The sequence below is a fragment of the Streptomyces sp. NPDC127084 genome (assembly GCF_042724175.1).
Classification (GTDB): domain Bacteria; phylum Actinomycetota; class Actinomycetes; order Streptomycetales; family Streptomycetaceae; genus Streptomyces.
The window spans coordinates 1-42,719 of the sequence record NZ_JBHXFA010000053.1 but is presented as its reverse complement, the minus strand read 5'-3'; the positions used below and the strand labels follow the sequence as shown (position 1 = coordinate 42,719).

Here is a 42,719-nt window from a genome sequence, read left to right as displayed (position 1 = left end):
AGGATGTCCTGGCGGCGCTCGTCCTCCGTTCGCTGTTCGTGTACCTGAAAGCCCAGCCAGACGGCGAGGACCGTCGTGACGACGGCCGCGGCTGCCAGCGAGACGGGCATCGCGCTGCCACGGCGGGCGGCCTCGGCCGTCCTCGACCACAGCCGGTGCGGCAGCCGCGCCGCGCGCCCTGCGAGGCCTTCTGTCATGCCATCGGTCCGACGAGCAGCCATTGCCACGAGTCCTTTCCGTATGCGCTCTGTTCGCCGCCGGTCGAGCCGATCTCGACAAGCGTTCCGTCCGGGCCCGCGGCCGTGCCGGTCTCGGGGTCGTACGGGGTGACATGGGCGGCCCGGCCCGCGCCGGAACCGCCGTGACCCGAAGGGCCGGGGGCGTTCTGCGCGCCGCGCACCGAGGTGGGGCCGCCGCGCGGGGCCGCGCAGTGCGCCCCGGTGTTCGCGGGCCGGTCACTCGTGTCCGCCGGGTCGCGCCGCTGGGTCCCGTATCCCTGTCGGCACGGCGGCGGTTCGCCGGCGTTGACCACCATCCCGAAGTGGGTGGTGCCGTCGCCCGGGAGCACGGTGTAACTGCCCGCCACCACCACGGGGAACGTGACCAGGGCCTGCTCCACACCGGGCAGCCGTGCCACCGTGATCTGGCCGCCGCTGATCAGATTGGCCAGCAGCACCGGCAGATGGGGCCGGGTCGCCGTCAGCAGCGAGTTCACCTCCTGTGCCGCCGGAGCGCCGGAGCCGATCAGCTTGCGGATGTCGCCGTCGCTCGACTTCAACTCGGCGGAGAGCGCCGCGAGGTCGCGGGAGAAGGAAGTGATGGCGGAACCCTTGTCGGCCTGTGTCTTGAGGACCTTCCGTGAGTCCTCGATCAGCGAGACCGTCTGCGGAAGGGACCGGGAAGCGGACTCGACCAAGGCGTTGCCCGAGTCCACCAGCCGGCTCAGCTCGGGTCCCGTACCGGCGAACGCCTTGCCCAGTTCGTCCACCGTGATCCGCAGGTCCTCCTTGCCGACGGAATTCACCAGCCGGTCCAGACTGAGCACAAGGTCCGTGGTGGGCATCGGCACCCTGGTGTCGCCTCGGGTGATGGTGCTGCCGTCGCGCAGGTAGGGGCCGCCCGGGGCCCGCGGCTGCAGATCGACGTACTGCTCACCGACCGCCGAGCGGTTCGCCACCACGGCCACGGTGTCCGCCGGAATGTTCGGCCCGTCCTCGATGTCCAGTGCTATCGAGACCCCGTCCCGGCCGGTGAGTCGCAGCTCCCCGACACGTCCCACGGGTACACCACGGTAGGTGACCTCGGCGCCGGGGAAGACGCCTCCTGAGTCGGCGAAGTCGGCCCGTACGGTGTACCCGCGGTCGAGGAGGGCGTCGGCCAGCCCCGTGTAGCGGACTCCCACAAACGACACGCCGACGGCGGTGACCGCGGCGAAGGCGAGCAACTGGATCCTGACCGTACGTGTGATCACGGCTGCATCCCCTTCAGCATCAGTTCCGCGAGAGCGAGGTCGACCCCGGGCGGGAAGCGGCCCTCAGCCCGGGTGCCGTACGACACATGGCTTCCGGTGCACACAGGCGGGCACAGCGGGGCGCCGTCCGAGGCCGGCGGTGGAGTGCCGGGCACGACCGGTGACGGCAGCGAAGTCGGCCGGGGGACTCCGGGTACCTCGGGTACTCCCGGGATCTCGGGTACGGGAACGTCGGGGACATCCGGTTTCCTCGGGGCGCCCGGTTTCCCGGGCCTTTCGCCGAGGTTCCCGTAGATGCCCGCCAGATCGAGATCTGCGGTGATCCTGAGATTGACGTAGTCGCCCTTGATGGCGTCTGTCGCGTTGCGCGGGAACGGGTACGTCGTCATGAGTTCCAGGGCGTTGGGCAGATCGCTGCCCGCTTTGTTCAGCTGTTCCAGGATCGGCCGCAGACTGCGCAGATTGGCCACCACGTCGTCGTGCGACGCGTTGACCACCTTCGTGCCGGTCTCCCCGAGTCGCGACAGGGACGTGAGCATCGACGTCAGCTTGGCCCGCTGGTCGGCCAGCACCTTCAGCGCGGGCGGGACGGTGTCGACGGCCTGGGCGATCGTCGTCTTCTCCCGCCCGAGCCGCATCGCCAGCCGGTCGATTCCGTTCAGCGCTCGGACGATCTCCTTGCGCTGGGCGTCGAGCCCGCCGACGAAGGTGTCCAACTCGGCCAGCAGGGACGCGACCCGGGTCTCCCGGCCCTCCAGGGCCTTGTTGAGCTCCGTGGTGATCGTCTTGAGCTGGGCCACCCCGCCGCCGTTGAGCAGGGCGGACAGCGCGGACAACACCTCTTCGATCTCGGGGTTGCGGCCGCTGCGGGACAGCGGGATCCGGGCCCCGTCGCCGAGTCTGCCGACGGGCGCCGCGTCCACCGGCGCCGACAGCGACACGTACTTCTCGCCGAGCATGCTGGTCTGCCGCAACTCGGCGACCGCGTTGCCGGGAAGCGTCACCGACTCCGAGATGCGCAGACCGACCCGGGCGTGCCAACCGCTCAGCTCCACCTTCTCGACCGACCCCACGGTGACGTCGTTGACCTTCACCGCGGACTGCGGTACGAGGTCGAGAACGTCCTTGAACTCGACGGTGATCCGGTAGACGTCGCCGTCGGTGGCCGCTCCGCCGGGCAGCTCGACGTCGTGCAGACCGTCGAAGTCGCAGCCCGACAGCAGCAGCGAACCAGCCGCCGCCCATACGGCCGCACTCGTACGGAGCAGCCTCCTGCGCTCCACGCTCATGCGCCCGCCTCCAGGATTCCGCCAAGCGTCCGGTCGACGGAGCCGGTGCCGGACACGGGCCGGGTGCCGCCCGGTCCGAGCTCAGGCAAGGAGTCGAACAGCTTTTCCAGGTCCCGGCAGTCCGCCGCCTTGCCGTCCCCGGTCGTCCTGAGCACCGAGCACAGCAGCGCGGCCGGGTCCTGCGGGTGGTCCGGGTTGTTGCGGGTGTCGAGGGTTCCGGAGGCCGGGTTGTAGGCGTTCTGCAGATTCGAAAGCCCCGCCGGGGCCACCTCCAGCAGTTCGGCCAGCGCCGCGCGCTGGGTGACGAGCACCTTGGTGACCTTGCTGAGGCCCTCCACATTCGACGTCAGCGACTTCTTGTTCTCCTTCACGAAGTCGGAGACATCGGCGAGTGCCACGCCCAAGTGCCGCAGTGCCAAGGCAAGGTCCTTGCGTTCCCCGGCGAGCTGGTCGGCCACGGTGGCCAGGCTGTCGTTGAACGACCGGACGCTCTTGTCGTCGGCGCCCAGCGCGGCCGTGAAGACCTGCAGATTGCGGACCGTGCCGAACAGGTCCTGTCTGCCGTCGGACAGTGTGGTCACGGCCAGCGAGAGATCCTCGACAGTCCCGTGCAGGTTCTCACCCTGCCCCTCGAGGTTGTCCGCACTCACGCCGAGCAGCCGGGACAGCGAACCGTCCTTGTTGGCTCCGCGCGGGCCCAGGGCCTCGGCCGTCGTGTGCAGACTGGCGAAGACCCGGTCCAGTTCGACGGGTACAGCCGTGCGCTGCTCCGCGATGACATCACCGCTGCGCATCGCCGGCCCGGACCGGTACACCGGCAGCAACTGGACGTAACGGTCGCTGACCACCGAGGAGTTGATGATCGCCGCCTTGGCGTCGGCGGGCACCTTCCGGTCGGCCTCGTACTCCAGTTCCACCCGTACCCGGCCGCCTTCCGGAGTGATCGCCTTGACCTCACCGATCCGGACGCCCAGCACTCGCACATCGGAACCGGGATAGACGCCGACCGTGCGCGGGAAGTACGCCGTGACCCGGACCGGGTCGGGCTTCGGCCATACGACGAAGGCGACCGCGGCGACGACCGCCAGTGCGGCGGCCAGCGCCGCCCGGCGCGGCAGGCGCCTGCGCGGCCCAGCCGAGGCCGCCAGACGCATACGGCGCAGACGCGAGCTCATGAGGAACCTCCGGTACGCGGGACCACCGGGGCGGCGACCATGTTCTGGATGTAGCTGTCGAACCAGCGGCCGTTGCCGAGGGTGTTGGTGAAGACCCGCACATAGGGCGCGAGCAGCCTGACGCTGCGGTCGAGACCGGCCTGATTGCGTTCGAGCATGGTGACCACCGAGTTCAGGCCCGTGAGCGCCGGTCCGATCTCCTTGCGGTTGTCCTGGACGAGACCGGACAGTTGGATGCCGAGGGCGGCCGAGCTCTTCAGGAGCGCGTGGATGGCCGCCCTTCGCCTGGAAATCTCCTTGAACAGCGCGTCGCCGTCCTTGACGAGTTTGGAGAACTCGCCCGAGCGTTCGGCCAGCACACCACTGACGCCGTTGGCGTGGCTGAGGAGTTCACGCAGAGCCTCGTCGCGGGTGGCGACCGTACGGGAGATCTTCGACAGGCCCTTGATGGACGCCCGCACCTCGGCGGGGGAGTCCTCGAAGGTGGTGGAGATGGTCTCCAGGGCAGTCGCCAGCCGTTCCGTGTCGACCTTCTCCGTCGTCGTGGTCAGATCGCTGAAGGCCTCCACCACGTCGTACACGGAGGTCGTCCGGTTCAGTGGGATCTCGCTGCCCGGTGCCAGCTGCCCGGACCCCTTCGGCGTTAGCGCCAGGTACTTGGCCCCCAGGATCGTCTTGACGCGGATGGCGGCGCCGGTCCTGGTGCCGAACCCGGGGCCCCCGCTGACCCGGAAGACCACCTTGACGTGGTCTCCGTCCAGATCCACCTCGTCGACCTTGCCGACCTTGACCCCGGCGATACGGACCTCGTTGCCGGGCTTGAGACCGCCCGCTTCGGAGAACGCCGCACTGTAGGTTTCCCCGTCGCCGATGAGCGGGAGGCCGTCCGCGTTGAACGCGGCGACGGCGAGGAGCGCGAGTGCGGTGAGGCCGACCGCCCCTATGACCACGGGATTGCGTTCACGGAACGGCACCGTCATGTGCACCTCGCACGGGCGACGTGGAATTCGGGGGTGAGGACCTCCCGGGTCTTCGGCAGCACGATCCGGCCGTCGAAGTCGCAGAGGTAGAAGTTGAACCAGGAGCCGTAGGAGGCCGTACCCGTCAACTTGTCGAGTTTGTTCGGCAGCCGCTTCAGCACGCCCTCCACCGTCTTCTCGTTCTCGTTCAGCGTTCCGGTGAGATCGGTCAGTTCGGCGATGTCGTCGCGCAACGGAGGCCGAGCCTCTGCCAGCAGGCCCGAGGTGGCCTCCGTCAACTCGCCGATGTTCACCAGCGAGTCACCGATGGGCTTGCGGTCGGCCGAGAGACCGGAGATCACCCGCTGCAACTGCTTGACCAGTCCGGAGAGTCGGGCGCCGCGCTCGTCCAGCGTTCCCAACACCGTGTTGAGGTTGTCGATCACCGAGCCGATCAGCTTGTCGCGGTCCGCCAGCGTGGTGGTGAGCGAAGCCGTGTGCGCGAGCAGGCTGTTCACCGTTCCGCCCTCGCCCTGGAGTGTCTTGATGATCTCTGTGGCGAGCTGGTTCACATCCTCCGGGCTCAGCGCGGCGAACAGTGGCTTGAACCCGTTCAGCAGCGCGTTCAGATCGAGCGCGGGCTGGGTCCGGGACAGCGGGATCCGTCCGCCCGGCGGCAGCCTGGTCGAGTCGCCGGCGCCCTCCGTCAGCGCGATGTACCTCTGCCCCACCAGGTTGCGGTAACGGATGACGGCGCCGGTGCTGGTGAGCAGCGGGCGGTCCCGCGTGAGGGAGAAGGTGACCTCGGCGAGAGTGCGGTCCTTTATGCGGATGTCCTCCACCTCACCGACCCGTACCCCGGCCACCCGGATGTCGTCCCCCTTCTCCAGGCTGGTGACATCACTGAACACGGCGCGGTACGTGTGCTCGGGAGAGAAGGAGACGGTGACGATCGTGGCCGCGAGCAGCGTCGTCGCGAGCACCGTCACCACGGCGAACAGACTGAACTTGATCAGCGGCGACGCGATCTGCCTGGCGCTGCCGGCTCCTGCGGACGTCATGCGACACTCACCGCCGTTCCACGGGCCATCGGCCCGAACAGCAGTGTCGCCACCGCGGGCACCTCGTCGGCCGGAACTCCCATGACGGGCGACACGAGAGACCCCACGGCGCGCTGCTCGGACTCGGTGGCGGACGCCTCGTGCACGCTTGACGTGCCGTCGTCGAGCTTGGTGGCAGGCGCCGGGACCCGCGGATGGGGCATCCCGTGGCAGTTGGGCCCTGAACGCTCCGCATAGCGTGGTTCCTCGCCGGGCCGGTACGCCGGCCGGGGCCGGACGACTTCGAGAGTGATGCGCATTTCTCCGCCTCTGAATGCCTGTTCCGACGCGGCCTCCTGCCTCACGAGGCCCTTGAGGAGGCAGGGGTACTCCGGCGCGTAGCGGGCGAACAGCGCCAGGGTGGGACGGGAGACCCGGCCCAGTGTGATGAGCCTCCCGGCGTTCTCGTCGAGAACCTCGTCCGTGGTCCTGGCGACGGTCGCCGTGGAGGTGAGCAGGTCGGCCAACTGGGCCTGCTTCTCGACGATCGTGCGGCTCGTGGCCAGCGTGTTCCGCATGATCCTCATCAGGTCGGGCGCGGCGTCCCCGTACACCTCGGCCACATCGGCGAACCGCGAGATGTCCTCCTTGAGCGAGGGCATATGGGGGTTGATCCGGTGCAGATAGTGCTCCAGGCGGGTGAGGTTGTCGCCGATGCTCTCGCCGCGCCCCTCGAGCGCCGTGGCGAATGCGGAGAGCGTGGCGTTGAGTTCGGCCGGCCGCACCGTGCGCAGCAGCGGCAGCAGGTCGTTCATCAGCTGCTGCAGCTCGATGCCGACGCTGGTGCGGTCCTGGGTGATGACATCCCCCGCGCGGATGTGCCGGGCCGAGGACTCCCGGGAGGTCACGAGGTCGACATACTTCTCACCGAACAGCGTCTTGGGCAGAAGCCTCGCCCGCACGTCGGACGGGATCCGGGCGACGTGTTCAGGCTTGAGCGCGATGTCGAGCGTCGCTTTCTCACCGTCGGCCCGTACCTCCCGCACCTCGCCGACCAGCAGCCCGCGCAGCTTGACGTCAGCCCGGGGCTCCAGCTGGTTGCCCAGTGTGCCCGCCTCAAGGGTGACGCGTACGGCGGAGGTGAACGCCTGTTGGTAGACGGCGACGGACAGCGACAGCAGCAGTGCGATGACGGCGGCGAAGACCGTGCCGTACACCCTCAGTCTCACGATCCGCATCGGCCCTACCCCGCAATCCGTACGGTCGTGTTGGCTCCCCAGATCGCCAGGCTGAGGAAGAAGTCCAGGACGTTGATGGCGACGATGGAGGTGCGTACCGCCCGGCCGACAGCCACGCCCACGCCGGCCGGTCCGCCGCCCGCGTAGTAGCCGTAGTAGCAGTGGACCAGGATGATCACGATGGCGAAGACGATCACCTTTCCGAAGGACCACAGCACGTCGACCGGCGGCAGGTACTGCTGGAAGTAGTGGTCGTACGTGCCCGCGGACTGCCCGTAGTAGCCGGTGGTGATGGTCCGGGCGGCGAAGTACGAGGACAGCAGCCCGACCACGTACAGCGGGATCACGGCGACGAAACCGGCGATCATCCGGGTGGTCACCAGGAACGGCAGCGAGGGGACGCCCATCACCTCCAGAGCGTCGGTCTCCTCGCTGATCCGCATCGCGCCGAGTTGGGCGGTGAATCCGGCCCCGACCGTAGCGGACAGCGCCAGCCCGGCCACCAGCGGAGCGATCTCACGGGTGTTGAAGTACGCGGACAGGAACGCCACGAAGTTGGATGTGCCCAGCTGGTTGAGGGCCGCATAGCCCTGGAGGCCGACCTCTGTGCCGGTGAAGAACGACAGGAAGGCGATCACGCCCACGGTCCCGCCGACGACGGCCAGCGCGCCACGGCCGAAGCTCACCTCGGCCAGCAGCCGCAAAACCTCCTTTTTGTAGCGGCGCAGTGTGCGGCCAGTCCAGGCCAACGAGCGTCCGTAGAAAGAGAGTTGGGTTCCCAGCTCCTCGAGGGAACGGAGCGGGCGCCCCACGAACCGGTTCATCAGAGCCACGGTCAGCCCCTCTGCGGAACGACTTGGAAGTACACGGCGGTCATCACGAAGTTCGTCAGGAACAGCAACATGAAGGTGATCACCACCGACTGGTTGACCGCGTCGCCCACGCCCTTCGGGCCGCCTTTGGCGGTCAGCCCCTTGTAGGAGGCCACCAGGGCCGCGATGGCCCCGAACACCAGTGCCTTCAGCTCGGCAGCCCAGAGATCGGACAGCTGGGCGAGAGTGGTGAACGAGGCCAGATAGGCGCCGGGCGTCCCGTTCTGCAGCACCACGTTGAAGAAGTAGCCGCCGGCCACCCCCACCACCGACACGAGACCGTTGAGCAGCACCGCCACCACCATCGAGGCCAGGACCCTCGGGACGACCAGCCGGTGGATCGGGTCGATGCCCAGCACCTGCATCGCGTCGATCTCCTCACGGATCTTGCGCGCTCCGAGGTCCGCGCAGATCGCGGTGCCGCCGGCGCCGGCGATCAGCAGCGCGGTGACGATCGGCGAGGCCTCCCTCAGCACCGCGAGCACCGAGGCCGCGCCCGAGAACGACTGCGCGCCCAGTTGCCGGGTCAGGCTGCCGATCTGGAGAGCGATGACCGCCCCGAACGGGATGGAGACCAGCGCGGTGGGCAGGATCGTCACACTCGCGATGAACCAGGCCTGCTGGATGAACTCCCGGAGCTGGAAAGGGCGCCTGGGCATCGTCCGCACGACGTCCAGGGCCATCGCGAACAGGCTGCCCGAATGCCGCAGCGCTCCGACCGGGTTGATGCTCATACGTCCGCCACCCTTCCGCGGACCGCGGCCCGCACTTGCCGCAGCGACTCCCGTTCGGCGATCGTCTCCCAGCGCGGCGGACGGTCGATCCCCGCACTGGGCAGCAGCCGCGGGGTCAGCTCGGGCAGACCGGATGGCGACGCCGGATCCGCGTTCGCTCCGAGCTGCGCCAGCTCCTGCTCGACCTGGGCGGCGTCCTTCTCCTCCGCCATGCCGATCGGCCCCTGCATACGTCCGTTCAGGAACTGCCGTACGACCGGTTCGTCGCTGGTCAGCAGCTGTTCCCGGGGGCCGAACATCACCAGCTCCCGGCGGAACAGCAACCCGATGTTGTCCGGCACCTGCCGTGCCGACGCGATGTCGTGGGTGACGATCAGAAACGTGGCATCGATCTGAGCGTTGAGATCGACGATCAGCTGGTTGAGATAGGCCACCCGGACCGGGTCGAGCCCGGAGTCCGGCTCGTCGAAGAGAATGATCTCCGGGTCGAGCACCAGGGCGCGTGCGAGACCGGCCCTTTTGCGCATACCGCCGGATATCTCGCCGGGCAGCTTCTCCTCCGCCCCGATGAGCCCGACCATGTCCATCTTCTCGAGGACGATCCGCCGGACCTCGCTCTCCGGCCTACGGGTGTGCTCGCGCAGCGGGAAGGCGATGTTGTCGTACAGGTTCATCGACCCGAACAGCGCGCCGTCCTGGAAGAGGACGCCGAACAGCTTCCGTATCTCGTACAGATCGTGCTCGCGCAGACCGGTGATGTCCGTGCCCGCGATCCGGATGGAGCCGCGGTCCGGCTTCAGCAGCCCGACCAGGGTCTTGAGGAAGACCGACTTGCCCGTGCCCGAGGGGCCGAGCATCACCGAGATCGCCCCGGCGGGCAGCGTCAGCGAAACGTCCTGCCAGATGACCTGGTGTCCGAAGGACTTGGTCAGTCCTTCCACGCAGATCTCGACACCCATCCGGTTCACCCTTCAGCCGTGGAGCTCCGACATCTGCTCTACGGGGAGGGCGGGCCCGTCCGTCGCTGTTGGGTGGAAGTTTTTTCTGCGCCGAAATCGGGACGCCACGAGCGCGCAACCAGGACGTGGTCCGGGCGGCGCACCAGGCTCAGCGGCTGCGGAGCACCTGCGGCGGTGCGGGCGCGCGCAGCCCGGCGGTGCTCGGTTCGGGCACCTCCGGTGTGTCGCCCGGGTCCGGTGCTGCGGGCAGGTCCGGCACGGGTACCTCCGGCACAGATACCTCCGGCACCGCCGTCACCTCGGGGATGCCCGGGACGGCGGGCGCGGTCAGGGGCACCTGGGGCACCTGGGGCAGCGCGGGTACGAGGGCACGGCCGTGCCCGGACGGTCCTGGCCGGGTGGTGGTGGACGACCGCCCGGGACCCCGACCGTCAGCAGGCGTGGACGCGGTGGGGCCCGCACCGGGAACCGTCTCCGCGGCCTCTGAGACAGAGGGGGAGGGGCGCCGCGAGGAGGGACCTTCCGCGTCATGGGCGTAGGGCAGGATCAGCCCGGCCATCGCCAGGGTCGCCGCGGTCGAGGCCACAGCCACCGCCGGGGTGTTCCCGCCCTGACGGCCCCGCCCGATCACCCAGAGCGCCACGCCCAGCGTGGCCGCCAGCGAATTGCGTAGCGTCCGGCGGGCCCGCGCCAGAAGGGACTCGACCGTCCGGTAGCTGAGGCCCATCCTCAGAGCGACCTGGCTGACGTCGAGGTCCTCCGACTTCAACCGCAGCGCCTCGGCCTGGCGGGCCGGGAGTTCCTCGCTCCGCACGGCCAGCCACTTCGCCTCGGCACGGTCGCAGACCGCCTCCTCCACCGGCACCGGAACCGGTGCGAGCAGAGTGGGACTGCTTCGCACCTCGGTCTCACGGTGGACCTGCCGGTAGCGGTCCACGCACAACCGCATGGTCACCGTAGTCAGCCAGGCGCCCAGCCGCTCATCGTCCAGGTGGGGGTTCTCGGCAGCGCGGAGCATTGCCTCGTGGACGGCGTCCTCGGCGTCCTCCACGCTCATCGACCTTCGGCGCGCCACCTTCAGCAGCTGCTCACGGTGACTCCACGCGCGCTGCCACCGCTCGCGGGACGCGTCAGTGTCCGTCGTCATGAGGGCCCCTTCGCTCTCACCGGCCGGGCAGGTGCATAGCCCGGCACGGGGGAGATTACCGCCGGGTATCGCGCGTTGTAGAGGGGTGGACGGGTATCGATTCCCTTCCGTTGCCCGGCCGTCCGTCGCTGGTCAGAGCCCCGCGCGGTTGTCTGGTGCCCGCTTTGTGCTGCAACGGTCTTTCGGTCGATGGGCATGGCGGTGGCTGCCTCGCCGCTGTTGGTGCGGGTGCTGGTGACCAATACGAGCCCCCCGCTGCGCTGGCTGCCGGTGGCCTGGTCGCACCGTGCCGTTCCTCCTCGCCCGCCAAACCATCACCCGAGGGTGCCCGCCCGACAGAGTTCCGGTGCACACCCCGGGAATGCCGCTCCGGTCAAGGAAGCGTCTCCGAGCGAGTGACCGCGTCCAGACGGTAGTAGTCGGCGACGCAGCGGGCCGGCCAGGCCAGGCGCCCCCCGTCACCGAAGGGCTCCAGCATCCCGCTGACCGGCAGGCGCGCGTATGGCAGCACTCGGGCCCCCTGTGCCGCCCCGGCACGCAGCCACCGGTCCTGACGGTCCCATCGCTCTGCCCTGACACGCATGTCGTCGCCCAGCCGGATGAGCGGGCCCGCCAGGGCCGCGACGGCACACGCGTACAACACGACCGCCCCGGCGAGGGCGGTGTGCCGTCGTCGTGGCCGTGCCCGCCGCAGAGAGCGTCCCAGCGATCCCCCCAGGATCACGAGCAGCAGCACGTACAGCAGGAGGTAGTCGTTCCACGTGCGTTCGGCGGACACCACCCGGCTGCCGAAGACCGGATAGGTGACCACGGTGCACAGGTAGCCCGACACGAGAAAGGCGGTCGCGCAGCCGGCGGCCGGCAGCAGCGGCCCGTACCGTGGAGCCCGCCGGGCGCCGTTCGCGCAGGGCGTCGTCAGCAGGCCCAGCAGCACTCCGGCGGCAAGGGCTCCCCCGTACTGCCAGGTCGCCAGAACCGTCTCCAGGATCCTTGCGAACGCGCGTACCGCGGCGATGAGGGTGTCCGGGGCGAACGCGGACATCCCATCGGTGCCGTAGCGCTCGCGTCTGCGGCTCGCCCCGGGTGAGGTCAGCAGTACGGCCGTGCCCGTGCCCACCGCGGCCATGCCGAGCAGTGCCCAGCGACGCAGGAAGCGCAGGTCCCGCCCGGTGGTGAGACGCCGGCTGAGCAGGACAAGACCGGACAGCACCACCAGAGCGACGACCGACGTCTCCTCCGACAGGGTGCCGATGAAGATCCCGGCCACAGCGACAGCGGCCAGGGCCGCGTTCCTGCCCTGCGGGCTGCGGGCCGTGAGCGCCGGCAGGGCGGCCGCGCAGGCGAGCACCGGTGCCACTGTGTGCGAGACGGAAGCGGCGGGCCAGTAGTACGTCTTGTACGTATTGGTTGTGGCGAAGAGGAACACCGCCGTGACCAGGGCCGCGACGAGGAGCGGCAGTCCACACGGCGTCTCCAGGCCGGCCCGGTGCAGCAGCCGGCATGTGAGGGCCCACAGCAGGATCAGCACGAGCGTGCCGCTGACGAACCCGAACCACTGGTGCCCCGCGACCGGGAACCGCGCGTACAGCCCGACGAGCAGGCCGTTGGCGATCCGGCCGTTGTCCTCGACGTAGAACTTCCCGATCAGCCCCGCGATGCCGAGATCACGCACGACCGGCAAGAAGCACCAGTCGTCCGCACTGGGCCGGACATGACGGCCGAGCCAGGCCGCGAGCGCGAGCAGCCCGAGTGGCAGCACACTCAGACCCGCCGAGAGCAGAGCCGGCCACGGAGGCAGTCGGCGCCGGCGCGGCCGCCCTCCGTGCGCGCCACCCGGCCGGTCCGCGGTTCCCGTGCCGGTCGTCGTGGATGCTCCGAAGGCCATGCCTGCCACTGGACCGCCGACCACCGGAGCCCGCAACCGGTCACGGTCATACGGCTCAGCGGATGCGGGTCGAAGCCACGGTGCGAGAGGCGTCAGGGCGTGGGTGGTCTCGCCGACCGTGCGCTGTCGATGGCAGGGACCTGCGGCATCAGCCGACCGATTGTGCGCCGGCGCCGGTGGTGGGCACAGGTGTCCTGGCGGATGCACCGAGCTCCGGCTCGCCGACCGTCCACCCGGGGTGTTTCCACGGGCGGCGCGCGAGTGACCCGTACGCGGGGCAGCGCGGCACCGCCCGGCCACCGCGTGGGCAGCACGGAGCGACGAGCAGCAGGCTGTGATCCGGGCTGCCTGGACCAGCGGTCGGGCGTAAGCCCGTCAACGACCCTCGGTAGATGCGCGCCACACCTGGTTGCCACCGCCGCCGCAATCCCACAACTGGATCGGTGTTCCGGGATCGGTCCCCGCGTTGAACGCGTCCAGGCAGAGAGAGCCTTGCCGAACGCTGCCGTCGTCGAGGATGGCCCAGCGCTGGTGCCGATCCCCGTTGCATTCCTCGGCGACCACGACAGACCCGCGTGTCCCTCCGCCGGGCACGCCGGCGCACAGACCGGTGGCGATCCGGAGCTCTTGGGCGCTGCCATGGGTGAACAACTGGGCGGCTCCGCCGTCACATGCGGCAAGTTGCAACCGTGTGTTGGAGGCATCAATGCACAATGCCGATGCGGCACCCACGTAGGCGACACCTGCGGGGCTGCTGGATACCTCAGGTTCGGCGCTGGGCCGTACGGTCGCCTTGCTGGGCTTCGATGCGGACGCTGATGCGGACGGGGACGGGTCGGTGGTCGTACGAGGGGATGCGGTTGCTGTACCGGCCCCGAGACCTCCGGCGACCCCTGCCAAGGGGAGCCCTGCCGGCGGTCGCAGGGCATCGGAGGGCAGCGCCCCAATGGGGCGCTGCTCCTCGTCACCGAAGACCAGGACCGCGCTCGTCAGGACGGCCGTGCTCACGCCGACGAGCAACAAGGTGCGGATCCGGCGGGCGGTTGACGATTTCGGCGAGATGGATCCTCCCGCTATGGCCGGAAGCTCTGTTCGGTCCGCGGCACGACCGTGCCCGTGGCCCCGGTGAGGTGTGGGCGCACCGGGGATCTGCTCATCCTCGAAGGCAGCCACCCACGCCTCATCGAGCGGTATGGGTGCGGCGGGGTGAAACACGCTCGGCGAAGGCGCCGCCGTGCGGTTCCCGGGAGAAAGGGGGCGACTCGCTTCTCCAGCGGCGTGATCCAAGCCGTCGGCGTCGTTGCCCGATGCTGGGTTGTGAGGGCTGCGTTCTGCGCTCATTACCTCTGACTTCCTCTTGTGCGTGATACGGCTGCCGCCCGGTCGGCCCCAGGGGCTCAGTGGTGTCGCAGACGCTTCCTCGGAATCGTTGAGGGTGACGGCCACCGTCCGCGCTGCGAGACGTCGGGCCGTTGCTGTGACTGGCGGGGCAGGGAGAAGGCCTACACCGCTGCTGCGCGTGCCGGCTGTCCGGGCGCGGTTCTTGCCTCAGCTGGCATCGAAGGGCCGAACGTCCCTCGTCGGCCCCTCCTGTGCTGTAGCGATCCCGTGGAGAACCGCATCGGCGAGGAACAGCGTCCCGGGCCCGGTTAAGCTCCGCCGCCAGTCGCGATCCTCCATGGGGGCGCGCGGAGGATCCAGCGGTGCCCCGCGGGTCATCCGCCCACCCCTTGTCGCACTCATCGGCCCCGATCACGTTCGCCCCGGCGGCTGGCGCAGTACTCAGATGCCCCATGGCCCCAGCGACCGCCAGGATATCCGGAACACGCGCTTCGGCCGATCGCCGGGCAGCACGGCTCTGGGGCGGGACGGCGAGCGGAATCGGGAGGGAGCGCCGTCACGTTGGCAGCACGACACCAGCGTGCTGGGCGCTCTCAATTCGGGGATGACGATGAACCCGACACCGGGCGGTGGAAGAGGCTTTCCCTAAACACCCGGACGCTGACGTGATCCTCGGCTTCCCAGGTCTCGGCGTCCAGCTCGGGGCCGGGTGCTCGCCGAGACCGGCGACGACCGGAACCGCTTCGCCGACGCCCACGGTCGCAAGGCCTGTGCCGGCTCCTCACCTGGCACCAGAGCCTCCGGCAAGAAGCCCAGCGTCCCCCGCCGCTGGGTGAGGAACGACAGACTCAGCCACGCGGGCTACCTGTGGGCCCTTTCCGCTAATCCTGGCTGGCTGGACTGACAAGGCGAGCCAACAGGATCGCGATGTCGTCGTTGCGGTGCGGTGCTCTCTGTACGCCGGTGATCAGGTTGTCAGCCAAGACCTCGAGGTCAGCCGTTTCGGCTCCTGCCAACCCGGCCAGCAACGCCTTGATGCCCACGCCGATGTCGCCCTCCGATGCCTCCAGCAGGCCGTCCGTAGCGATCGCCAGAACACTGCCGGGGCGGATATCCGTCACCTGTGTCGGGTATCGGGCCTCCGGATCGACACCGAGCGGGGGGCCGCTGAGGAGATCCAAGAGCCGCGGGGGCTCATTCGGGGCAACCAGAGCGGGTGACGGATGGCCTGCCGTGCAGGCTTCCACTGTTCCCTCTGTAGGGCGGATCAGCAGATAACAGCAGGTGGCGAAGAGCTCCTCGTCCGTGGTCGTGTCGAAGTCGACGAGCAGCCGATTGGTTCGTGCGAGTACGGCCGCCGGACCGTGGCCTTCGGACGCATAGGCGCGAACAGCCGTGCGCAGCTTCCCCATAAGAGAGGCAGCGTGCACGTTGTGGCCCTGAACATCTCCGACCACGAGTGCCACAGCACTTTCAGGAAGACAGATGGCGTCGTACCAGTCGCCACCGATGCGCATGCCCGACGTAGCGGCCCGGTAGCGCGCAGCGATCGTCAAACCGGGAACGGCGGGCGGAGCGGCAGGCAGCATGCCGCATTGCAGGTCAGCGGCCAGAGCGTGCTGTAACTCGTACATCCTCGCCCGCTCGAGAGACTGGGAGAGCAGCCCTGCGACGGCAACGAGGAGCCCCCTCTCCTCGGGATCGAACTCCTGAGGCGAGGGAAAACCCACCAGGCAGACTCCGATGGGCCCCTGCGCATCCGTCATGGGAATCGCCGCCCACGCGCGGCCGCGAGAGCCCTCGGCCGCTTGCCGCCACTGCGGGTACCAGGCGGCCAGTTGCGCTGCCGAGGTGACGAACACCGGGGCTTGGCGCGCAAGGGCGTCGTGTACGGGGGAGTGCATGTCGGAAACCAAACCGCAGGCAGCGGCCAGCTCTTCTTTGTCACCGCACGTGACGAGGACGGGCGAGTCACCGGTCGGGGACACCACGGCGAGTCCGTCCGCGCCAAAGTCCCGGAGCTGGCCCTCTGTGGCCTCCAGGATGTCCTTGACCGTCGCGGCGGCCGCGAGCGCAGTGGTGAACCGCTGCATGCGGCGAGTGCGGATCGTCCGTTCGTGCAGGCGTCGTTTCTCGGCTTCATGACGCTCATGCGTGGCCGTGGTGTCCATCACCATGCCCACCAACTTCGTCGGTACGCCGGACCCGTCGGCCAGCATTCGCCCGCGGGCCTCCAGCGAGCGCCAGACACCGTCACATGCCGGGACTCGGTAAGCGATCTGGTAGTTGCCGCCGGACTCGGTCATCGACTGCAGCGCGCCGATGAATTCGGGCAGATCCGATTCGGGAATCCTCGATAGGAAGGTTTCCAGGTGCGGTGTACTGTCCTCGGGCAGGCCGTGAAGGCGGAAGGTAGGAGGGTCGCAATCGATCTGGCCGGTGGTGACGTCCCAAGAGAAGAATCCCGCCTGGACCGGGCTGGCCCTTGGCTGGAACACAGAATCCGATTGCTGCTTGCCGGGATCCCCGGAGCCGGAAGAATCCGTCCGAGGAAATCCGGGGAACAGCGCGGGAGTGGCGAACTCCGCGATGTTTTCGGCGCCGTCTGGCCATGACATGGAGCCAGTCTCTGTCACCGGTTCACTCCGCACGATTGGCAACTGGGCCTCCCCACTTGCAATTTGACGAGCATCCAGCGTAGACCCTGGATGGCCGACTCGTGGGGGCGCGCCCGCCCCTCACACCTGAAAGGGTGAACCGATAACAGCCGGCGACTCTTCTTCGTGGACGCAAGGAGCAGTTCGGCTTTACGTTCGCAAGGGCAGTGGAGGCGCGGTATCTCGCTAGCCAAGCCGCGGTGAAGCGCCGTAACCCTTGTCGGTTTGGTCTTGACCGTCATGCGCGGTCGGCGTCGCCCTCGGCGGTGCCGGATCGGTGGTCTGCCACTCACCGGAGAGTAGTGCCTGGTCCTCTGCTGGCTCACGCCGGAGACCTCGGCGGCCAGGGGTGGACCGTTCCCTCGGTGCCGCACGGCAGCGCCAGGGTGGCGAGTCGCCGAAGCTGATCACGCAAGTACAGGCAGCGAACGTCGGGGTGGGGCGTCAACCAGCGCCGAATAGAACGGGTGTACGCGGCAGGGTTGCTCCGATGCCTGCTTGCTTCGGAGTCGGCGCCCCTGGACCAGCCGATCGGGCGCTCTGATAATCAGGCAAGCCGACTCGCTGCTCAAACTGGTACTCGCTCCAGCGCCGGCTCGAGCCGCTCCGAACCCCAGCGAGGAGAGAAGCGTGCAAAAGTTACTTTTCGACCTCCCCTTTCCCTCCCGAATCAGTCAAGCCGTGAAGTCGGCCGCGACTCATCACTACGAGTGGATCCAAGAGCACGGGCTCCTCAGCCGAAGAGGCCTCGGGGAGTACGTCCGGTGGAACGTACCGGAAGTCGCTGCCCGTTTCTGGCCCCATGCGAGTGGGGCGGACCTGGAGTTGGGTACGGACATCGCCGGCTGGTTCCTCCTGGTGGATGACCAGTTTGATGGACCGCTCGGAGTGCAGCCGCAGAGGGCTGGACGGATCGTCCAGGAGCTCATCGACGTCGTGTACTCACCTCCCGCAGCCGCGGCCAAGAGGAGGCTCAGTGCCGCGGCAAGCGGGCTGGCCTCGTTGTGGGCTCGTCAGATTCACGGAATGTCTGCCTCGTGGCAGCGTCGGTCGGCCCAGAACTGGGAAGACTTCCTCAACGCTTACACCGGCGAGACCATAAATCGTCATGGCGGCATTGTTCCGGATGTCGACGCATACCTCAGTCTGCGTCATAAGGCTGGAATGGAAAATGTGTTGATCGACTGTGCAGAGCGCATCGGTCATTATGAGTTGCCTGAAGCAGTCCTCACCTTGCCTGAAATTCAGATGATGCATAATGCGACCGTTCAGGTCGTCAACGTTGTTCAGGATGCGTTCTCGGTCGCCAAGGAAGAAGCCAGAGGGGACTGTCACAACCTCATTCTCGTACTCCAACACCACCGGAAATACTCCAGAGAGGAAGCCATCGCGGAGAGTCGGTCCATAGTCCGCGGTCACACCGATGAATTTCTGCACCTTAAATCACAGTTACCGACACTTTTCGATTCTGTCGCCCTTCCCTTATCCGATCGGGAGGTCGCCTACATCTTCGTAGATGACCTGCAGTCGCAGATGAAAGCCTGTCACGACTGGTGCCGCCACTCCGACCGCTATTCCCGAGTGATGTCTGCCCGACCTGACGAACCAACCTACCTCGAGGAAATGCGGCTGTGAGGACGCCTGTTGCGCGAATAGGAACACTCATGGCACCGGCCCTGAGAGAAACTCTGTGTTCCTCCCACGCACGCGGCCGCTACGCAACCTGTACCACCGCACGCTCGGCCAGTTCTGCCGATGCCGGGCAGGACGACCCGCTGTTCGGGGTCTGGGCCAACCTCCACCCGATACTCATCACCTTGGCGGGTACAGGCAGGGCATCTGTGAGTGGAGAGGGGCGGTTGTGGCCGGAGCGTGGGTTGCGGCGCCGGCGTCCCGTTCACGACTCGGGGCTGCGCTTGCGGTGGGCCACGGCGGCGGTGGCTATACGTGTGAGGTTACGAGGATGGAAGAGGAGGATGGGGCTGCTGGTCATGTTGGTGACCCTTGCGATGTCTTGGAACATGTCAGGCTCGGTGGGAATGTTCTTGTGCCACTGGTCCAGGTACCACAGGCCCAAGCGGACTGGCAGGGGCGCTCGTGTGTCCTGCCAGGCGCGGTCGGGCAGGGTCGCGATGAGCCAGGGCCAGCGGGTGATGTGGGCCACCCTCTGCTGAAACCCAGTACTCAAACCATCCAGCGGTTCCGCTGCTCGGTCGGTGAGCAGGTCGCGCAGAGCGACGGCCTCCAGGGCCGCGACCGTCATGCCCTGGGCATAGACCGGGTTGAAGGCACAGGCGGCGTCGCCGAGGACGATCAGCCCGTCGGGCCAGGAGGGAAAGCCGTGGTAGTGGCGGCGCTGATTGGCTGTGCGGGCGTAGCGAACCACCGGGGTAAGAGGCTCTGATGCCCGCATGATGTCGTAAAGGCCGCTGGACAGGGATTTCGCGAACGCATCGAACCCGGGCTCGTCACCAGGCGGATGGTCGCCTCCCGCCCCTTGCAGGCTCACCAGGAGCCGGTCGCCCTCGGTTCTGAGGGCGAACGCACCGCGGGAGACATACGGGGCTTGCGGGAGTTCGAAGAGCGCGAGCCAGTCGGCGGGGGTGGCAGGGGCGGCTCGGTAGGTGCGCGAGGCGTAGCCCACGCGCGCGTCGACGATACTCTCGGCGACCTGGGGGAGGCCCAGGTCGAGGAGCCATTCGGGCAGGTGTGAGCCGCGGCCGGAGGTATCGGCGACCAGATCGGCCGGAAGCGTCTCCGTGCCGGTCGAGCGGTCCGCCTGGGGTCGCTGGTGGAGGCGGACGCCGGTGGTCCGACGGCGGTCGTCGCTGAGTGTCAGGCCGGTGACGGTCCATCCCTCGCGAATGTACACACCGGCGATGCGGAGGACCTGGGCGCGGATGATCGTTTCCAGGAGCGGACGGCTGACCATCTGGATGTGGATGCCGGAGTCCAACGGTGGCGGTGAGCCGTACGGGAGTCGCAGACGGCCTGCTCGGCAGAAGTCGGCCAGCGGCGCGCCCGCCGCCGTGAGTGCATCCCGGGTGCCGGGCAGCAGTTGTTCGAACGCCTGGAGGCCCCGGGCCTGCAGTGCGTGTGCGTGGCGTCCCTGAGGCACCCCTTTCCGAGGCCGGGGTTCGGGCGCGAGACGGTCGCGTTCGATGATCGTGACGTGGGCGAAGACATCGCTGAGGACTCGTGCGCACAGGAGTCCCGCGATGCCGGCGCCGATGACGACCGCGTGCTCACGTCCTGAACGGTGGTGCGGGCGGCGTCGGTTCACAGGTCGCATACGCGGGTCTCCTCGTAGGGCGTCAACGGATGGGCCTGTCCCACCAGCTCGGCAGGTCGATCGGGTGGCTGACCAGCGAGGCGAGGGCCATGACGGCCTGGAAGCCCAGAGTGCCGGCGTTGATGAGGCCGACTCCGGCGATCAGCCGGGCCCACGCGCGGGTCAGCCGAGGCAGCTGCTCGCAGCCGCGGAAGAGGTGGACCTCGCGGTCTTCACCGGCGTGGAGCGCCATCGCCAGGGCCGGCACGATGAAAAGGCCGACCACGGCGAGCGTGGAGGTGACGGGCAGCTGGTACCACTGCCCTTCGAAGAGGGTGAGGGTGCCAGGCAGGGCGCGGGGGTAGGCGAATCCGCCGAGCCGCTGGTACGCGCCGGTCAGGATGGGTTCGCACACGAGCATGACCAGGGTCGTGGCTGCGAGTGTGCGTCGTGGGGTCCAGTGCGGTCGGCGGCGGGTGATCAGCCGGGCGACGGCCAGCGCGATCACGAACCACACCAGCATCACCGGATAGGCCATTTCCATGAGGAAGGACTCGATGGCCGGGGTGTCTCCACGCCATCCGGGCAGGTACGGTCCCCAGGTCTCGACGTTGAGGTCGTAGCGGTTGCTCGCGGCCGCGTAGTGGAACTGGTTCACGTAGGGACCGCTCCAGAAGGAGAAGCAGTAGCCGGTGAAAACGGCCGCCTTCAGCGTGATTCGGCCCTGACGGCGACATTCCTGCCACAGCATCACGGCCAGCACGAGGAACAGGAGTCCGACCGTGGCCTGACCGACGTGAGTGGCGATCTTCATCGGGTAAGGGATCGTGTAGCCGCCTGACGAGTGGGGGTGGGCATCACCGGCGGCGATCCAGCGTCCGAACACCACAGCCTGGAAGACCAGGCACGCTGCTCCGAACACCGCCCACCACACGATCGGGCACCGCCACCGGCCTGCCGGGGTCCGGTCACCGCCGGGTGCTGTGCTCCCGCTCGCGGCCGGGGCCGACGCTTGCGCCATGTCAGCGATCTCCCTCGGCGTCGTTGAATCCCATGGCGCCGAGCAGCCAGTCGGCGAGGGAGGCGGCGCTGGGCTTGACCCAGATCACGCCGGGTTTGAGCTCGGTGTGCAGAGCGCGCTGGAGGCGCTGCTGGAGCTGGATGGCGCCGAGGGAGTCGAGCCCGAGGATGACCATGCTGGTGTGCGGGCCGATGTGCCGGGTGGTGCCACCGAGGAGCTCGCGTACGGTCTCGATGACGAAGCTCTCCAGGATGCCCCGGCGCTGCGCCGCGCTGTCGGCTGCCAAGAGCTGGTCGCGTACCGAGGCCCCGTCCTGCCCTGTCTCCTCGCCGGTCAGTAGCGGGGCGAGCAGGGTGGAGCTGCGCAGGGCCGGGTAGGGCGCGATCCACTGGACGGTGTCCAGCGGGGAGTAGGCCACCTGCCGGTGCCCGGCTGTCAGGATGCGTTCCAGTGCGTCGATGCCGTCGGCGGGGCTGATGGTGAGGAATCCCCGGTCGGCCAGGTGCTGTCCGCGGCCGACCTCGTCCCAGGCGCCCCAGTGGATGCCGGTGGCCGGCAGTCCGCTGTCGAGGCGGTGGGCTACCAGGCCGTCGAGGAAGGCGTTGGCGGTGGCGTAGGCGGCCTGTCCCGGGGAGCCGATGAGGGAGGCGACGGAGGAGTAGACCACGAAGTGGTCGAGGGCGCTGTCGATGGTGGCCTGGTGCAGGGCCCAGGCGCCGTCGGCCTTGCCGCGCCAGACGCGTTCCAGGAGCCTGTCGTCGAGGTTGGCGACGGTGGCGTCCTCGACGACTCCGGCCGTATGGAACACCCCGCGCAGCACGCGGCCGTTCTCGCCGGCCGCGGCAACGGCGCGTGCCGCCACGGCCGGGTCGCCGATGTCACCGCGGATGACGTCGATGCTGGTGCCCGCATCGCGCAGGTTGCGCAGCCGGGCATCGGCCTCCGCGGTGGGCGCGGAGCGTGTGCTGAGGACGATTCGGTCCGCGCCACGCCGTGCGAGCCATTCGACGGTGAGCAGGCCGAGGCCGCCCAGGCCGCCGGTGACGAGGTAGGCCGCGTCTGGCCGCACTGGCCGCACTGGCCGCACTGGCCGCGCACCGCTCCGTGCGGCGGTGGCGGTGCCCGCTCCGGTGAGCACCTGGGCCACATGCCGTCCGTTGGGCAGCAGCGCGATCTCGGTGTGGGGTCGCTGGTCGTCCAGGAGTTCGTTCACGACGTCCGGGTACGGCGACGGGTGCGGTGCGAACTCCAGGCTGGCGGCGCGCAACTCCGGATGCTCGTACGCCACGGATCTCAGCAGTCCGCGGACGGCGGCCGTCGTCAGGGGCGCCCGGCTCGAACGGCTCAGCACCCACAGCCGGGCAGACCGTTTCCACTGGGACAGGAGACGTACCAGCTCGACGACGCGAGAGACCGCCCTGCGGGCTGACTCGTTGGGCGCGTCACCAGGTCGGTCGTCGGCGAGTGCGAGTACGACCCCGGTGCAGCGGCTGAGCGCCGTCGTGTCGCCGAGGAAGGCGTCCAGTGTCAGGGTTCGGACACCGGCGGCCTGCTTCTTGAGTTCCTGAGCAAGGTCGGCGGGCCAGGAGCCGGCCTCGGTGGTGAGGACGGTCCAGGTGCCGTCCGTGTCCCTTGGCCGTCCTTCGGGCACGGGAGTGGGGACCCACTCCTGGTGGGTGAGCCGGGCGGTGAACCTCTCGGTGGGCGGGGTGACGTTGGCGACGCGCAGCCCGTGCAGCTCGGCGACGACAGTGCCGTCGGCCGTGGCCAGCCGGGCCGAGGCCGTACACCCCAGATCGTCTGCCTGGTCAAGCCGGACCAGGGCCCTGCGGGCGTGCGCGGTGGGCCCGTGGACCCGTACCTCGTCGAATCCGGCGACGACCACCGGACCGGGGGTCAGCGTGTAGTGGGTGAGCCAGGCCGCCACCGCGGTCTGGACCGCCTGGTCGGCGAGGGCGGGATGCAAGGTCAGGGGCCAGGCGGAGACCTGGGCGCTTTCATGGGTGTGCAGGACGGACAGGGCGAGGTTGTCGGTGGGGTGGACCTGGATGCGGTCCAGGGCGGTGAAGGCGGGCCCGTGGAAGACGTCGTGTCTGCCGCGGAACGTGCGGTGCAGGGCGGCGACGTCGTAGTCCCGCCAAGTCGACGGGGCGAGTTCGGTACGGGTGAGAGGCACGGGGCGCTCGTGTGCGGGCAGCGGGCGCACGGTGCCGCGGGCGTGCACGGTCACGTCGTCACCGCCCGCGGTCAGGATCTCGACGCGGGCGGTGTCGCCTTCGCGGACCAGCCGCGTGGTGACCTGCGGTTCGGGATCGAGGATGAGCGGACTCCGCACGCTGACGTCTGAGGCGGCGACATGCTCGGTGCCGTACGCGCGTGCGGCGGCGGCGAGCATCATCTCCACCGCGGCGGTGCCAGGGAGCACCGGCACGCCCGCCACCGCGTGGTCGGCGAGCCAGGGCAGCAGCCGCGGCCCGATCGGCGTCTGCCACAGATGGCGCCCGGGGGCATCGGGATCGTGGACGTGCCCGCCGAGCAGTGGATGCTGAGAGGCTCCCGGCAGATTGGGGGCGACCAGGCTGTAGGCCGGCTGATCGCCGCCGTGACGGGTGCGGTGCCACTGGGTCAGTGGTACATCGCACAGGTCGCCGTCGCCGTAGCGGGAGGCGAAGTCGATGCCGTCGTAGCCTGCCGCATAGAGAACGGCCAGATGTGTCAGCAAGGCCTCCAGGTCGTCCGTCCCCTGCCGCAGACTGCCGACGGCCACGGTGTCGGGGGCGGCTGCGTGCCGTGCGGTGTCCAGGATCGGGCGCACCGCGAGGGGCTGGGCTGTGCATTCGATGAACAGCCGGTGCCCTTCGGAGAGTGCGGCGGAGACGGCTGTGTGGAAGCGGACCGGATCGCGCTGGTTGCGCACCCAGTACGCCCCGTCCACAGGTCCGGGCTGGAGCGGGTCGGGTGAGACGGTGGAGTAGAAGGGGATACGGGGGTGTGCCTCGGGAACGTCGGTCAGCTCCGTGTGCAGCCGGGGCAGGATGGGGTCGACCTGGGGGGAGTGCGAAGCCACCTCGACGTCGATCATCTTCGCCACCACCCCGTCCGCCGCCCACCGCCCGACCAGCTCGGCGACCTGAGCGGCGTCCCCGGATACGACGGTGATACCGGGTGAGGTGAGCACCCCGAGAGTCACCCCGTCCGCTCCGGTGGCCTCGATCGCCTCCTGGACCTGGGCAGCGCCGAGCATCACCGACGCCATCGCCCCACCGGAGGTCGTGGCGAGCAGCCGTGAACGGCGGCAGATCACCTTCACTCCGTCCTGCGGGCTGAGCCCGCCCGCCACCACCATGGCGGCGACCTCGCCCAGCGACTGTCCGATGACCGCGGTGGGCTGGATGCCCCACGAGCGCCAGACAGCGGCGAGCGCCACCTGGACCCCGAAGAGGGTGGGCTGGATACGGTCGAGCCCGACCATCCGCCCCGGGTGCTCGATCATCTCCCGCAGCGAGAATCCGGATTCCGCACGGATCAGTGGTTCCAGCTCATCGACGGCTGCGGCGAACACAGGCTCCTGTGCCAGCAGGCCCTGGCACATGCCGGGCCGCTGCGACCCCTGCCCCGTGAACACGAACACCGGGCCGGCATGCCCGGGCGGCAGCAACGGTGTCCCGGACACCACACCGTCGGCCGACTCCTCGCGGGCGAAGGCACGGGCCCGGTCGCCGAGTTGGCGACGGTCGCGGGCGACGACGGCCAGCCGGTGGTCGGCGTGCGAGCGGCGCTGGGCGAGCGTGTGCGCCACGTTCAGCAGAGCCTCCCCCGAGTCCGGCCCCTCTGCCCAGTCCGCGAGGCGTGAGGCTGACAGAGACAGGGACTGCGGCGAGCTGCCCGAGAGGGTGAACACCCGGGCCTCGTCCTCGGCCGGCCGGGACTGGCGGGGCCTGGTGCGCGGTTCGGGGGCGGACTCCAGGACCACATGGGCGTTGGTGCCGGTCACCCCGTACGAGCAGACGGCAGCCAGCCGCGCCGCGCCGTCCACCGGCCACGCGGTGAGCTCGGTCGGCACGAAGAGCCGGGAACCTCCGTCCCGCGCGATGGCGGGGTTCCATTCCCTGAAGGCGGCGTTGGGCGGAACAGCTCCATTGCGCAGAGACTCCACCGCCTTGATCATGCCCGCGATACCGGACACCGGTTCGCTGTGCCCGATGTTCGTCTTGACCGAGCCCAGGGCGCACCGCCCCCGGCCGTGTCCGTAGACGGCGTTGACAGAGGTGTACTCGACCGGGTCGCCCACCGCCGTGCCGGGGCCGTGCGCCTCCACCAGCCCCACCTCGCCCGGGTCGATCCCCGCCTTGGCGACCGCCTCGTGGAACAACCGCTGCTGCATCCGCGTCGACGGTGCGGTCAACCGGGATGCCTGCCCGTCGTTGTTCACGGCCGAGCCGCGGATCACCGCCAGCACCCGGTCCCCGTCGCGCCGGGCGTCTTCCAGCCGCTTCAGGACCAGCACTCCGGCCCCCTCACCCCGTACGTATCCGTCGGCACGGGAGTCGAAGGCAAAGGACCCCCCGCGCGCGGACAGCAGCAGCGGCGCCTCGTAGTAGTGCGTCTCGGGGGACAGCATCAGCATGACGGCCCCCGCCAGCGCCGTGTCGCACTCGCCCAGCGTGAGCGCACCGCACGCGGTGTCCAGCGCGGCCAGCCCGGAGGAACAGTGGGTACTGACCACCATCGCCGGACCGCGCAGGTCCATCGCGAACGCCGTCCGGCCCGCCGCACTCGCGGTGAAGTTCCCGAACAGGTAAGCGCTGTTGGGGGCATCCTCGACCGGCCGGGCCTCTCGGAAGAGATTGTCCGGGGCGTACGTGCCCATGTAGACGCCGGTGCGTGAGCCGCGCAGCCTGCCCACTGGGATCCCGGCGTGCTCCACCGCCTCCCAGGCCACTTCCGCCAGCACCCGGAACTGCGGATCCACCCATTCCTGCTCGGTCGGGGCCACCGACAGGGCCTGCGGATCCCAGGCCCACACATCACCTTCCAGAAAGCAGCCGTGCGCGGCCCGCTCGGCGATCTCCGGGGCATGCAGGGCAGCCAGCCGGGCGTTGTCCCATCGGTCAGCCGGCACCGGGCTCACCGTCGAGCGGCCCTCGGCGGCCAGCCGCCACAAGCCGTCCGGCGACTTCACACCACCGGGAAACCGACACCCGATCCCGACGATGGCGATCGGTATCTCACTGCTTGCAGACATAACTGCTCCCATTCGGCGATCGCCGCGCTGTAGTCGAACCGATACACCAGAGGCGGCCCCCCGACCAGCCCGCACTCCCAGGTGAGTTCAGAACGTCGGGCCGTTCGCAGGGCGGCGAACAGTCGGCGGAACGTCGGCCTCATCCGGCAGCCAGTAGAGACGAGGCAGCTCCGGCGCGCCATGCCGCAGCGCCGCGCGCCCCTGTCAGAGCGCGCCCGCTTCGGGCACATGCGACCTGGACGCCGTCGTTGCGAAGCCGCATGATGCGGTGTCGGGGCGTCGGGCGGCTTGCGGTGCCCTGACCGGAAGCCAGTGCGGCACAGGTCAGGAGGCGTACAGTCATGGGTTTTGAACCGCACGTCGGTCCGGGGACCGGAGGCAAGTGGTACGAGATCAGCCGCCGGAACGCGCGGTCCGTACAGACCACCGTGGGCTGGATCTTCTGGGATCCCGGTGCACTGGCCCGCTATGAACAACTCGGCCTGGAAAGCGTTCTGGCCGGGCCCATCGGGTATATCGCGTCCCGGGGCGCACCGTTCGCCCCGGCGGGCCCTGACGCGCTGATCGCCGCGTTCGGATCCATCAGTCCCGCGGGCATCCGGTTCACCTTCGATCTGCTGAAAGGCCCGGACGGCTTCCGCGCCTTCTGGGACGCGCGCGACGAGGCGATCGAGGAGGGACTACGCCGCCACGCGCCCGGCATTGTCGACCCGCTGTGCGAGATAGGCCCCGCGCTGTGGTCGGTTGTCGACCAACTACCGCTGCTCGGGCGTACCTTGTTCGGAGCGACCCTGTCCATGCCCCGCCCGGACTCCCCGCTGCTCTCCGGCTGGCACGCGGTGAACCTTCTGCGCGAGTGGCGAGGGGACACGCACTGGGCTCTGGTGGCAGCGGCCGGTCTCACCTCGTCCGAGATCTCCATCCTCCACAACGAATGGCTGTGCTACGAGGACGACTGGCTGAGCAAGTCCCGGGGCCACACAGGGGAAGAGATCGACGAGGGCTGGGAGTCGCTGACCCACAAGGGACTGGCGGCGGACCGCCGGGTACTGCCGGAGGGCTTGCGCCTGCGCCAGCGGATCGAGGACCTCACCGACGAGCGGACAGCCCTGCCCTGGCAGCTCCTGGGTGAGCACGCGGCCCATGAGTTCGCGCAACGGTTCGAGCCTCCGTGCGAGCTTCTGCTGTCCCGCGTGGACGAAACCGCCGGAGTCCGGTACCAGCCGGCTTCCCGCCAGCGTGCCCGGTACGAGGACGGCACGGGAGCGTAGAGCTGCGCTGCCCGGCACTCTCGCCGAGTTGCATTGCGTGCGTGCTTGATCGCATCACCCGTGCCTCGACCTGCGGCGCAGCACGGTGAGCACCCGTGCACCGCGGAGGCCCTTTGACGAGTCATCTGGCAAACAGGGAGCCGCGGTCCGTCAGTGGCCGCCGTCGATGACGGCACTGGCTGCGGAGACCCCGAACCCAGTTCTGGAGAAGCGCTGTCCATTCCGTGGACGTCGACGGACAATGAGGTCTCGGCGTCGCCATTCTTGCGTACCGGAACATTTGCAATCACAGGGGGGCCGATGGATCCGCTCGCATTGGCTGCAGCGTCTGCGCTGGTGGGAGTAGCCGCGACCGACGGCTATCAGCAGGCGCGTGACGGCCTGGTGGCGTTGTGGCGTCGCGTGCGCCCGGGAGAAGCGGATGCGGTCGCCGGCGATCTCGACGCGTTGGCGGAGAGGTCGGCCGATGTCGCAGAGGAAAACAGCGGGGTTCTCGCCGCCGTCTGGCAGACGAACGTACAGGCTCTACTCGCCCTCGACGAGTCCCTGCGTCCAGAGGTCAGGCATTTGGTACAAGGAGTTCTCCTGCCTCTGCTGCCCGTGCCGGCGCAAAGCGACGTAATCGCTTTGCTGCAGCAGAGTGACATCGCCACTGGGAGAGCGGCCGGTGGTGCCGTGACGGGCAATCACTTCCACTCGGCGGCTCCCTTCCAGACCGGCGCGGCCAGTACGCAGACGAATCACTTCGGTTCTGCCTGATGACAGGTCCAGACCTGGCCAGCGGCGTGCACGGCACGGTCTCCGAAAACGAGTTCTACGCCCCTGCAGCGTTCCAGACCGGCGACGGCGGCCGACAGCACAACCACTTCTACCAGGGGAAACCGGTGGTGAGCTGGCCCCACTGGATCGGCGTCGTGCCGCGAGAGGCCGACTGCTTTGAACAGCGTGACGCCCTTCAGAGACTCCAGCGAGCCCTGGGCGAGGAGGCGACGCTCGCGCCGACCCAGGTGATCACCGGCCCCGGAGGGGTGGGGAAGACGCAACTCGCCGCCCATTACGCACGTGCGGCTTGGAAGGCGGGATCCATCGACCTGCTGGTATGGATCAACGCATCGAGCCGGTCGTCCCTCATCACAGGCTACGGCCGTGCCGGCGTGGAAGTGGCGGGCGCCGATGGACGTGACCTTGAGGGAGCCGCTGCGCGGTTCCTGGCTTGGGCCGAGACCACCGACCGCAGATGGCTCGTGGTGCTCGACGACGTGTCGAATACCGCTGACCTGCGCGGTCTTTGGCCTCCCGCGCACCCGGGCAGCCAAGAGAGAGCCCTCATCACGACCCGGCGCCGTGACGCCGCCCTGATCAGTCCCTCCCGGGAGCGCTTCGGCCTTGGGCCCTTCACTCCCTCCGAGGCCCACTCGTACTTCGCACGAGCTTTGACCGCGCACGGCCGTGCCCCGGATCCCGACGAGATCGACGTGCTCGTCAGCAAGCTGGGCTGCCTTCCGCTGGCACTGGCACAGGCCCGAGCCTTCCTCGTGGACATGGCGTTGACCTGCTCCCAGTACAGGGAGCGCCTGGAAGACAACGGCCAAGCACTCTGCGACCTGTTTCCGGAGGAGGGCAGCTTGCCCGACGACCAGGAGAACAGCGTTGCGACCACGTGGCGGTTGGCCATCGAGAGAGCGGACAAGCTCACGCCCGCTGGAGTGGCCCGTCCTCTTCTGGAGATCGCGAGCGTGCTGGACCCGAACGGGGTTCCGCTGAGTGTCCTGACCTCGCCACCTGCTCTCGCCTATCTGGCGGCACGCAGAGCGGAGACACACACCACTGCGGAGGTCCAACCGACCGGCCACGACGTGATGCGCGCTGTGCGATGCCTGCACAGAATGAGCTTGGCCGACCACGGATCAGAATCGCCGACCGACAACCTGCGCATCCACGCCCTGGTGCAGAGAGCGACCCGCGAATCCCTCCCCAGCGCCACGCGCGACACCGTGGCTCGGGCCTGCGCGGACGCACTCCTTCACGCCTGGCCGCCTACAGCCGTTCACGGCAACGCCCTCGCCACGATGCTCCGCGCGAACGCCGAAGCACTCATGGGCCACGCCGAGGAAGCGCTGTGGAGCAACGGCTGTCACGAACTGCTCCTCCGTACGGGTACGAGCCTGGGGGAATGCGGAATGCCCCAACTGGCGAACGCGTACTTCGCACGGCTGACCGCCCGAGCCGAAGCCAGACTGGGCGGCCGAGAGCATCCTGACGTCCTCTTCTGCCGGCACCTCACGGCATGGTGGCGCGGCGTAGCAGGCGACCCGTCCGGCGCCGCATCGGCGACGAGTGAAGCGGTGGCCGGCCTGGCCACCGCGCTCGGGCCGGAGCATCCCGACGTACTGGCGGCCCGGAACAGTCTGGCCTACTGGCAAGGAGCTGCCGGAGACCCGCGGGGCGCCGCAGCGGCGACAGAGTCCCTCCTGGCCGACCTCCACCGCGTCCTGGGTCCCGACCACCAGGAAACACTCACGGCCCGGAGCACCATGACATGGTGGCTCGGCATGACTGGAGAATGGCGGAAGGCGGCCACGGAAACGCAGGAATTGCTCAACGACCTGATGCGCGTTCTAGGCCCCGACCATCCTCACACGCTCTCGGCACGGGCGGACCACGCTCGGTGGCGGGGCACCGCTGGCGCCCCCTCGGAAGCGAGGACCGCCCTGACGGAACTGCTGACCGACCTGACCCGAATCTTCGGACCGGATCATCTGCAAACCCTTGGTACTCGCGGCGCCATCGCCCGGTGGACCGGAGTCGCCGGGGATGCGACGAGCGCCGCGGACGACTTCGCCGGAATACTCGCGGACTGCTTGCGAACGCTCGGCCCGGACCATCCCTACACACTCACCACACGCAGTGGTCTCGCCCGATGGCGCGGCGTGGCCGGTGACGCCGCGGGAGCCGTAGAGGCGCTTACCGTCTTGCTCGCGGACAGAGCACGTGTCCTCGGAAGGGAGCACCCTGACACGCTGGCCGTTCGTGCGGGGCTTGCGTGGTGGCACGGAGAGGCAGGAAGGCCGGACATCGCAGCTCGCGAACTCGCAGTACTGGTCACCGATATCACGCGGGTGCTTGGGGCGGAGCACCCCGACACTGCCGCAGCCCGTCGATCCCTGTTCTACTGGCGAACCCCAGCTCAGGACCGACCCGCCATGGACTCAGGCACGGGGAAATTCCCCACTGGAGCGCGACGACCCTCTCCACCCCGCACGCCGCAAAGGCTGGGTAGTCCGTCACCCCGAAGCAGCCCACCGTCTCCGAGGGACCCCGCGTGCCCCTCGCTCGGTCGGCGTCAGTGCTCCTGACGCGGGCGACATCCCCATGACCGAAGGGAGTCGAGAGCACCGAGGAGAAGGGCTACAGCTCCAAGGTCCACGAGAAGGGTGGCAACAGGCACAAGGTTGGCAAGAAGTACGACCACCAGGACCACGGTCACAAGCAGCGCTACGGACTCCACGACGGGTGGGACGTGAAGTGCGACCCGAGTGATCTGGTCTCGGCGCTCGCCGCACTGAACGACAGCGGCGGCGGAAGCCTCGAGCTCGCGAAAGACTGCACCTACACGCTGACCGCGGCAATATCGGCGGGGTCGTGGACGGCTATTTCTTCGGCTCGGTGAGTGGAGCGGTCGGTGGCGCTGGTACGGCTCCCTGGCAGGCACCTGAACTCATCAGGTTCTCGTTTCCTCAACCTGCTTCGATGTGTCGGCGTCTCACTCTGTGACGGATGGCTGCCGATCACCCGGGAGGGTACGTGAAGAAGGACCGGACGACGGACCCGGTGGGGGAGAAGGACCGCGAGAAGTGGATGGCCCGTTTCCAGGTGCGGTTGGCCATGCAGCCGGGTGTGGATCGCGCGGTCGTGCTCCAGGCGGTCAAGGAGGTCACGGTGCACTGCGCGGATACGGGAGAGCACCCGCGGTCTGCCTTCGGCGACCCGGATGCTTACGCCGTGCAGACTGCCGCGCGGTTGGTGCCGGAGGACCGAGCGTCGCGCGCGAGGCGGCGCCAAGCCGGGGTGGACGCGCTCGACTCCGTGCTGAGGAGGGCAGGGGACATCGCCGGTCTGTAATTGCATTCCGGGATGTACGACGACCCGTCGCACCGCCCTGCTCATTCCACACCGCCGTGAATGCGGTCCCATCGAACTGCCGGCTCGGAAAGGCACCTCCCATCGCACGGTCCGGGCCCGTGTCGAGCACGTCTTCGCGTGGATGAAGGCATGGAGAACCTTCGTGACTGCCGCCGGAAAGGCGACGGCCTTCACACCGCCATGCTCGGCAACGCCCGGCTCACACCCCCGCCCTCGCTGGGCAACTCCCACCGCCTACGAGACCAGAGAGACCCAGGGGAGGTGGCTCCCCCACCTCCCCGGCTCGGGAAATGCTCAGTCGATACAGAACTCGTTGCCCTCGATGTCCAGCATCGAAATGCACGACTCGTTGTCCTCATCGGCGTACAGCGTTCGGACATGGGTCGCACCGAGCGCGACCAGTCGTGCGCACTCGGCTTGGAGCACGGCGAGGCGCTCGTCCCCCACGAGCCCGGTGCCGACCCGGACATCGAGATGCACCCGATTCTTAACGATTTTTCCCTCGGGGACGCCCTGGAAGTACAGGCGCGGACCCACGCCTGAGGGATCACTGCAGGCGAACCATGATCCCTGCTTCTCAGGAGGCAGGGTGCGATTGAAATCGTCCCAGGTGGTGAACCCCTCCGGTGGCGGCGGTGTGACGTACCCCAACACTGCACACCAGAAGCGAGCGAGGCGCTCAGGTTCTGCGCAGTCAAAGGTGACTTGGAACTTCTTGATCGCTGACATCGGCGCACCGTACCGCGTACCAGGCGGCCCTGCCGCTCATTTCCCCAGGGGATCCGCCCGTCGCATCCTGGGCCGCCTTGGCCACCCTGGATCGATCCACTCCGTGGCAAGGCGCTGCGGTCGGTAGAGCCGCTTCGGGCGGGGGCGCACCGCATAGATCCCCGCATCGCCTTCTCGCATCGCCCATGTGAGGCGATGTGCTTACGGTGGAAAGGAGTGAGTCATTCCTCATCGGTGCCCTGTGTGACCGGTCGCCGGTGGCGGGTGCCGAACGTCCGACCGGCCCCCCACCTGGTAGCCCAAGGGAGGTAGAACGATGAACCGAACCCGTCGTATCGCAGCACTCGCGCCCCTGGTGGCCCCCGTGCTCGCGCTGGGCCCTGCGGTTTCCGCATACGCGTCGAACACCACAGCGCCCGGCGCCGCACCCGGTGCGACGTGCAATGTCGAAAGAGAGTCGAACGGCAAGTACCACCTGTGGGGTGTGGGATTCCCCGGCGGCTCGAAGGTGACCTATTCGGGGTCCAGCTCGGGCACCGTCTCAACCGACAGCGGAGGCAGGTTCGACATCGGCGGCCTCAGCGGGTCCCAATTCGTCGTCAAGACGGACAACGTGACGCTCACCTGCGTCGTGGTCGAGCACTGAGGACACACGCACGGCACCCCCTGCTCGGCAGGGTTCCATACCCGCAACCTTCCGCTCCGCGGAAACGGGCAACCAGCCAAGAACGGAGGCGCAAGCCTCCAACTTCGGCCGTTCGGCTTGGCGATCATGCCGTCCGTGTGGCGTCGTTGACGTCAGCGTCAAGCGGTTGCGCCGCCGCGACGGCGGGGCGCCGTGGGTGACGCCTTACGGCTGGTAGACGGCTGGAAGAGCAACCGGTCCGGCTCGTGCCCGACGTGAGCTCAGTGATGGCGACGGCATGCCTCCGTGCTTGTTGCGACCCGTCCCGGCGACGTGAACCGAGCAGGGTGGCGACTTGGCCCATGGCCAGCACCGAGCTGATCACTCCGACCTGGAAGGAGAGTCGGGTGAGGGACTCCGGGGTCTGGTCGTCGAGCAGTAGTCCTCAAGGGAGCCGCGGCGCCGGGTGTCGAGGGTTGCGCAGTGAAAGGAGCCTCCGAACGGTGCGTAGTGAAGCAGGCTGCAGGGGAGTGGTTCAAAGCCCCACTTCTCGAGCGCGCGGAGCATTCGGGTGTGATGCCGCTCCACGATGACCCGCTTCTCGTCGAGCATGAGAACGTTCATGCTGAGCCACTTCCCGCACGCTGAAGTGGCTCTCAGTAGCCGCTCGTTGATCGGGTCGGGTTCGGGGGCGATGAGTTTGTCCCACGAGCGCAGTGAATCGGGCAGACGGTCGACATCGATGTACTCCGGATTTACCAGGACTTTGCCGGGTGCGAGGAGGGCCAGTGTGGTGTCGATGTGCATGGGGGTGGGGCAACGACTCTCGATTTCATGGATTCGGTAGCCAGGTCCCAGGTGGCGGCGCAGCCAGGCGATGCCCAGCTTGTTCGTGACATTGCTCCGCAAAGCGAACAGGTCTCGCCCGGCACGGATGAAATCTGCCGCGTCGAATACCGGCTCGAACTCGGTGAGGATGTAGCGCATGGGTTCGCCGAGCGATGGCGCTCGAAATCCCGGCTCGAAGAGATCTTCGGTGAGTTGGGGCTTCGGTGCTGACGACCAGCGCGCGCCCTGCCGGAAGTAGTCCTTGAGGATCGTGCGGTAGGAATGCGTATCGAAGTAGCGGCACGGCCATGCCATGGGTGTCTCGATGATCTCGTCACCGATCACGAGCATGCTGTCTCGGGGACAGGTGTTGCAGAATCCCCGAGACGACCAGTCGGGCGTACCGAAGCGCCTTCGGTGGTCGACCGCATCCGGGCGTCTGACCGTGACACCGAGGGACCGCAGAAGACCGACGAATTCGTCCAGCTCGTGCTGAGCCTGCTCAACGAGCAGACGGGGGTACCGGAAGCCGGCGGCAAGCCCCTGCAACCGTGCGGTCCCGCCGGGGATGTTGCAGGCCACGACCGGGTGCCTGGAAGGGATTGTCGCCCCGTCAAGACGCCCCACGACGACTTCCTCCAGTGGGTCCCACTCGTTGTGTGAACTCACTGGGGAAGCGACCGTACCCCCACTTTCGCAGGCTGCCGCGTTTGACGCTTTATCCACCCGATTCACGGCCGAATGCCATGATCTGTGGATTCCCGGCACATCGTCATTGCCGTCATGGTCGACCGCCCTCGAACACGCAAAGATGACAACTCAAAGTATCCGATACGCCGTACAATCATGGGCTGACGCCCCGACGCCTACGTCACTCTTCACCGGCAGGCACCGGCAGGCACCGGCAGGCACCGGCCGAACGGGGGACGCATGTACCCCGCGGGGCCCGCCTGTGTTTCCACCTCAAGCCCGGCAGCTACGACACCGCCGCCCTCATCGAGGTCCTGGAGCAGATGAAGGTGTTCTACCGCGGCGAGCGGGTGGTCCTGGTCTGGGATGGCCTGTCCGCCCACTGGAGCCGGGCGATGCGGGCCTGGGCCGCCGAGCAGGACTGGCTGACCCTGGAACGATTACCCGCCTACGCTCCCGAGCTGAACCTGGTGGAACTGCTGTGGTCCTTGCTCAAGAAGCGTGAACTCGCCAACCTCGCCGGCGACCACCTCGCCGACGTCGCCGAACAAGGCATCCACCGCATCAACAACCCCGAGCTGCCATGGTCCTTCCTCGCCCACACCGGCCTGACCATCCACCCACCACACCCACCGAACTTAAAAGATCAGTAGTGGCGGCGCGGGGTCCATATACCGCCCCGTGGAGGATCGGCCATGTGAATGTGCTGTGTGACGTGAGCGGCGAGCATCTCGGTTACAGGCGCATCGCGGACGCTGCGACCTCGAACGCCTCGGGCCTTGTGTGCAGCCCTGCGCGGTGCGCGAGCGATGTCCGGGCGTCCGGACGAGCCGACGGCGAGGACCACTGCACCGCAGCGCGTCGGGAGCCGCCACCGTACAACTCCGTAGCGGGTATTCCACAATGCTTCGGTCATAACGACCCTCCGCCATGGGAGAGGGAGTAGCGCTTACTCATGTTCCCTCCCACGCGAGCCGGAAGACTGCAAACGCCGAACAATCGGCCCGCCAAGAGGAAAGGCAGAATCAGACCGTGAGTTCCTGGTCCGTCCCCGGCTACCACGAGATGCACGAGCTGGGTTCAGGGGGCAGTGGCCGTGTGGTGATGGCGGTCGAGCTGGCCACCAAACGCTCCGTGGCGATCAAGTACCTCAATGACCAACTGGCCTCAGATCCACGGTTCATCGCAGAGTTCCGTGCCGAGGCCCGGCTGCTCCAGGAACTCGACTCCCCTCACATCGCACGGCTCCACCGGTATGTGGAGGGCTCGGGATCCGCCGCCATGGTGGTGGACCTGATCGACGGGCGCTCCCTGCGCACCGTACTGCGCCAGCACGGAGCCACCACGCCGGAGGCCGCGCTGGCCGTCCTGAAGGGCTCCCTGCTCGGACTGTCCGTCGCGCACGTCGCCGGCGTCATCCACCGCGACTACAAGCCCGAGAACGTGCTGGTGACTCGGGAAGGCGTCTCCAAACTCATCGACTTCGGCATCGCGGCCCGCGAGGGCAGCACCCCTGTCAGCGCCGGAACGCCGATGTACATGGCGCCGGAGCAGTGGCAAGGCGCGTCCGCGTCGCCCTCGACCGACGTCTACGCCGCCACGGTCACCTTCTTCGAATGCGTGACGGGAGCGAGGCCGTTCGGTGGGGACAGCCTGGCGGAGATCGCCTCGCAGCACCTGACGGCCGCGGTGAACGTGGCGACGGCCCCGGAGCCGGTGCGTCCCCTCATCCTCCACGGCATGGCGAAGGATCCTCGGAACAGGCCCGGCTCGGCGCAAGCGTTCCTCACCGAGCTGGAACGCGTCGCCATCTCGCATTACGGGGCGGACTGGGAGGAACGGGGCCGTTGCGCCCTGGCCGTAGTCGCCGGCTTGCTGCTGCCGGTCACCGGCCCGGTGGGGGATGCGGCCGACGCCACGACGTCCCTGGCAACCACGGACCTGGGGAATCCGGACGGCGGCACGACCTCCGCAGGGGAGCGCACCGGGCGGGAGGACCGTGGGCCGAGGCGGCAAGACGGCACATCAAGTCGGCCGAGCACCGGCCGCAGGTGGAAGGGGGTGAAGCACCCGGTTCGCACGGCCACCCTCGCAGGCTCCGGGGTGCTGCTGGGGGTTGCCGCGGTGAGCGGCATCCTGCTCTTCGACAACTCCGCCCACGAACGTGCCGCGGCCTCGCCCTCGCCGGTGCACGGTCAGGCAGGGGCGACCGGGCCCGGTGAACCCACCTCCTCCTCGTCCACCGAGCAGAGCTCCCCGTCCGCTTCTACCTCCGCGTCGTCCCCGACCGTGCCGGTTCCGGCGTTCACGAATGCCGACGGCTCTTCCATCGGGGGTGCGGGCGCCGTCCCCATCGACCCGGGCTCGGGAGGGTCGGCCACCCCGCCGCCCCCCGCTGCTCCTCCCGAAGTCGAAAGGCCTCCGGCCGCGGAGCCGAACACACCGGCGCCCACGCCGAGCGGTGAGCGGCCCTCCGCACCGTCAGCCCCGCCCCCGGTGGTGCCGCCAGTGGAAGCGCCGGTGGCGGTGCGTTCCGTGACCATCTCCTCATTGCGGGAGTCCACAAGACTGCGAGGAGCGGACGCGGACCTGACCGTCACCACGACGAACACCGATCCGGTGACTCTCACGTTGACTTGGTACAACAGCAAGCTTCCGGGAAACCCCGGGATGCGCGACGGGGCTTCCGAGACGTATTCCCTCAGAGGGCGGACCACGTACAACCTGTCCTACCGCCATGCGTTCGACGAATGCCCCGGGTACTGGGGCCTGCAGGTGACGACCACACCCGCGAACGCGTCCGGCAGCACCTATAGGGACATGCCCTCACCGGAGTGCGCCGTCATCATTCCGGAACCCCGCTGACAGGAGCGGTTCATCATGCATCCTTCAGCAGACCGCCGGACCGACCGACAGCGGCCCATGCAACGCCCTGCGGCCGAGGAGGGCCCCGAGTACCTGACGACGGGTTGGAGGGCGCCGCAGCCGGAGGCGGCGCCACCCGCTGCGGCACAGCGGTATGGCGCCGCTGGCTCCGAGGCAGTGACGGTGTGGAACACCGCGATACACGTGACGGATCCTACCGGCGCACAACCGCAGGCTACGGTGCGACTGCCTGACGAGAAGTCAGACCTCGGCGATATCACGGCCGTGTGGCAGAACCACACCGCGTCCCCAGGGTTGCGCCGCCGACGGGACAAGGCAAGGCGTCGCCGCTTCCCCTGGGTGGTTCCGGGCGGGCTGTTCCTGGCCGCTCTCGCCGTGGGCTACTGGCTGCAGCTCCGTCCGGACCTGCAGATATCCGGGATCACCGCGAGAACGGACAAGGCCAGTGTGACCTGTGGTGAAGCGGCCAACCTCGTGGCGATCGCGGCGACCAACGGAGCGGCTGGCAAGATCCGCTACCGCTGGATCCGCAGTGACGGTACGGATTCCGGAGTGCTGACGCAGACCGTTGCCGCCGGCCAGAAGGAGGTTCGCCTTCCGCTCACCTGGTCGTTCCGCGGTACTGGCGTCCACCAAGCCCGAGCTGTGGTGGACATCCTCGCTCCCACCTCGCACACCACGTCGGTGTCTTTCACGTACACCTGCGACTGACCCGCGGATGCTGCCTCCGGGAGGACCGACCAGCCGCCACCGGAAGAGAGGCGGTGTCCTGGGCACCCGCACCGGTGCGCTCCGGGGGCGCAGCCGTTCTCCTGGACGGCCGATGCTGTACGACGCACCGGGGCGCACTGAGGAGCCCGCCAGACGTCACCGCGCCCCGCGTCGAGTCGGGCCTCCTCCGCGTCGACTCGCCGACGCAGGTGTCTGGCTGCTGTGCTCCAGCGCAGTGCATTCTTGTCTGCTTCACCAGCCCGAGCCTCTGCTCCCACCTCCCGCGGACGGCGGGACGCGTGAGTGACTGCTGCTCCTTGTCGCGCCGCGCTGCTAGGCTGCTCATTCTTATCGGCTCAGCACGCGCGTACGGGGCACCGGCATCATGAGCGACGAGCCAGGGCAGGCCTTGCGGGCGCGATTGGTGGGCCGGTGGCCCTTTGTCGGGCGGGCCAGTGAACTGGACGACTTCGACCGGTTCATGTCCGACCGTAGGATGAACGGATTCTTCATCCATGGCCGGGCTGGTGTGGGCAAATCCCGTCTGGCCGACGAGTGCCTGCTCCATGTGGCTGCAAGCGGATGCGCCACGGGCCGGGCGACGGCGACATCCGCGGCGGCGGCGGTTCCCCTGGGCGCGATCGCCCACCTCCTGCCCGATGACGTCGAGCTGTCCGACCCGGTGGCGGGGTTCGCCGCTACGAGCCAGTCCTTTCGTGAGCGCTACTACGAGACCGGACGGCTCTTCCTCCTGGTCGATAACGTGCAATTCCTCGACACGGCCTCGGCCATGCTGCTGCGGCAGCTGATGGACGCGAACGCGGTCTTCTTGGTGGGCACGGTACGTACCGGGGAGCCGCACGGCGATGCGGTCGAAGGACTGTCCGGCGGCGACGCCGTGCACCGCGTCGACCTCTACGAGTTGTCTCCGCCGCAGGTCCAGGCGCTGCTGGAGGGAGCCCTGGGCGGCTCGGTGGCCAGCCACGCTGTCCGTTACCTCCACTCCGCGAGTGGGGGTAACACCTTGTTCCTCCGTGAGCTGGTCCTCGGTGCGGCGACGGCCGGGACGCTGGTGTACGACGGTGAGCTGTGGGACGTCTCAGTGCCACGATCCACCAGCACCCGCCGCCTGACCGACCTCATCCGGGCACGGCTGGCCGGCACCTCCTCCCGGGGGCGACGCGTCCTCGACACGCTCGCCCTCTGCGAACCCTTGTCCACGGCGACGCTCGCGGAGGAAGGGAATCTTCCGGCAGTCGACGAACTGGAGAAGGCCGGGCTCATCCTGGTCGGTCGGGAACAGCGCCGTATCAGCGCCCGCTTGGCCCATCCTCTGTACGGGGAGGTGCTACGCGAGGACATGTCAATGGTGCGTCGGCAGCAGACCCTCCTGCAGCACATCGCCGTCGTGGAACGGCACGGGGCCAGGCGGCGTGAGGATGCCCTCCGTCTCGCTACCCATCGCCTGGCTGCGACGGGACACGCGGATCCGGAGCTGTTGGTCCAGGCCGCCGCGCTCGCCACGCACGCCGGCGAGTACAGCCGCGCCCTCTCGCTGCTCCACGCGGTGCCCGAGGGACGGCACACCGTCAGGTCGCGCCTGCTGATGGGGAAGTCACTGTTTGAGACGGGCGAGGCCGGAGAGGCCGAGCACTGGCTGGCTCTCGCCGACGCAGAGGCTCATGGGGAAGAGGAGGCCCTGGCGGTCACACTGCTGCGGACCCGGAACCTCATGTGGGGACTCGGCAGCCCGCCGGCCCTGCTCGCCTCGGTCCTGGAATCCTGCCGAAGTCGTGTCACCAGTGCCGCAGGCCGTTTTCGCACTGGTGGCCAACGAGGCTTCCTGCGCATGGGCCGCCGGTGACGTGGTGCGCAGCCGGGAACTGTGCGACAGCCTCGATCTGACCGACCCGCACGCCTACGACTTCACCATGTGGCGTGTCGCGGTGACCACGAAATCGCTCGCACTGTCCTCCCTCGGGCTGACCCATGAAGCTCTCGCCCTGGCGGAGCGGGCCATCGCCGAGTCCTCCGCGGCCGACGACGCATACGACCTCGACGCGGACGCGCCTATGGAGCAGGCGGTCCGCATCATCGCACTGACCGAGGGTGGTCGCCTCGACGACGCCCGCACGGCGGCGCGGCAGGCGCACGCCTCGCTGGTGGGCCACTTCGCGGCAACGGGTCTGAACCAACGTGTGCTGAGCTTTCATCTCGCCCGGGCCGAGTGGCTCGCCGGTCACCCGATGGAGGCACGCCGTTGGTACGCCCAGGTGGCGAGTGGGTCCCGGCCTCACGCAGCCTGCCCCCTCGCCACCGCGCTCGCCGGACTTACTGCCGCTGCCGGGCTGCTGGGAGACGTCGAAGCCGCGGAGAAGGCGTGGGCCGAACGCTGCCGGCTGGAGATGTCCCTGCACACCCCGGAGGAGATGCTGGGGCAGGCGTGGCTGTCGGCCGCCCGGGGCGAGGCGAGCAACGCCCGCCGGGTGCTGTCGAGTGCCGCTCGAGAGGCACGGAACCGGAACGAGACCGGTACCGAGGCGCTGCTGCTCACTGACCTTGCGCGGCTCGGAGGCGCCAGGGAGGCCGCCGGTCGGCTCAAGGAGATCGCCGCGACGACTGACAGCCCTTTCCACGAGGCACGTGCCTTGTTCGCGACCGCGTGGGCCAACGAGGACCCGGAGGGACTCGTCAGGGCCGGTGAGCAGGTGGAGGCGCTCGGTGCGGACCTTCTGGCGGCCGAGGCCTATGCGACGGCTGCGGCCTTCTGGGAGAAGGTTTCCCAGAGACCGGCACAGGCGGCTGCCATCAGGTCGAGGCGACTGGCAGACCGGTGTGAGGGCGCCCGCAGTCCGGCCTTGGTCCGTGCGAGGGCGGGCGCCACTTTGACCGGACGGGAGCTCGAAATCGGCATGCTGGCCGCACAAGGTCTGACGAGCAGGGACATCGCGGACCGCCTGACCATTTCCGTTCGGACCGTGGACAACCACCTCCATCGCATCTACCACAAGCTCGGCATCACCACGCGGCAGGAACTCACCGCGCAACTCAACCAGCCGGCACCGTGAGGCTGTGTGCGACGCGGCCTGTCACGGCGCACCAGGGCTTCGACGCGGGCCGTCGCCCGCGGCAGTCGTACCGCGGCAGGCCGCCGCAGCCGGGCAGTGGTGATCCGGCCCCTTGTGGAAGGTGCAGATCGGTTTCGTGACGGCTGCGACCAGCTCGGTTCCTCTCCGATCCCTCCATGGAAGTGAGGCAGACCTGGTGGAAGTTCCGCGCAGTGCGCCCGGGGGCCGGACCGCTGTTGCCGTCCGGCCCCGGGCAGCCCAGTGCACTGCAATCAGTTCCTTATGGGCAGGAAGTCCAGGTAGACAAGACGCTCGCGGCCGTCCAGGTGGGTCTCCGTCTCCATCAAGCGCAACCTCAACGGTGCGTTGCCGAATGGCTGTGCGGGGATCGGCACGTTGCCGGCCCACGTGGTATTCGCGCCCGTTCCGGTGGCGTTGAGAGTGACGACGGAAGTGCTGATGTCCTCCCAGCGCAGATGCGGATCGGAGATGGACGGGTTTGCCTGCTCGACTGATGCCTGGATGGTGGGACGGGAATTGCCGCGCGAGGTTCTGGTGTACGCCGGGCCGGTGACCGTGACGGCGGTGACGTTGCCTCTGGTACTGATGCCGGCGGTCCGTTCCGGGGTGAGCTGCGCCATGGGAGCCTGGACCACCGTGGAGACGGAGCACTTGTCCAGGGAGTGCGGCTGGTATCGCACGAGGGCAAGGCGCAGGAAGGGGAACCAGGAAGCGAAGGGCGCCCCATCGACTGTCCGCACTTCGATGTCGCAGTACCAAAGGTCGCGGGCCGAATCGAAGGCGACCGGGTGACCGGCGACGGCGACGACGTCGTCTTCGTACTCGGCCAGCTCCACTGAGGACGCGCTGGCGGTGGATCGGGGGAAGCAGTTCAGCCGCAGCCAGGGCGTGACGGCCGGTGTGACCACGGAAGGATCGCTGCCGACGGCCGTGAGGTATTGCCGCAAGGCGGCAGACGGCTCGTCTGTTCCGGGTGCCACGACGACCCCCAGCAACTCGCCGGGCCCCGAGTTCCACCAAGGGCGGTCGAGGTACACGCGGACGGCATTGCCCCGGCGCCGACTCTGCCCCGACTCAGGCCGGTCCCAGTGGAAGAGCGGTACGACCTGCCGTACAACAGGAGGAGCAGGGGGCGCGGAGCTTGGGATGATACGTGTCTCGGGAGCGGACTCTCGGTGGATCCCGGGTGCGACGAGGCTGACGGTCAGCGACGAGTCGTCCTTCAGAGCACCCTTGTGGGTGCGGGTGATGACGCGGGTCTCAGGGTCGAGAACGTAGTCGCCAGTGGCCGTAGCAGGATCCGTGCTGCCGGGTGGGGCGGGGGTCAGTGGCCGGCTGCCGACGACGTGCGGTGAGTTCAGCGCAGTGGCCTCGCTGAGAGTTAGCGTCGCCTTCGCGCGGTCGGGGGTGAGGGGTGGGGGTGGGCGGGGGTGGGCTAGGTGT

29 protein-coding genes and 3 pseudogenes are annotated in these 42,719 nt (G+C 68.6%); 12 read left to right on the top strand and 20 right to left on the bottom strand.

Going from position 1 to position 42,719, the window contains the following annotated elements:
- The 14 genes and pseudogenes from ACFWI9_RS15070 to ACFWI9_RS15005 all read right to left on the bottom strand — a co-directional run.
- Positions 1-197: pseudogene (locus tag ACFWI9_RS15070) on the bottom strand (hypothetical protein); the annotation flags it as partial.
- On the bottom strand, positions 194-1,471 hold the full coding sequence (locus ACFWI9_RS15065) for an MCE family protein (protein ID WP_387162043.1): 1,278 nt from the start codon (positions 1,469-1,471) through the stop codon (positions 194-196). The gene ACFWI9_RS15065 and the pseudogene ACFWI9_RS15070, both read right to left, overlap by 4 nt.
- Positions 1,468-2,760 carry an MCE family protein gene (locus ACFWI9_RS15060; protein WP_387162041.1) on the bottom strand — a complete coding sequence of 431 codons (1,293 nt, stop codon included), beginning with the start codon at positions 2,758-2,760 and terminating at the stop codon, positions 1,468-1,470. The genes ACFWI9_RS15065 and ACFWI9_RS15060 overlap by 4 nt, the downstream gene beginning before the upstream one ends.
- Positions 2,757-3,914 carry an MCE family protein gene (locus ACFWI9_RS15055; RefSeq protein ID WP_387162049.1) on the bottom strand — a complete coding sequence of 386 codons (1,158 nt, stop codon included), beginning with the start codon at positions 3,912-3,914 and terminating at the stop codon, positions 2,757-2,759. The genes ACFWI9_RS15060 and ACFWI9_RS15055 overlap by 4 nt, the downstream gene beginning before the upstream one ends.
- 17 nt (positions 3,915-3,931) lie before the next feature.
- A complete protein-coding gene (locus ACFWI9_RS15050) occupies positions 3,932-4,915 on the bottom strand; it encodes an MCE family protein (protein WP_387162040.1) in 984 nt (327 codons plus the stop codon).
- Positions 4,912-5,955: an MCE family protein gene (locus tag ACFWI9_RS15045; RefSeq protein WP_387162038.1), complete on the bottom strand. Its 1,044-nt coding sequence runs from the start codon at positions 5,953-5,955 to the stop codon at positions 4,912-4,914. The genes ACFWI9_RS15050 and ACFWI9_RS15045 overlap by 4 nt, the downstream gene beginning before the upstream one ends.
- Positions 5,952-7,172, bottom strand: coding sequence for an MCE family protein (locus ACFWI9_RS15040; RefSeq protein WP_387162036.1), 1,221 nt, complete (start codon positions 7,170-7,172; stop codon positions 5,952-5,954). Before ACFWI9_RS15040 ends, ACFWI9_RS15045 begins: the two co-directional genes overlap by 4 nt.
- 5 nt (positions 7,173-7,177) lie before the next feature.
- On the bottom strand, positions 7,178-7,996 hold the full coding sequence (locus tag ACFWI9_RS15035; protein WP_387162047.1) for an MlaE family ABC transporter permease: 819 nt from the start codon (positions 7,994-7,996) through the stop codon (positions 7,178-7,180).
- An 11-nt stretch (positions 7,997-8,007) separates the two neighbouring features.
- On the bottom strand, positions 8,008-8,778 hold the full coding sequence (locus tag ACFWI9_RS15030) for an MlaE family ABC transporter permease (protein ID WP_387162034.1): 771 nt from the start codon (positions 8,776-8,778) through the stop codon (positions 8,008-8,010).
- Positions 8,775-9,737: an ABC transporter ATP-binding protein gene (locus tag ACFWI9_RS15025; protein ID WP_387162032.1), complete on the bottom strand. Its 963-nt coding sequence runs from the start codon at positions 9,735-9,737 to the stop codon at positions 8,775-8,777. The genes ACFWI9_RS15030 and ACFWI9_RS15025 overlap by 4 nt, the downstream gene beginning before the upstream one ends.
- Positions 9,738-9,885: 148 nt before the next feature.
- On the bottom strand, positions 9,886-10,884 hold the full coding sequence (locus ACFWI9_RS15020) for a sigma-70 family RNA polymerase sigma factor (RefSeq protein ID WP_387162030.1): 999 nt from the start codon (positions 10,882-10,884) through the stop codon (positions 9,886-9,888).
- 373 nt (positions 10,885-11,257) lie between these two features.
- A complete protein-coding gene (locus tag ACFWI9_RS15015) occupies positions 11,258-12,769 on the bottom strand; it encodes a DUF6056 family protein (protein WP_387162028.1) in 1,512 nt (503 codons plus the stop codon).
- A gap of 375 nt (positions 12,770-13,144) precedes the next feature.
- Entirely contained in the window at positions 13,145-13,777 is a 633-nt protein-coding gene (locus ACFWI9_RS15010; RefSeq protein ID WP_387162025.1) for a ricin-type beta-trefoil lectin domain protein, read from the bottom strand.
- A gap of 1,214 nt (positions 13,778-14,991) precedes the next feature.
- Positions 14,992-16,728 carry a SpoIIE family protein phosphatase gene (locus tag ACFWI9_RS15005; RefSeq protein WP_387162023.1) on the bottom strand — a complete coding sequence of 579 codons (1,737 nt, stop codon included), beginning with the start codon at positions 16,726-16,728 and terminating at the stop codon, positions 14,992-14,994.
- A gap of 864 nt (positions 16,729-17,592) precedes the next feature.
- Between ACFWI9_RS15005 and ACFWI9_RS15000 the strand changes: the two genes are divergently transcribed.
- Complete coding sequence (locus tag ACFWI9_RS15000) at positions 17,593-18,402, top strand: hypothetical protein (protein ID WP_387162022.1); 810 nt, start codon at positions 17,593-17,595, stop codon at positions 18,400-18,402.
- Between the two features lie 262 nt (positions 18,403-18,664).
- On the opposite strand, the gene ACFWI9_RS14995 is transcribed toward ACFWI9_RS15000, so the two are convergent.
- From ACFWI9_RS14995 to ACFWI9_RS14985, 3 genes are read right to left on the bottom strand one after another with little or no spacing between them, the layout of a single operon-like run.
- A complete protein-coding gene (locus tag ACFWI9_RS14995; protein ID WP_387162021.1) occupies positions 18,665-20,059 on the bottom strand; it encodes an FAD-dependent oxidoreductase in 1,395 nt (464 codons plus the stop codon).
- A gap of 22 nt (positions 20,060-20,081) precedes the next feature.
- Positions 20,082-21,059 carry a spirocyclase AveC family protein gene (locus tag ACFWI9_RS14990; RefSeq protein ID WP_387162019.1) on the bottom strand — a complete coding sequence of 326 codons (978 nt, stop codon included), beginning with the start codon at positions 21,057-21,059 and terminating at the stop codon, positions 20,082-20,084.
- 1 nt (position 21,060) lies between these two features.
- Positions 21,061-26,304 carry an SDR family NAD(P)-dependent oxidoreductase gene (locus tag ACFWI9_RS14985; protein WP_387162017.1) on the bottom strand — a complete coding sequence of 1,748 codons (5,244 nt, stop codon included), beginning with the start codon at positions 26,302-26,304 and terminating at the stop codon, positions 21,061-21,063.
- Between the two features lie 341 nt (positions 26,305-26,645).
- Between ACFWI9_RS14985 and ACFWI9_RS14980 the strand changes: the two genes are divergently transcribed.
- From ACFWI9_RS14980 to ACFWI9_RS14960, 5 genes and pseudogenes are all read left to right on the top strand, one after another.
- Positions 26,646-27,575, top strand: a complete 930-nt coding sequence (locus tag ACFWI9_RS14980) for a hypothetical protein (protein ID WP_387162016.1) — start codon at positions 26,646-26,648, stop codon at positions 27,573-27,575.
- 300 nt (positions 27,576-27,875) lie between these two features.
- A complete protein-coding gene (locus ACFWI9_RS14975; RefSeq protein ID WP_387162014.1) occupies positions 27,876-28,334 on the top strand; it encodes a hypothetical protein in 459 nt (152 codons plus the stop codon).
- The gene (gene fxsT, locus ACFWI9_RS14970; protein ID WP_387162013.1) at positions 28,334-30,931 is read left to right on the top strand and encodes an FxSxx-COOH system tetratricopeptide repeat protein; all 2,598 of its coding nucleotides are present in this window, start codon (positions 28,334-28,336) and stop codon (positions 30,929-30,931) included. The genes ACFWI9_RS14975 and fxsT overlap by 1 nt, the downstream gene beginning before the upstream one ends.
- Before the next feature lie 421 nt (positions 30,932-31,352).
- Entirely contained in the window at positions 31,353-31,697 is a 345-nt protein-coding gene (locus tag ACFWI9_RS14965) for a hypothetical protein (protein WP_387162011.1), read from the top strand.
- Positions 31,698-31,728: 31 nt separating this feature from the next.
- Positions 31,729-31,919 (top strand): annotated as a pseudogene (locus ACFWI9_RS14960) (transposase); the annotation flags it as partial.
- 93 nt (positions 31,920-32,012) lie between these two features.
- Here the strand turns inward: ACFWI9_RS14960 and ACFWI9_RS14955 are convergent.
- A complete protein-coding gene (locus ACFWI9_RS14955; RefSeq protein ID WP_387162010.1) occupies positions 32,013-32,447 on the bottom strand; it encodes a VOC family protein in 435 nt (144 codons plus the stop codon).
- Positions 32,448-32,763: 316 nt separating this feature from the next.
- Between ACFWI9_RS14955 and ACFWI9_RS14950 the strand changes: the two genes are divergently transcribed.
- Positions 32,764-33,093: a hypothetical protein gene (locus ACFWI9_RS14950; protein WP_387162008.1), complete on the top strand. Its 330-nt coding sequence runs from the start codon at positions 32,764-32,766 to the stop codon at positions 33,091-33,093.
- A gap of 360 nt (positions 33,094-33,453) precedes the next feature.
- Here ACFWI9_RS14950 and ACFWI9_RS14945 read toward each other — a convergent pair whose 3' ends face one another.
- Entirely contained in the window at positions 33,454-34,635 is a 1,182-nt protein-coding gene (locus ACFWI9_RS14945) for an amidinotransferase (RefSeq protein ID WP_387162006.1), read from the bottom strand.
- Positions 34,636-34,850: 215 nt separating this feature from the next.
- Between ACFWI9_RS14945 and ACFWI9_RS14940 the strand changes: the two genes are divergently transcribed.
- The 5 genes from ACFWI9_RS14940 (at position 34,851) to ACFWI9_RS14920 (ending at position 41,255) form a co-directional block, all read left to right on the top strand.
- The gene (locus tag ACFWI9_RS14940; RefSeq protein WP_387162045.1) at positions 34,851-35,243 is read left to right on the top strand and encodes a transposase; all 393 of its coding nucleotides are present in this window, start codon (positions 34,851-34,853) and stop codon (positions 35,241-35,243) included.
- A 379-nt stretch (positions 35,244-35,622) separates the two neighbouring features.
- Positions 35,623-37,455, top strand: a complete 1,833-nt coding sequence (locus tag ACFWI9_RS14935) for a serine/threonine-protein kinase (RefSeq protein ID WP_387162004.1) — start codon at positions 35,623-35,625, stop codon at positions 37,453-37,455.
- 204 nt (positions 37,456-37,659) lie between these two features.
- Positions 37,660-38,187, top strand: coding sequence for a hypothetical protein (locus tag ACFWI9_RS14930; protein WP_387162002.1), 528 nt, complete (start codon positions 37,660-37,662; stop codon positions 38,185-38,187).
- 385 nt (positions 38,188-38,572) lie between these two features.
- On the top strand, positions 38,573-40,051 hold the full coding sequence (locus tag ACFWI9_RS14925; protein ID WP_387162001.1) for an AAA family ATPase: 1,479 nt from the start codon (positions 38,573-38,575) through the stop codon (positions 40,049-40,051).
- Positions 40,014-41,255, top strand: coding sequence for a response regulator transcription factor (locus ACFWI9_RS14920; protein ID WP_387161999.1), 1,242 nt, complete (start codon positions 40,014-40,016; stop codon positions 41,253-41,255). Before ACFWI9_RS14925 ends, ACFWI9_RS14920 begins: the two co-directional genes overlap by 38 nt.
- Before the next feature lie 272 nt (positions 41,256-41,527).
- On the opposite strand, the pseudogene ACFWI9_RS14915 reads toward ACFWI9_RS14920, so the two are convergent.
- A pseudogene (locus ACFWI9_RS14915) lies at positions 41,528-42,719 on the bottom strand (hypothetical protein); the annotation flags it as partial.

Coding starts and splice junctions, on each gene's coding strand:
- ACFWI9_RS14925 (WP_387162001.1), top strand. CDS start 38,573: ATGAGCGACGAGCCAGGGCAGGCCTTGCGGGCGCGATTGGTGGGCCGG.
- ACFWI9_RS15015 (WP_387162028.1), bottom strand. CDS start 12,769: ATGGCCTTCGGAGCATCCACGACGACCGGCACGGGAACCGCGGACCGG.
- ACFWI9_RS15055 (WP_387162049.1), bottom strand. CDS start 3,914: ATGCGTCTGGCGGCCTCGGCTGGGCCGCGCAGGCGCCTGCCGCGCCGG.
- ACFWI9_RS15045 (WP_387162038.1), bottom strand. CDS start 5,955: ATGACGTCCGCAGGAGCCGGCAGCGCCAGGCAGATCGCGTCGCCGCTG.
- ACFWI9_RS15060 (WP_387162041.1), bottom strand. CDS start 2,760: ATGAGCGTGGAGCGCAGGAGGCTGCTCCGTACGAGTGCGGCCGTATGG.
- ACFWI9_RS14985 (WP_387162017.1), bottom strand. CDS start 26,304: ATGTCTGCAAGCAGTGAGATACCGATCGCCATCGTCGGGATCGGGTGT.
- ACFWI9_RS15005 (WP_387162023.1), bottom strand. CDS start 16,728: ATGTCATGGCCAGACGGCGCCGAAAACATCGCGGAGTTCGCCACTCCC.
- ACFWI9_RS14990 (WP_387162019.1), bottom strand. CDS start 21,059: ATGGCGCAAGCGTCGGCCCCGGCCGCGAGCGGGAGCACAGCACCCGGC.
- ACFWI9_RS15050 (WP_387162040.1), bottom strand. CDS start 4,915: ATGACGGTGCCGTTCCGTGAACGCAATCCCGTGGTCATAGGGGCGGTC.
- ACFWI9_RS15030 (WP_387162034.1), bottom strand. CDS start 8,778: ATGAGCATCAACCCGGTCGGAGCGCTGCGGCATTCGGGCAGCCTGTTC.
- ACFWI9_RS14950 (WP_387162008.1), top strand. CDS start 32,764: ATGAACCGAACCCGTCGTATCGCAGCACTCGCGCCCCTGGTGGCCCCC.
- ACFWI9_RS15035 (WP_387162047.1), bottom strand. CDS start 7,996: ATGAACCGGTTCGTGGGGCGCCCGCTCCGTTCCCTCGAGGAGCTGGGA.
- ACFWI9_RS15040 (WP_387162036.1), bottom strand. CDS start 7,172: ATGCGGATCGTGAGACTGAGGGTGTACGGCACGGTCTTCGCCGCCGTC.
- ACFWI9_RS15025 (WP_387162032.1), bottom strand. CDS start 9,737: ATGGGTGTCGAGATCTGCGTGGAAGGACTGACCAAGTCCTTCGGACAC.
- ACFWI9_RS14975 (WP_387162014.1), top strand. CDS start 27,876: ATGGATCCGCTCGCATTGGCTGCAGCGTCTGCGCTGGTGGGAGTAGCC.
- ACFWI9_RS15020 (WP_387162030.1), bottom strand. CDS start 10,884: ATGACGACGGACACTGACGCGTCCCGCGAGCGGTGGCAGCGCGCGTGG.
- fxsT (WP_387162013.1), top strand. CDS start 28,334: ATGACAGGTCCAGACCTGGCCAGCGGCGTGCACGGCACGGTCTCCGAA.
- ACFWI9_RS14980 (WP_387162016.1), top strand. CDS start 26,646: ATGGGTTTTGAACCGCACGTCGGTCCGGGGACCGGAGGCAAGTGGTAC.
- ACFWI9_RS14965 (WP_387162011.1), top strand. CDS start 31,353: ATGGCTGCCGATCACCCGGGAGGGTACGTGAAGAAGGACCGGACGACG.
- ACFWI9_RS14995 (WP_387162021.1), bottom strand. CDS start 20,059: ATGCGACCTGTGAACCGACGCCGCCCGCACCACCGTTCAGGACGTGAG.
- ACFWI9_RS14955 (WP_387162010.1), bottom strand. CDS start 32,447: ATGTCAGCGATCAAGAAGTTCCAAGTCACCTTTGACTGCGCAGAACCT.